This is a genomic window from Acinetobacter sp. UNC436CL71CviS28 (genome assembly GCF_000620525.1).
Classification (GTDB): Bacteria; Pseudomonadota; Gammaproteobacteria; order Pseudomonadales; family Moraxellaceae; genus Acinetobacter; species Acinetobacter radioresistens.
In genome coordinates, this window is the sequence record NZ_JIBB01000014.1 from 1 (window position 1) to 57,671 (window position 57,671).

General features: G+C 41.4%; 55 protein-coding genes, 1 other RNA gene and 1 pseudogene (1 of these 57 running past the window's edge). 37 read left to right on the forward strand and 20 right to left on the reverse strand.

Features of this window, described 5'->3' with window-relative positions; translation table 11 throughout:
- A pseudogene (locus tag N518_RS16140) lies at nt 1-255 on the reverse strand (IS4 family transposase); the annotation flags it as partial.
- 200 nt (nt 256-455) lie between these two features.
- On the opposite strand from N518_RS16140, the gene N518_RS0106780 reads away from it, so the two are divergent.
- The 3 genes from N518_RS0106780 (at nt 456) to N518_RS0106790 (ending at nt 4,473) form a co-directional block, all read left to right on the forward strand.
- A complete protein-coding gene (locus tag N518_RS0106780) occupies nt 456-1,679 on the forward strand; it encodes an acyl-CoA dehydrogenase (RefSeq protein ID WP_017401078.1) in 1,224 nt (407 codons plus the stop codon).
- Nucleotides 1,680-1,892: 213 nt separating this feature from the next.
- Nucleotides 1,893-3,206, forward strand: coding sequence for an MFS transporter (locus N518_RS0106785; protein ID WP_005025647.1), 1,314 nt, complete (start codon nt 1,893-1,895; stop codon nt 3,204-3,206).
- Between the two features lie 37 nt (nt 3,207-3,243).
- A complete protein-coding gene (locus N518_RS0106790) occupies nt 3,244-4,473 on the forward strand; it encodes a CaiB/BaiF CoA transferase family protein (protein ID WP_017401077.1) in 1,230 nt (409 codons plus the stop codon).
- Nucleotides 4,474-4,538: 65 nt separating this feature from the next.
- On the opposite strand, the gene N518_RS0106795 is transcribed toward N518_RS0106790, so the two are convergent.
- The 3 genes from N518_RS0106795 to N518_RS0106805 are packed head-to-tail and all read right to left on the reverse strand — an operon-like array spanning nt 4,539 to nt 6,494.
- Nucleotides 4,539-5,150 carry an OB-fold-containig protein gene (locus N518_RS0106795; RefSeq protein WP_026444094.1) on the reverse strand — a complete coding sequence of 204 codons (612 nt, stop codon included), beginning with the start codon at nt 5,148-5,150 and terminating at the stop codon, nt 4,539-4,541.
- 14 nt (nt 5,151-5,164) lie between these two features.
- Nucleotides 5,165-5,473 (reverse strand): Rieske (2Fe-2S) protein, encoded by a 309-nt coding sequence (locus N518_RS0106800; protein ID WP_171054425.1) that lies wholly within the window; start codon nt 5,471-5,473, stop codon nt 5,165-5,167.
- A gap of 16 nt (nt 5,474-5,489) precedes the next feature.
- Nucleotides 5,490-6,494, reverse strand: coding sequence for an adenosine kinase (locus N518_RS0106805; protein WP_005025651.1), 1,005 nt, complete (start codon nt 6,492-6,494; stop codon nt 5,490-5,492).
- Between the two features lie 346 nt (nt 6,495-6,840).
- Here N518_RS0106805 and N518_RS0106810 point away from each other — a divergent pair, with 346 nt between their 5' ends.
- Nucleotides 6,841-9,780 carry an insulinase family protein gene (locus N518_RS0106810; protein WP_026444095.1) on the forward strand — a complete coding sequence of 980 codons (2,940 nt, stop codon included), beginning with the start codon at nt 6,841-6,843 and terminating at the stop codon, nt 9,778-9,780.
- 25 nt (nt 9,781-9,805) lie between these two features.
- Complete coding sequence (locus tag N518_RS0106815) at nt 9,806-10,879, forward strand: phospholipase A (RefSeq protein ID WP_005025655.1); 1,074 nt, start codon at nt 9,806-9,808, stop codon at nt 10,877-10,879.
- Nucleotides 10,880-10,922: 43 nt separating this feature from the next.
- On the opposite strand, the gene N518_RS0106820 is transcribed toward N518_RS0106815, so the two are convergent.
- From N518_RS0106820 to ilvA, 3 genes are all read right to left on the reverse strand, one after another.
- Nucleotides 10,923-12,269: a TrkH family potassium uptake protein gene (locus tag N518_RS0106820; protein WP_017401075.1), complete on the reverse strand. Its 1,347-nt coding sequence runs from the start codon at nt 12,267-12,269 to the stop codon at nt 10,923-10,925.
- A 1-nt stretch (nt 12,270) separates the two neighbouring features.
- Nucleotides 12,271-12,921: a potassium channel family protein gene (locus N518_RS0106825; RefSeq protein WP_005014642.1), complete on the reverse strand. Its 651-nt coding sequence runs from the start codon at nt 12,919-12,921 to the stop codon at nt 12,271-12,273.
- 246 nt (nt 12,922-13,167) lie between these two features.
- Nucleotides 13,168-14,706: a threonine ammonia-lyase, biosynthetic gene (gene ilvA, locus N518_RS0106830; RefSeq protein WP_026444096.1), complete on the reverse strand. Its 1,539-nt coding sequence runs from the start codon at nt 14,704-14,706 to the stop codon at nt 13,168-13,170.
- Nucleotides 14,707-14,811: 105 nt separating this feature from the next.
- Here ilvA and rpiA point away from each other — a divergent pair, with 105 nt between their 5' ends.
- From rpiA to N518_RS0106865, 7 genes are all read left to right on the forward strand, one after another.
- Nucleotides 14,812-15,483, forward strand: a complete 672-nt coding sequence (gene rpiA / locus N518_RS0106835) for a ribose-5-phosphate isomerase RpiA (RefSeq protein ID WP_005025657.1) — start codon at nt 14,812-14,814, stop codon at nt 15,481-15,483.
- The gene (locus tag N518_RS0106840) at nt 15,483-16,157 is read left to right on the forward strand and encodes a SprT family zinc-dependent metalloprotease (protein WP_005025659.1); all 675 of its coding nucleotides are present in this window, start codon (nt 15,483-15,485) and stop codon (nt 16,155-16,157) included. Before rpiA ends, N518_RS0106840 begins: the two co-directional genes overlap by 1 nt.
- Before the next feature lie 80 nt (nt 16,158-16,237).
- Nucleotides 16,238-17,293 carry an N-acetyl-gamma-glutamyl-phosphate reductase gene (gene argC / locus N518_RS0106845; protein WP_171057111.1) on the forward strand — a complete coding sequence of 352 codons (1,056 nt, stop codon included), beginning with the start codon at nt 16,238-16,240 and terminating at the stop codon, nt 17,291-17,293.
- Nucleotides 17,294-17,369: 76 nt separating this feature from the next.
- Complete coding sequence (locus tag N518_RS0106850; RefSeq protein ID WP_100222131.1) at nt 17,370-18,119, forward strand: DUF6776 family protein; 750 nt, start codon at nt 17,370-17,372, stop codon at nt 18,117-18,119.
- A gap of 16 nt (nt 18,120-18,135) precedes the next feature.
- Nucleotides 18,136-18,549, forward strand: a complete 414-nt coding sequence (gene clpS, locus N518_RS0106855; RefSeq protein WP_005014635.1) for an ATP-dependent Clp protease adapter ClpS — start codon at nt 18,136-18,138, stop codon at nt 18,547-18,549.
- A gap of 9 nt (nt 18,550-18,558) precedes the next feature.
- Nucleotides 18,559-20,835, forward strand: a complete 2,277-nt coding sequence (gene clpA / locus N518_RS0106860) for an ATP-dependent Clp protease ATP-binding subunit ClpA (RefSeq protein ID WP_005025664.1) — start codon at nt 18,559-18,561, stop codon at nt 20,833-20,835.
- 55 nt (nt 20,836-20,890) lie between these two features.
- On the forward strand, nt 20,891-21,244 hold the full coding sequence (locus tag N518_RS0106865) for a YnfA family protein (protein WP_026444097.1): 354 nt from the start codon (nt 20,891-20,893) through the stop codon (nt 21,242-21,244).
- 35 nt (nt 21,245-21,279) lie between these two features.
- On the opposite strand, the gene N518_RS0106870 is transcribed toward N518_RS0106865, so the two are convergent.
- From N518_RS0106870 to N518_RS0106880, 3 genes are all read right to left on the reverse strand, one after another.
- On the reverse strand, nt 21,280-21,747 hold the full coding sequence (locus N518_RS0106870) for a hypothetical protein (RefSeq protein ID WP_026444098.1): 468 nt from the start codon (nt 21,745-21,747) through the stop codon (nt 21,280-21,282).
- Between the two features lie 95 nt (nt 21,748-21,842).
- Nucleotides 21,843-22,763 carry an ornithine carbamoyltransferase gene (argF, locus tag N518_RS0106875; RefSeq protein ID WP_005014629.1) on the reverse strand — a complete coding sequence of 307 codons (921 nt, stop codon included), beginning with the start codon at nt 22,761-22,763 and terminating at the stop codon, nt 21,843-21,845.
- A gap of 103 nt (nt 22,764-22,866) precedes the next feature.
- Nucleotides 22,867-23,508, reverse strand: coding sequence for a TetR/AcrR family transcriptional regulator (locus tag N518_RS0106880; RefSeq protein ID WP_026444099.1), 642 nt, complete (start codon nt 23,506-23,508; stop codon nt 22,867-22,869).
- Between the two features lie 266 nt (nt 23,509-23,774).
- On the opposite strand from N518_RS0106880, the gene prpB reads away from it, so the two are divergent.
- Together prpB and prpC are read left to right on the forward strand one after the other, a co-directional pair.
- Nucleotides 23,775-24,659 carry a methylisocitrate lyase gene (gene prpB / locus N518_RS0106885; RefSeq protein WP_017401069.1) on the forward strand — a complete coding sequence of 295 codons (885 nt, stop codon included), beginning with the start codon at nt 23,775-23,777 and terminating at the stop codon, nt 24,657-24,659.
- A 4-nt stretch (nt 24,660-24,663) separates the two neighbouring features.
- A complete protein-coding gene (gene prpC, locus N518_RS0106890) occupies nt 24,664-25,806 on the forward strand; it encodes a 2-methylcitrate synthase (RefSeq protein WP_005405565.1) in 1,143 nt (380 codons plus the stop codon).
- Between the two features lie 62 nt (nt 25,807-25,868).
- Here prpC and N518_RS0106895 read toward each other — a convergent pair whose 3' ends face one another.
- The 3 genes from N518_RS0106895 to glnL all read right to left on the reverse strand — a co-directional run bounded on the left by N518_RS0106895 (nt 25,869) and on the right by glnL (nt 29,275).
- Entirely contained in the window at nt 25,869-26,504 is a 636-nt protein-coding gene (locus tag N518_RS0106895) for a hypothetical protein (RefSeq protein ID WP_026444100.1), read from the reverse strand.
- Nucleotides 26,505-26,703: 199 nt separating this feature from the next.
- A complete protein-coding gene (glnG, locus tag N518_RS0106900) occupies nt 26,704-28,179 on the reverse strand; it encodes a nitrogen regulation protein NR(I) (RefSeq protein WP_005405448.1) in 1,476 nt (491 codons plus the stop codon).
- The gene (gene glnL, locus N518_RS0106905; protein WP_005014623.1) at nt 28,166-29,275 is read right to left on the reverse strand and encodes a nitrogen regulation protein NR(II); all 1,110 of its coding nucleotides are present in this window, start codon (nt 29,273-29,275) and stop codon (nt 28,166-28,168) included. The genes glnG and glnL overlap by 14 nt, the downstream gene beginning before the upstream one ends.
- A 366-nt stretch (nt 29,276-29,641) precedes the next feature.
- Here glnL and rimO point away from each other — a divergent pair, with 366 nt between their 5' ends.
- The 12 genes from rimO (at nt 29,642) to lpxA (ending at nt 41,966) form a co-directional block, all read left to right on the forward strand.
- The gene (gene rimO / locus N518_RS0106910) at nt 29,642-30,985 is read left to right on the forward strand and encodes a 30S ribosomal protein S12 methylthiotransferase RimO (RefSeq protein WP_026444101.1); all 1,344 of its coding nucleotides are present in this window, start codon (nt 29,642-29,644) and stop codon (nt 30,983-30,985) included.
- Between the two features lie 58 nt (nt 30,986-31,043).
- Nucleotides 31,044-31,772, forward strand: a complete 729-nt coding sequence (gene pyrH / locus N518_RS0106915; protein ID WP_005014620.1) for a UMP kinase — start codon at nt 31,044-31,046, stop codon at nt 31,770-31,772.
- Between the two features lie 77 nt (nt 31,773-31,849).
- The gene (gene frr, locus N518_RS0106920; protein ID WP_005014619.1) at nt 31,850-32,404 is read left to right on the forward strand and encodes a ribosome recycling factor; all 555 of its coding nucleotides are present in this window, start codon (nt 31,850-31,852) and stop codon (nt 32,402-32,404) included.
- A 3-nt stretch (nt 32,405-32,407) separates the two neighbouring features.
- A complete protein-coding gene (gene uppS / locus N518_RS0106925) occupies nt 32,408-33,157 on the forward strand; it encodes a polyprenyl diphosphate synthase (protein WP_005014617.1) in 750 nt (249 codons plus the stop codon).
- Nucleotides 33,158-33,160: 3 nt separating this feature from the next.
- Nucleotides 33,161-33,985, forward strand: coding sequence for a phosphatidate cytidylyltransferase (locus N518_RS0106930; RefSeq protein WP_005025673.1), 825 nt, complete (start codon nt 33,161-33,163; stop codon nt 33,983-33,985).
- A complete protein-coding gene (gene ispC / locus N518_RS0106935) occupies nt 33,986-35,182 on the forward strand; it encodes a 1-deoxy-D-xylulose-5-phosphate reductoisomerase (protein ID WP_026444102.1) in 1,197 nt (398 codons plus the stop codon).
- A gap of 2 nt (nt 35,183-35,184) precedes the next feature.
- Nucleotides 35,185-36,540, forward strand: a complete 1,356-nt coding sequence (rseP, locus tag N518_RS0106940; protein ID WP_005404177.1) for an RIP metalloprotease RseP — start codon at nt 35,185-35,187, stop codon at nt 36,538-36,540.
- A gap of 24 nt (nt 36,541-36,564) precedes the next feature.
- Nucleotides 36,565-39,069, forward strand: a complete 2,505-nt coding sequence (gene bamA / locus N518_RS0106945; protein ID WP_005014612.1) for an outer membrane protein assembly factor BamA — start codon at nt 36,565-36,567, stop codon at nt 39,067-39,069.
- Between the two features lie 46 nt (nt 39,070-39,115).
- The gene (locus N518_RS0106950) at nt 39,116-39,613 is read left to right on the forward strand and encodes an OmpH family outer membrane protein (RefSeq protein ID WP_005014611.1); all 498 of its coding nucleotides are present in this window, start codon (nt 39,116-39,118) and stop codon (nt 39,611-39,613) included.
- A 3-nt stretch (nt 39,614-39,616) separates the two neighbouring features.
- Nucleotides 39,617-40,687 (forward strand): UDP-3-O-(3-hydroxymyristoyl)glucosamine N-acyltransferase, encoded by a 1,071-nt coding sequence (gene lpxD / locus N518_RS0106955; RefSeq protein WP_005025677.1) that lies wholly within the window; start codon nt 39,617-39,619, stop codon nt 40,685-40,687.
- 6 nt (nt 40,688-40,693) lie between these two features.
- Nucleotides 40,694-41,170 carry a 3-hydroxyacyl-ACP dehydratase FabZ gene (gene fabZ / locus N518_RS0106960; RefSeq protein ID WP_005405310.1) on the forward strand — a complete coding sequence of 159 codons (477 nt, stop codon included), beginning with the start codon at nt 40,694-40,696 and terminating at the stop codon, nt 41,168-41,170.
- Between the two features lie 7 nt (nt 41,171-41,177).
- Nucleotides 41,178-41,966 carry an acyl-ACP--UDP-N-acetylglucosamine O-acyltransferase gene (gene lpxA / locus N518_RS0106965; RefSeq protein WP_005025678.1) on the forward strand — a complete coding sequence of 263 codons (789 nt, stop codon included), beginning with the start codon at nt 41,178-41,180 and terminating at the stop codon, nt 41,964-41,966.
- A 71-nt stretch (nt 41,967-42,037) separates the two neighbouring features.
- Here the strand turns inward: lpxA and N518_RS0106970 are convergent, their stop codons facing one another.
- Entirely contained in the window at nt 42,038-42,862 is an 825-nt protein-coding gene (locus tag N518_RS0106970; RefSeq protein ID WP_026055470.1) for a YbgF trimerization domain-containing protein, read from the reverse strand.
- A 335-nt stretch (nt 42,863-43,197) separates the two neighbouring features.
- Here N518_RS0106970 and ffs point away from each other — a divergent pair.
- An RNA gene (gene ffs / locus N518_RS16725) (signal recognition particle sRNA small type) lies at nt 43,198-43,294 on the forward strand.
- Nucleotides 43,295-43,303: 9 nt separating this feature from the next.
- On the opposite strand, the gene N518_RS0106975 is transcribed toward ffs, so the two are convergent.
- From N518_RS0106975 to N518_RS0106990, 4 genes are all read right to left on the reverse strand, one after another.
- Nucleotides 43,304-43,789, reverse strand: coding sequence for a regulatory protein RecX (locus N518_RS0106975; RefSeq protein WP_005025680.1), 486 nt, complete (start codon nt 43,787-43,789; stop codon nt 43,304-43,306).
- Nucleotides 43,790-43,842: 53 nt separating this feature from the next.
- Nucleotides 43,843-44,889 (reverse strand): recombinase RecA, encoded by a 1,047-nt coding sequence (gene recA / locus N518_RS0106980; RefSeq protein ID WP_005025682.1) that lies wholly within the window; start codon nt 44,887-44,889, stop codon nt 43,843-43,845.
- A 148-nt stretch (nt 44,890-45,037) separates the two neighbouring features.
- The gene (locus tag N518_RS0106985) at nt 45,038-45,478 is read right to left on the reverse strand and encodes an RNA-binding S4 domain-containing protein (protein ID WP_005025683.1); all 441 of its coding nucleotides are present in this window, start codon (nt 45,476-45,478) and stop codon (nt 45,038-45,040) included.
- Nucleotides 45,462-46,148, reverse strand: a complete 687-nt coding sequence (locus N518_RS0106990) for an HAD-IA family hydrolase (RefSeq protein ID WP_005025685.1) — start codon at nt 46,146-46,148, stop codon at nt 45,462-45,464. Before N518_RS0106990 ends, N518_RS0106985 begins: the two co-directional genes overlap by 17 nt.
- 381 nt (nt 46,149-46,529) lie before the next feature.
- Here N518_RS0106990 and N518_RS17215 point away from each other — a divergent pair, with 381 nt between their 5' ends.
- The 3 genes from N518_RS17215 (at nt 46,530) to N518_RS0107005 (ending at nt 48,562) form a co-directional block, all read left to right on the forward strand.
- Nucleotides 46,530-46,676 carry a hypothetical protein gene (locus N518_RS17215; protein ID WP_005014591.1) on the forward strand — a complete coding sequence of 49 codons (147 nt, stop codon included), beginning with the start codon at nt 46,530-46,532 and terminating at the stop codon, nt 46,674-46,676.
- Nucleotides 46,677-46,904: 228 nt separating this feature from the next.
- Nucleotides 46,905-47,753: a 3'(2'),5'-bisphosphate nucleotidase CysQ family protein gene (locus N518_RS0107000; protein WP_005025686.1), complete on the forward strand. Its 849-nt coding sequence runs from the start codon at nt 46,905-46,907 to the stop codon at nt 47,751-47,753.
- A 62-nt stretch (nt 47,754-47,815) separates the two neighbouring features.
- Entirely contained in the window at nt 47,816-48,562 is a 747-nt protein-coding gene (locus N518_RS0107005; protein WP_005025687.1) for a phosphoglycerate mutase family protein, read from the forward strand.
- 225 nt (nt 48,563-48,787) lie between these two features.
- Here the strand turns inward: N518_RS0107005 and rpsT are convergent, their stop codons facing one another.
- Entirely contained in the window at nt 48,788-49,057 is a 270-nt protein-coding gene (rpsT, locus tag N518_RS0107010; protein ID WP_005014584.1) for a 30S ribosomal protein S20, read from the reverse strand.
- A gap of 213 nt (nt 49,058-49,270) precedes the next feature.
- Here rpsT and N518_RS0107015 point away from each other — a divergent pair, with 213 nt between their 5' ends.
- The 7 genes from N518_RS0107015 to N518_RS0107045 all read left to right on the forward strand — a co-directional run bounded on the left by N518_RS0107015 (nt 49,271) and on the right by N518_RS0107045 (nt 57,575).
- Entirely contained in the window at nt 49,271-49,936 is a 666-nt protein-coding gene (locus N518_RS0107015) for an NAD(P)H-binding protein (protein WP_005025688.1), read from the forward strand.
- Between the two features lie 13 nt (nt 49,937-49,949).
- A complete protein-coding gene (rraA, locus tag N518_RS0107020) occupies nt 49,950-50,459 on the forward strand; it encodes a ribonuclease E activity regulator RraA (RefSeq protein WP_005025689.1) in 510 nt (169 codons plus the stop codon).
- Between the two features lie 15 nt (nt 50,460-50,474).
- Nucleotides 50,475-51,248: a glutathione S-transferase N-terminal domain-containing protein gene (locus N518_RS0107025; RefSeq protein ID WP_005025690.1), complete on the forward strand. Its 774-nt coding sequence runs from the start codon at nt 50,475-50,477 to the stop codon at nt 51,246-51,248.
- A gap of 173 nt (nt 51,249-51,421) precedes the next feature.
- Nucleotides 51,422-51,781, forward strand: a complete 360-nt coding sequence (locus tag N518_RS0107030) for a hypothetical protein (RefSeq protein WP_005025691.1) — start codon at nt 51,422-51,424, stop codon at nt 51,779-51,781.
- Nucleotides 51,782-51,877: 96 nt separating this feature from the next.
- Nucleotides 51,878-55,339, forward strand: a complete 3,462-nt coding sequence (mfd, locus tag N518_RS0107035) for a transcription-repair coupling factor (RefSeq protein ID WP_005404176.1) — start codon at nt 51,878-51,880, stop codon at nt 55,337-55,339.
- A 228-nt stretch (nt 55,340-55,567) separates the two neighbouring features.
- Complete coding sequence (locus tag N518_RS0107040) at nt 55,568-56,002, forward strand: HIT domain-containing protein (protein ID WP_005014577.1); 435 nt, start codon at nt 55,568-55,570, stop codon at nt 56,000-56,002.
- Nucleotides 56,003-56,066: 64 nt separating this feature from the next.
- Nucleotides 56,067-57,575: an adenylate/guanylate cyclase domain-containing protein gene (locus N518_RS0107045; RefSeq protein WP_005025692.1), complete on the forward strand. Its 1,509-nt coding sequence runs from the start codon at nt 56,067-56,069 to the stop codon at nt 57,573-57,575.
- A 53-nt stretch (nt 57,576-57,628) separates the two neighbouring features.
- On the opposite strand, the gene fdx is transcribed toward N518_RS0107045, so the two are convergent.
- Nucleotides 57,629-57,671: the final stretch of an ISC system 2Fe-2S type ferredoxin gene (gene fdx / locus N518_RS0107050; RefSeq protein WP_005014575.1), read on the reverse strand. It continues 296 nt past the right edge of the window; only the last 43 of its 339 coding nucleotides appear in the window; the start codon falls outside the window, past its right edge; the stop codon is at nt 57,629-57,631.

Genomic DNA, 57,671 nt, shown 5'->3' on the forward strand with positions numbered 1-57,671 from the left:
GTCGAATGAAAACATATTGAAAATCAACTGAGAAATTTGACGATAATCAAAATACTGACCTGCAAAGAAGCGCTGCATACGTCGATAAAATGATTGTGGTAAGCACTTGATGGGCAAGGCTTTAGATGCAGAAGAAAGATTACATGTTTGCTTTAAAATAATCACAAGCATGATGAGCGCAAAGCACTTTAAATGTGACTTGTTCCATTTTAGATATTTGTTTAAGATAAGATATAACTCATTGAGATGTGTCATAGTATTCGTCGTTAGAAAACAATTATTATGACATTATTTCAATGAGTTATCTATTTTTGTCGTGTACAGAGAAAAAACTTATAACACGATACAAGATATGCGTAAAAGGAATATCTGAATGAAAAATTATCGTTTGAAGCCTGTTCTGAACAGGAATAGCATTAAATCAATATAAGATATTCAGCAAGGCAAAGGACGCAATGAATCAGATGATCAACACTGAAAAAAAAGCTAAAGTTCATTTTAACTGGCAAGATCCGTTTTTATTAGAACAGCAACTGAATGAAGAAGAACGTATGGTTCGCGATACAGCTGCTGCATATTGCCAAGATAAGCTTATGCCACGTGTTCTGGAACAGTTTCGTCATGAAAAAACCGATCCTGCTATTTTTCGTGAAATGGGTGAGCTAGGACTACTCGGGCCAACTATTCCTGAACAGTACGGTGGTGCCGGTTTAAATTATGTCAGTTACGGTCTGATTGCACGTGAGATTGAGCGAGTGGATTCAGGCTATCGTTCTATGGCCAGTGTACAAAGTTCATTGGTGATGGTGCCAATTAATGAATTTGGCAGTGAAGAACAAAAACAGAAGTACTTACCAAAACTGGCTACAGGTGAATTCATTGGCTGTTTTGGTCTGACTGAACCGGACCATGGTTCTGACCCGGGCAGCATGTCAACTCGTGCTAAAAAGGTAGAAGGTGGATATCGACTCTCAGGCGCAAAAATGTGGATTACTAATAGCCCGATTGCTGATGTATTTGTTGTGTGGGCAAAAGAAGTTTCTACTGAAGGAAATGTTGGCCCAATTCGCGGTTTTATTCTGGAAAAAGGTTGGGACGGGTTATCTGCACCGGCGATACATGGCAAGGTAGGCTTGCGTGCATCGATTACTGGCGAAATTGTTATGGATAATGTGTTCGTACCAGAAGAAAATGCATTTCCAGAAGTCCAGGGATTACGCGGCCCATTTACCTGCCTGAATAGTGCCCGTTACGGCATTGCCTGGGGCGCCATGGGAGCTGCTGAATTTTGCTGGCATACGGCGCATCAGTATACGATGGACCGTAAACAATTTGGCCGCCCGCTTGCGGCTAACCAGCTGATCCAGAAAAAACTGGCAGATATGCAAACTGAGATTGCCCTTGGTTTACAGGTAGCTTTACGTTTTGGTCGTATGAAAGATGAGGGTATTGCTTCAGTTGAAGGCACATCATTGATTAAGCGTAATAACTGCGGTAAGGCGCTTGATATTGCCCGTTTGGCACGTGACATGCTGGGGGGTAACGGTATCAGTGATGAGTTTGGGGTAGCGCGTCATCTGGTTAACCTGGAAGTTGTAAACACCTATGAAGGTACTCATGATGTACATGCCTTGATTTTGGGTCGTGCCCAAACTGGTATAGCTGCTTTTTCAAACTAAACCATTCCAAGAAATTTGCTGAAGATGCCTGAGTGCATCTTCATGGCGAAGCTTTGCCTGAAAATGAACCTGACACGGACTTAAGGATTCATCATGAGCTTCTCTTGGCAAGGATTCCATACACGGATAGTACTTAAAGAAAAATAATAAAAGTCTTCAATGGAACACAAGATAAGACATCGATGACTCATTTGAGAAAATGAGGAATATTAAATGAATAATGAAGTACAAGTAGCGATCAAGCCTATAAAAGGAAATCTACCGTCTAATCTGGGGACTTATGAAAAAATAGGACCGCATACCTGGAAATTTGCACTGTTATTTACTTATTTTGCCATGGTGGTTGATGGTATCGATATTATGTTGCTTTCTTACAGTTTGACCAGTCTGAGAGCTGATTTTGGTCTGAGCGCTTTTCAGGCAGGGGCCTTAGGTAGTGCATCACTCGCCGGTATGGGTGTTGGTGGTGTGTTAGGTGGATGGGCCTGTGATAAATTTGGTCGGGTACGTACCATTGCTCATTCAGTAACCTTCTTTTCAGTTGCTACCTGTTTGCTCGGATTTACTCAAACCTTTGAACAGTTTATGGCATTGCGTTTTATCGGTGCTCTCGGGATAGGCGCATTATATATGGCCTGCAATACCCTGATGGCTGAGTATGTGCCAACAACTTACCGTACCACCGTACTCGGAACATTACAGACCGGGCAAACTGTGGGCTATATCGTAGCCACTTTATTGGCCGGCTCTATTATTCCTGAACATGGCTGGCGGGTTTTATTTTTTATTACCGTTATTCCGGCATTTATCAATATTTTCTTGCAGCGTTTCGTGCCTGAACCTAAATCATGGCAACTCAATAAAATTGCGGTGCTACAGGGAACTGCTCAAGTTCAGGATCAAGAAGCAGCACCAAAAGGCGGCAGTATCTATAAACAGATTTTTAGAAATTTTAAACATCGAAAAATGTTTTTACTGTGGATGACGACAGCATTTTTTCTGCAATTTGGCTATTACGGTATTAATAACTGGATGCCTAGCTATCTGGAAACTGAAGTTCATATGAATTTTAAAAACCTGACCAGCTATATGGTGGGTTCTTACACTGCAATGATTCTTGGGAAAATTCTGGCGGGCTTCTTGGCTGACAAGTTTAACCGTCGGGCAGTTTTCGTATTCGGTACTATTGCCAGTGCAATCTTCCTGCCGGTCATTATTTTCTTTAATACCCCAGATAATATTTTATACCTGCTTATTACCTTTGGCTTTCTTTATGGCATTCCGTATGGAGTCAATGCAACCTATATGGCGGAGTCGTTCTCAACGGATGTACGTGGTACAGCCATTGGTGGTGCCTATAACATTGGACGTGTTGGGGCAGCAATTGCACCTGCAACGATCGGTTTCTTAGCCTCGGGCGGTACTTTTACGATGGCATTTATTGTCATGGGAGCAGCTTATTTTATTGCAGGCGTATTACCAGGACTGTTTATTCGTGACCGGCAATATGATCCACAACAACAGTAAAAGGCAAGCATAAATTCTTTGATATAAGGAGACAAACATGGGTGCATTGCAGGGAATAAGGGTTCTGGACCTGAGCCGTGTACTGGCCGGACCATGGTGTGGACAGATTTTGGCAGATCTGGGAGCAGAAGTAATTAAGGTTGAACGACCAGGTACAGGTGATGATACTCGTATGTGGGGGCCACCCTGGATGCTTGATCAAAACGGAGAACAAACTCGTGAATCGGGATATTTCCAGTGTACAAACCGTAATAAACACTCAGTCGCTATTGATATGGCCACTCATGAAGGCCAGGAGCTGATCCGGGAGATGGCTAAAACAGCCGATGTAGTAATTGAAAATTATAAGGCAGGTTCACTGGTACGTTATGGACTGGATTATGACAGCCTTAAGGTTTTAAATCCTCAACTTGTATATTGTTCAATCACTGGTTTTGGTCAGGATGGACCACGAGCTGCTGAACCTGGCTATGATTTTATTATACAGGGTATGGCCGGCCTGATGAGTATTACTGGGGAACCAGACAGTATACCAGGTGGTGGTGCACAGAAGGTAGGCGTTGCAGTGGTAGATCTTCAAACCGGGTTATATGCCACAATTGCGATTCAGGCTGCATTACTGGCGCGTCAGCACACTGGACGGGGACAATACATTGATATGTCTTTACTGGATGTGCAGATTGCCGGTCTGGCGAATCAGGGGATGAATTACCTGAGTTCAGGTAAAGCGCCCCAGCGTATGGGAAATACACATCCAAATATTGTTCCCTATCAGACTTTCAGGGCGAAAGATAAAGAGTTTATTGTAGCCTGTGGAAATGATAGACAATTCAGGGAACTATGTATCGCTATTGACCGGAAGGATTTATTAGGGCGTTCTGAATTTTTAACCAACCAGAGCCGGGTAAAACACCGGCATGAACTGGTGGGTATACTGTCAGATTATTTTCTGCAAGAAAATGCCCAGTATTGGGTAGAGCGAATCCATGCAGTGAAAGTACCAGTCGGTATGATAAATTCGATAGAAGAGGCATTTGCAGAGCCGCAAGTACAGGCAAGACAGATGCTGGTCAAGCTGCCCCATGTGCTTAATCCTGCATTCAGAGTTATAGGCTCGCCAATCAAATTATCAGATACGCCAGTAGAATACTGGCAAGCACCACCACGACTGGGTGAGCATACTGGCCAGATTCTCCGAGAGTTTAAAACCGAAGAGCAATTACAGCTTTTGCGTGAGAATAAGGTCATTGATGGACTGGACTTGTAATTTTATTACCATGCAATGGTAGAAAAATTATATATATTTTACTTTTTAAATGGTTTATCAAGACTCTATAATTCCGGATTGAACAGGCGGTTTGATTCGGAAATTTTCTTGGCCATATAATGTGATTTTTTAAACCGAATCAAGATTACCTGTGACTGAAATTCCAATTCACCAAATTCTGGCTCAACCTGTACATAATGTAGCTGTCCAAACTCATCTCTGACTCTGGCCTGGGCTGAGAAGCCTGGTCTTGCGCTACCACTAGAGATCGTTGCCAGTCGCCCCAGCAGGCTGGTATTTTTTTGGTTCAGCTTGGGTTTAATCACCTGATCCAGGTAATGGATCATGAACATGGTAAAGAAAATTGCAATAATCAGAGCAGGTAAAATAATATAAAAAGGTGAAATCAGCTGCTGTTGATTGGCGAAGTAAACGAACTGCAAAAAATACCCTGCAAAGCTAAAGTTCATAAGCAAAAATACAAAGATCAGAACCTTGGAAAACTTTACATCGAAGAGGGGGGAGTTCGAGATCCAGACCGGTATAAAGCGTTTGAGTAAATCGCTGGGCCGAAAACCGAACTGCATGCCGATAGTTTCTGCCATGCTGAGCAACACTAAAGCCAATAAACTGACATTAAATGGCATCAAATAATAATTAAGCAGCAGCGCAGCCATGACAGAACCTTTAATTAATTTTCTAGATAAATGCCGCCGTCAGAATGGACCTTAATGGCAACTTTCTCAAGCGACTGACCCTGACAAGGACCAGAAATACACTCTCCTGTCTCGACCAGGAACAAGGCACCATGAGTCGAGCATTCTATGAATTCCTGATCACGGTCGAGAAACTGGTTCTCTAAAAATTCAAGCTCGGTTTGCAGATGCGGACAAAGATTCTGGTAAGCATAAAAACATCCGTCGCGCTGGGTGATAAAAATATTATCACCATTAGCCGTTTCATAGCTGCGGGCTTCACGTTCTGGTATATCTTCAGTCAAGCATATTCTTTCCATATTATGCAGTTTCCTTTTTAAATTTTTGCAAGAGCTGACGGTATTGCTCCAGAGTTAACCGGGGGCCAAAATTTGCAACCACTTCACTAGAAATTAAAATAGCCAGTTCTGCCGCAGTTTTTATATCCATACCTGCATTCATAGCATAAAGTAGAGCCCCAGCAAATGCATCACCTGCGCCATTGGCATCTACAGCGATTACGCTACGACCTGGTACCTGCAAATGCTGTTCGGCTGTAGCAAGTATTGCACCCTGTGCGCTGCGGGTAATAACAACATACCGACTTTTAAATTTCAATTTTTCTAAGGCCTGCTCTGCAGTTGAGGCGCCGGTATACATCATGGCTTCATGTTCATTACAGAATAGCAGGTCTACACCGTCATCAATCATTTCGTCCAGTCCTTCACGTGCATACTGCACCATAGCCGGATCAGATAAAGTCAGCGCAATTTTTACCCCATGTGTACGAGCAATACGACGTGCTTCACGTACAGCGGCACGTGCAGTGGGGCTGGTTGACAGATAACCCTCAATATATAACCACTTTGCAGTTTGAAGAGGCGAGAAATCAATCTGGGTTTCCGAGAGTTCAGCAGTAATCCCAAGATAGGTTTGCATGGTACGTTCAGAATCTTCACTGATGAGTACCATGCAGGTACCAGTTACACCATCACTAATTGACTTGGCACTGGTTTTTACATCGGCTGCATTTAAACCGTTAAGATAAACTAGGCCAAGCTCATCATTACCTACACGACAGGCATAAAATGCTTTACCGCCTAGGGCGCTAAATGCCACCGTTGTATTGGCTGCTGAGCCACCGCTTGCCTGACCTTTATAAACTTGGGTTGCTTTCAGATTCTCATATAAGGCTGACTGAACATCACCTTCGGCCAGTTGCATGGTACCTTTTTGCAGATTCTGCTGAGTGAGGAATTCATCAGTAACTCTAAATTCTTGGTCAATTAATGCATTGCCAATTGCAAAAAGGTCAACAGTCGCCATGTTTCTCGCCATTTATCATATAAAAAAACAAGTTTACCTTAATGCTTATGTTTCTTATAGATTAATGAATAAAATTCAATACGTTTATTAAAAGAGGGGGTGCGTTCTTCATTCCTCCCTATTGAAATAGAGGGTTAGCAACTATTTTACTTTAGCTGAACTGGAATTAGGACCATACTGAATCTAGCCATCTTGAAACCTACTGTTTATTTGAGACAAGGTTGAAAAAACCGATCATGCCATCATTAAAAATCTATTGTTTTAGTCAGGTTTAAAACGTGAATTGTGACTAAAACTATAGGTATAATGCAATTTATTGAATATTTTAAAAGTATGAGGAGATCACATGACTGTCGATGTCACTGAAACCATTAATCAAACTGTTCATCCCGCGTTTCAGTTGGTACGTCAACACCATGTCGAGGCCCTAGACATTTTAGTGTCTGAATACAAACACAAGGTTACAGGGGCGGTGCATTACCATCTAGCCACTGACTATGATGAAAACGTATTCTTGGTAGCTTTTCGTACCCAGCCCATGGATTCAAAAGGTACTGCTCATATTTTGGAGCATACTGCTTTATGTGGCTCAGAAAAATTTCCGGTCCGTGATCCATTCTTTTTAATGATCCGCCGTTCATTAAATACTTTCATGAATGCTTTTACAGCGGCAGACTGGACAGCCTATCCGTTTGCGACCCAAAACAAGAAAGATTTTCAGAACCTGTTATCTGTTTATCTCGATGCAGCCTTTGCTGCAAACCTGAATCCTCTGGATTTTGCTCAGGAAGGTATTCGGGTAGAGCTCGAAGATGACCAGCCTGTCTATAAAGGCGTGGTTTTTAATGAAATGAAGGGGGCGATGAGTTCACCTTCAGATCAGTTGTATCATCAGCTGGCAGAACATTTATTCCCACAAACCACTTATCATTATAATTCAGGTGGTGATCCTAAAGACATTCCTGATCTGACTTATGAGCAGCTAGTCGATTTTTATAAGTCGCATTATCATCCAAGTAATGCAGTCTTTATGACTTTTGGTAATCTTTCGGCGTATGAGTTGCAGGAACAGTTTGAAACACTGGCTTTAAACAAGTTTAAACCTGGAAAAACACTCTATTCTACTCCGGAAAAACGCCTGTCAGCCCCTATAGAGGTTACTGAAACTTATGCAGTAGATGGCGATGAGCTAACAGATAAAACTTATCACGTATTGGGCTGGTTGTTACCTCAGGCTAGTGACATCAAATTGCGTTTAGGTATGCGTCTGGTTGAAGGCATATTACTGGAAGACTCGGCTTCACCCTTACGGCATTATCTGGAAACCTGTGGATATGCACAGTCTACAGGCCCGTTTATGGGAGTAGATGACAGCAACTTTGAGATGACTTTTTATTGTGCAGTGCAAGGTTCTAATCCGGAGCATGCACAGACATTTAAAGAAGGCGTACTTAATATCTTGCAGGAAGTGGCATCAAAACCTGTAGAGTCAAAACTGATTGAAGCAATTTTGCATCAGATCGAACTGCATCAGCGTGAAATTGGTGGTGATGGTACACCTTATGGCCTCAGTCTAATCTTGAATGGTTTGAGTAGTGCTATTCATCACAATGACCCGATTCATGTATGGGATGTCGACAGCGCGATTGAACAGGTAAGAGAAGAACTAAAAGATCCAATGTGGCTGTCTAGCCTGATCCAGACTTATCTGCTTGATAACCCGCATCGTGTTCAACTGACGCTGGTTCCTGATGCTGAAAAGTCTCTAAAGGATGAGCAGGCTGAAAAAGCTCGTCTGGCTAAACTCGCTGAGACATTGTCTGAAGCAGACCGTAAACAGATTCTGGAAAATACAGAAGCATTGAAGCAACGTCAGAATATGGAAGATGATCTGGACCTGTTACCTAAAGTAGGTTTGGAGGATGTGCCTGAAGAGCTGCACATTGTACAGGGTCAGCTGCGTGAAATTATCTGTAATAATCTGGATACCCCTTTAAATCTTTACCATGCTGGAACAAATGGTATTTATTATCAGCAGGTGCTGATCCAGATTCCTGACGAGATAATAAATTCACCTTACTTTAACTTGCTGTCAGTCCTGATGGGTGAGGTGGGTGCAGGAGAGTATGGCTATCTTGAACTGCAACAGCTGCAAACTGCAGTGAGTGGTGGGTTAGGCATGGGTGCTTCATTACGCAGCAAAGTTAATGATAAAGGTCGTATAAGTGCCTGGCTGACATTAACCACTAAGTCACTGGTTAATAAATTTGATGCGATCCATCTACTTAAGCTAGCTTTTGAGCAGCTTCGTTTTGATGAAAAAAGCCGTATCATAGAACTTCTGCAACAGCGTAAAACCCGTTGGCATTCACGGATTTCCGGCTCAGGACATAGTTATGCGATGCAAACAGCGTCACGTAACATGAGTGCACTGGCTCGTCGTGATTACCATACGACAGGACTGGGTGCGCTCAACTGGATGACAGATCTGGTCAGCAAGATTGAAAAAGATGAGGCAGAGTATCATCGCCTTATTGATGAGTTGAAGTTAATTCATCGCAAACTGTTACAGGCTCCTAAACAGTTTTTGCTGGTGTGTGAAGAACACCAGACTGAACGCTTGTTGGAAGAAATCCAGGACGTATGGAATAAACTGGCTGTAGATCAAACTCAAGCTGAGCTGACTCAGGTTAAATTCGAAGATAATAACGCGGATGAAGCCTGGTTAATCCAGTCTAATGTTCAGTTCTGTGCCTCAGCTTATCAGGCTGTTGAAGTCTCCCACCCAGATGCTGCACCGCTAATGGTATTGGCTGCATACTTGCGTAACGGCTTTTTGCATAGCGCTATTCGTGAAAAAGGTGGGGCTTATGGTGGAGGAGCCAGCTATGATGGTAATGCTTGCAGTTTCCGTTTCTATAGTTATCGCGATCCACGTCTCGCAGAAACTTTCAACGACTTTGATTCAAGCTTGAACTGGTTATTTAATGCTGAACAAAAACCACACCAGTTAGAAGAGGCTATTCTTGGTTTGGTTGCCAGTATGGATAAGCCGGGTTCTCCAGCGGGTGAAGCTATTACAGCATGTTATGCATTACTGCATGAACGTACGCCAGCCTTTAGAAAAATCTTGCGTCAGCGTATATTACAGACTACTTTTGATGATCTGAAACGGGTTGTAAATATTTATCTGACCGGTCAGAAACCGGTTAGAGCGGTGGTTGCACCATTTGCAAAGCGTGATGAATTAGTACAACTCGGTTTTGAAATTAAACAAGTCAAATAAATAAAACTGAAAACTGGAGAATAAAATGTCGTTCAAAGCCTTTGAACGGCCCTCACTTCAGCTGGGTATCCTTGCGATACTTGGCGTGGTGGTGGTGTCTACAAGCCATGCGGAAGATCCTGCGGCGGCTAAACCTGCGAGTGCACAAGCATGTGTAGGACTTGCTTCCAATGCAGATCGTCTGGCCTGTTATGATGCATTGTTTGTGGTACCCGAAGCAGAAAAACCTTTAGTGGTGGCTCAACGCAAAGCAGTAGAAGATCCAAAAATTGATCCGAATGTTTCATTGCTGGACCGCCGTTGGGAGCTTTCTCCAGAAAGCAAGCTCGGTACATGGAATATTCGTGCGCACCAGCCAGTCTATTTGCTGCCAGCTTATTGGACCAGCGATAAAAATGAAACACCTTCGAGTCCAAATCCTGAAAATACAGTCTCTGCAGAAGATGCACAGGACCTTAAGTCAATTGAAGCCAAGTTCCAGATTTCCTTTAAAACCAAAGCGGCAGAAAATATATTTGGTGATAATGGCGACCTATGGTTAGGTTATACCCAGTCGTCACGCTGGCAGGTATATAACGAAGATGAATCCCGTCCGTTTCGGGAAACTAATTATGAACCTGAAGTCAGCCTGATGTTCCGCACGAATTATAATTTGCTAGGTTTAAACGGCCGGTTACTGGGTTTGACTTTTAATCACCAGTCTAACGGCCGTGCAGATCCTTTATCGCGTAGCTGGAACCGTATCATTATGAATGTCGGGCTTGAGCGTGAAAATTTTGCTCTTATGCTGCGACCTTGGTACCGTATTGAGGAAAATGCAAGTGATGACAACAATGCAGATATTGATGACTACATCGGCCGTGGAGATTTAACGGCCTTCTATCGCTGGAAAGATCATGATTTCTCTTTGATGTTGCGGCACTCTTTAAAAGGAGGCGATGACTCACATGGTGCTGCCCAATTTGACTGGGCATTCCCAATTAGCGGCAAATTGCGTGGACATTTTCAATTGTTTGATGGTTATGGCGAGAGCTTGATTGATTATAATCACCGTGCTACCTATGTGGGTCTGGGTGTTTCACTCATGAACTGGTACTAGAGCCCTACTGTAAAAAACCACTCTCAAGAGTGGTTTTTTTAATTTAACCGATCTGGATATCGGTTGGCGGGTGCTTAAGCCGGCTCTTCTTTGGAGTTGCAATCAGATATGCTAATGTTAAAGGACCAAGCCGGCCGGCATACATCAGAAAAATAAGGATCATTAAGCTGCCAGAACTCAGTTCACCGGTAATCCCGCGCGATAAACCTACAGTACATGCAGCAGAGACAATTTCGAATAGCAGATCCAAAAAGTTTTGCCGGGGTTCCAGCAGAAGAATCAGGAAAAATCCTCCAAAGATTAAAATGCAGGTAATCATGGCGACGGCCAGTGCCTTCACTGTGGTTTCCTGTGAGATTGAATGGTTAAAAGTACGGACTTCCTCATTACGACGCAAGAAAGAAATTACGCTGAGCAGTAAGACTACAAATGTACTTACTTTAATACCACCTGCCGTGCTGAGAGAGCCGCCTCCAATAAACATCAATAACATCACCACTAACGTCGAAGTACTCGTCATTGAACCTGTATCAATGGTATTTAGGCCAGAGGAACGTGGCGCAGTGGCCTGAAACCAAGCATGTACAGCCTGTTCACCCAGATTTAGTTGACCGAACGTCTGATAATTGGTTGCTTCTAACATCCAGATCACTATAAAAGCCAACAGATTGATAATGGCAATGGAACTCAATACCAGCTTGCTGTTGGCGCTAAGTTTGCTCCAGCTTTTAGAGCGTTTTATATCCATGAGTACAATAAAACCGATTCCTCCAATGATATAGAGCAGGCTAATAACCAAGTAAACCAGATATTGCCCTTCAAAGCTCATCAGGCTATCGCCAAAAATAGAAAAACCGGCATTGTTAAATGAAGAAATACTGTAAAAAATTGCATAATGCAGGCTAGTTGGAAAGCCGTATTCAGGCGTAAATAATACCGTTAATATGACTGTGCCGATGAGCTCAAAAAATAAAGTATAGAAAAAAACGCCTTTGGCTATAAAAGTGACTTTAGACAGATTGGTTTGTCCGGTAGCAGTTTGTGCCATCATCTGCTGTCTGAGACGTACTTTAGGAGAAAGGCTCAGTGCTGCCAAAATGGCAAAGGTCATAAAACCTAGGCCCCCGCTCTGAATAAGGAGCAAGAGTACTGTCTGGCCAAAACCTGTTAGAGAGTCATGAACACTGATGGTGGATAAACCAGTAATTGTAACTGCCGATGTAGCAGTAAATAATGCATCCATCCAGCTCAAATGGCCGTGGTGAGAGATAGGCAGGCGCAACAACAGGGTTCCAACCAGAATGAAACTTAAAAATCCTAAAGCCAGGAGTGTAGGAGGGCTCAGGTTAATAGTTCGTTGTGTGAGATGTCTAAAATTAGGAAAATGCATGTTAGAGAAAACGCATTGAAAGTCTTTGGAGCTGCTCCAGAGAGCCTTCTATGATTAAAATATCCCCATACTTTAAAGTGAAATCTGGAGCAGGCTCATAAAAAATTTCTTTGCCGCGCTTTAAAAGCAGCAGATGAACTTTTGCGACCTGGTTAATCAGGCCAAACAGATGCACACCTTCAAGTTTATTTTCAATATTGATCCGAACTATAAAATGATCATCCTCAAGTGCCATGTAACGGCTGACCATAGGATAATTTAAAGCTTGGGCGACCCTGACCCCCATATCTTCTTCAGGGTGAATGATCTTGTCGATGCCTAAATGACTCAGAATCATATGATGTGCCTTGGTCTTGGCTTTCACCCAGATCTTGTTTACCCCCATGTTTTTCAGGTGTAGAACACATAAAATACTGGCTTCAATATCCTCACCAATTGCCACTACGACAGCATCACAATCCTGAATATTAAGCTCTTCGAGCACATGTTCATCAGTCGCATCCGCAATCACTGCATGTGATAACTGGTCACCAATATTTTCAACGTGACGTTTAACCAGATCTATACCAATCACGTCATGCTTGAGGCGGGTAAGTTCGGTAGCGACAGTAGCTCCAAAGCTACCCAGACCAATTACGGTAAATAAAGCCATTCAGAAAACCTGCTATCTTTCTTCTAAAGTCTGCACTGTAAAGAGTACAAAGCTTAATCTATTATACAGCGTGATAATATCACTTTAGTTTTAATTGTTTTGAGGTTGCTGTGTTACAAAAAATACAGGGTATTACCTTAATAAAAAAGAAAATTTTAAAGTGTATTAAAACCCCAAACGGGTAGGCTTAAATAAAATGATATAAAATAAAAAACCGGCTCTAGGCCGGCTTCTATTTACCAAAAACTATTTAAGAAAACGCTTATAGCCAATATTATGAGTTATTTCCTCATACGGATAAGTGATTGTTTTCAAGGTTTCAATTATTCCGTCCGGATTCTGCTTGGCATCTGTCGCCTCCATACCCACCAGGACCCGTCCTTCAGCTGCGCCATGGTTGCGGTAGTGGAACAGGGTAATATTATGAGTCGGGCCAAGGCGTTCAAGGAACGTCAGCAGGGCACCTGGACGTTCCGGAAACTCTACCCGGAACAGGCGCTCATTTTCAATATTGGCATGGCCACCAATCAAATAGCGGATGTGCAGCTTGGCAACTTCATCATCGGACAGGTCATCCACCTCGTAACTTTCTTTTAGCAGGTTATGGATTTCATGGCGTTCTGCTTCACCACCTTTTAAACTGATGCCCACAAAAACCTGTGCCGAGTCACTTTCACTGGCGCGGTAGTTAAATTCAGTAATATTACGACCTTGCAGGGTTCGGCAAAATTGTAAAAAGGCACCTTTCTGTTCAGGAATGGTTACAGCATAGATTGCTTCACGACGTTCCCCCAGTTCTGTACGTTCAGCGATATAGCGTAATCGGTCAAAGTTCATGTTTGCACCGCAAACAATAGACACAATATTTTTACCAGTCAGTTTATGCTGTTCAATATACTTTTTAATACCTGCCAATGCCATTGCACCCGAAGGTTCGACAATACTGCGGTTTTCATCAAATGTTTCTTTAATTGCTGCACAAATTTCGTCTGTATTTACCAGAACAACCTCAGGCTCAACAATCGGGCCCGAATTATCAGATTTCTGCAAGCGGATTACTTCAAAAGGCTTTTCACCAATCTGTGCTACGGCTGTACCATCTGCAAACAGGCCTACCGATGGCAAAATTACACGCTCACCAGATTCTAGGGCTGCCTTTAAACAGGCTGATTCATCATATTCGACAGGAATCACTTTTACATGTGGCGCAACATCACCTAAATAGGCAGCTATACCTGCTATCAGGCCACCGCCACCTACTGCAACAAATACATATTCTACATCACGCCACTGGCGCAAAATTTCATTGGCGATGGTCCCTTGTCCGGCCATAACCAGTTCATCGTCATAAGGCGGGATAAAAGTCACACCTTCTTCTGATGCACGTTGAATTGCATATTTGTTGGCAATATCAAAAGAATCGCCGTGCAGAACCACTTCACCACCAAGGCGTTTTACAGCCTGAATTTTAATATCTGGTGTGGTTTTTGGCATAACAATAATGGCACGAATTCCCAGTTTCTTTCCAGACAGGGCAACACCTTGGGCATGGTTACCTGCTGAAGCTGTAATTACGCCACGTTCTAGCTGAGTTTTGGGTAATTGGCTAATGCGGTTATAAGCACCGCGCAGCTTAAATGAAAAAACTGGCTGTAAGTCTTCACGTTTAAAGCGAATATTGTTGTTTAGTTTTTCACTAATTCGTGGCGCTGCTTCGAGTGGGGTTTCGATTGCAACATCATAAACCGTTGCTTGTAAAATTTGTCGAACCAAACGAGACAGCATGTTAATCTTCCATCTAACAGTTTAAAATAGGGGCTTATTGTAACAAACCCCTGTACATTTGCGCCGTTTAATTGGCCAATTTGCTAAAAATAGTTGAGTGAAGTCATGAGTCTGTATACCACCCAAGATGAAAAAAAACAGGCAGCTGCCAAAGCGGCGCTAAAACATTTGCCTCGAGGCGGTATTTTGGGCGTAGGCACAGGGAGCACGGTTAATTTCCTGATCGAGTTATTGCCAGAGCTGCAACTTGAAGCAGCAGTGGCCAGTTCTAATGCAACAGCAGAGCGACTGAAAAAACTGGGCATTGAAGTGGTTGACATGAACCATGTTGGCGGTCTGGATGCCTACGTCGATGGTGCAGATGAAATCGACCGTCATATGCATATGATTAAAGGGGGCGGTGCAGCACTGACTCGTGAAAAGATTGTTGCTTCAATTGCCAAGAAATTTGTTTGTATTGTAGATGACTCGAAGTGGGTAGAACAGCTGGGCCGTGATTTTCCTTTGCCTGTAGAAGTCATTCCTATGGCACGTTCTGCAGTAGCGCGTAAACTGGTAAGTCTGGGTGGCGATCCGGTATATCGTGAAGGGGTGATTACAGATAATGGTAATGTGATTCTGGATATCTATAATCTGAATATCTTGAACGCACTCGAACTTGAAAAAACCATCAATAATATTCCTGGAGTGGTAACCAACGGTATATTTGCGATCAACAAAGCTGATATTGCAATTGTGGCCACCAATAATGGCATTGAAGAGCGTACAGCCATTTAATGCAGCAGGCTGAATTACCTGAAATCAGAATTGTTCGGCATGCAACAGCAAAGCGTTTGCGCTTGCGTGTCGAACCACAAGGGGTGCGGCTCACTGTACCTCTGCGTTGTACTAAGAAACAGATAGAACAGTTTTTATCTCAGGCAGAGAACTGGTTGTTAGAGACATGGCATAAACAGCAGAGCCAGATACCAGATCTGTTTTCTATTCCAGAGTCTATAAAATTTTTTAATTGCCCTGCTGAGCTTGCAATAAAGCAATGTGCGCAAAAAAACTCTTTTATTTTAAATATAGAGCAGCAGATTCTTATTAATCAGAATCACCCTGAACATAGCTTAAAAGCCTGTGTAATAGATCAGGCAAAGCAGCTGCTACCTGATTATCTCGAATCCATAAGTCAGGAAATTGGGTTGCCGTATAAAACATGCAGTATTCGCCAGCCCAAGACCCGGTGGGGGAGTTGCAGCAGCGTACATGATATTATGCTGCATGCAGGCGCGATATTAATGCCAGAGCAACTGGTGTGCTACTTGTGTATTCATGAACTGGCACATACCCGGCATTTTAATCATAGTCCTCTGTTTTGGGCAGAAGTGGCGCGGCATGATCCAGATTATCTGGTGCACCGCCAGCAGCTTAAGAGTTATAAGTTACCTGGCTGGTGGTATATATAGACTGTGATCTGATGCAGTTGCACATTGTAGAAAATGAGATGAACTGCCATACTAGCCGGGTTTAGGTAAACCTTGAGGAAATAAGAGTGATTTCTGTCGGAATTGTGGGTGGTACAGGTTATACAGGCGTTGAATTGCTACGTCTTTTATTACGGCATCCCGATGTTCAAGTCAGTGTACTCACCTCACGTACAGAAGCAGGCAAGCGTGTAGATGACATGTTCCTAAGTCTGCGCGGCTATACCGATCTCCAGTTTTCAGACTTGGATATGAATGTCCTGAAACATTGTGACGTGGTGTTTTTTGCCACACCGCACGGTGTTGCCATGAAGCACGCTGCCGAGCTGGTTGCTGCTAATACCAAAGTGATTGATCTGGCAGCTGACTTCCGTTTACAGAACTTACAGCAGTTCGAGAAATGGTATGGTCTGGAACATAGCTGTCCGGATATATTGACTGAATCAGTTTACGGTTTAACCGAACTTAACCGTGAAAAAATCAAGCAGGCTAAGGTAGTAGGAAATCCGGGCTGTTATCCAACTACGGTTCAACTTGGTCTGGCGCCACTATTTAAATCTGAACAAGAGCTGGTTAAACCAGCCAGTATTATTATTGATGCTAAGTCTGGCGTTTCAGGGGCGGGTCGTAAAGCCAGTCTTGGCATGATTTACAGCGAAAATGCCGATAATTTTAAAGCTTATGGTGTTGCCGGTCACCGTCATCATCCAGAGATAGTAGAGGCGTTAGAGAACATTTCTGGCCAGAGCGGTGTATTTGACCAGATTCTGTTTATTCCACATCTGGTACCGATGATTCGCGGTATGTTCAGTACTATTTATGTTGATTTAACTGAACAGGGACAAAATACTGATCTACAGTCACTTTATGAAATCTTTTATGCCGATGAACAGTTTGTTGATGTAATGCCATCCAGTAGCTCACCTGAAACTCGTAGTGTACGTGGTGCCAACCAGTTACGTATTGCCCTGTATAAGCCACAGCCAACAAAACTGGTTATTTTAGTGGTTCAGGACAATCTTGTTAAAGGTGCAGCGGGTCAAGCGGTACAAAATATGAACCTAATGTTTGGTTTTGCTGAAAATGCTGGTCTGACCGGTATTGGCTTATTACCATAAAAAACGCTTTTGAACTTCACACATATTTATTTTTAGATTTAAATGTGTGCTTTGAAAAAATTTTTGTATTTTAGAGATGACGATGCAAAACACAGAACCTAATACCACGTCACATAAAGTGAAGAAGCCATTTTTGCAAACCAATATGCCATTGGTTATGGGAGGAGCACTTCTGACATTAGGAAGCCTGGCATTAGGATATTCAGTTGGCCATCGTCAAGGCTTGTCAGTGGTCGGTTATGATGCAGATGCCGAGCAACTGGTTGAAGTGGTCCAGAAGCAGAAAACTGCTCTAAATGCCTTGAACAAGAGCTTGAATGCAGCAATTCAGGAGCGCGATGTGGCGGTAAGCAATTCTAACGATTTGTATACTGCATTAAATGAAGCCCGTGCCAAGCAGTCTCAGGTTGAGGGTATGAGCCTGATCTATCGTGAAGTACTACGTGACCGTGGTGGCCTGAGTCTGACTATACAAAATTTGGGAATTAAACCGCTTTCTGAAAATGCTTATGAGTACCAGCTTGATCTGGTACAGGTCAGCCCCAATAAACGTCGTGCTTCAGGTTCGGTTGAGCTGCGCCTGATTCAGGGCACAGAGGTGCTGGTTGTACCTCTTGAAGACAATAAATTTAATTTCGAAGACTTTGAGCGTCTGACCGGGCGCTGGACTATGCCAAAAGGCTTTACACCTCAATTTATTGAGGTCCGTTTAACTGGAGCAGGCACGCCAGTCATCAAGCGTTTCAGCTGGCAACGTGGAAAACCTGTTGAAAATTCATCAGCATTTATTTCTGAAATTCCTCAAGCAGAAGCAAATGCACAGTAAGTGAAATAAAGATTGTATGCGAGCTACTAAGCGTAAAATAACCTTAAACGAAGTGAAAGCCTCTTTTTGTCAGACCGGCCTAGTTGATTGGCATCTTAATCCACGCTTAAGCGATTCGCAAAATGATGAAGCTGATGGAGAAATTGCAGTTAAACCTGCACCTCCGCAGTTAAAAAAACCACCCCTGTATGCCGTTGTTTTACTAAATGATGACTACACCCCAATGGACTTTGTAATTGAAATTTTACAACAATACTTTGCATTAAATCTTGACCAGGCAACTCAAGTAATGCTAACAGTACATTATGAAGGAAAAGGGGTTGCTGGCATCTATCCGCGAGATATTGCGGAGACCAAGGCAAACCAAGTAAACAATTATGCTCGGTCGCAAGGTCATCCATTACTTTGCCAAATTGAGCCAAAAGATTAAGGGGGTCGCATGCTCAGTCGTCAACTCGAAGTATCCTTACGTTTGGCTGTAAGCATGGCTCGACAAAAGAGACATGAGTTCCTAACGGTTGAACACCTATTGCTGGCTTTGCTGGACAATGATTCTGCAGTTAATGCGTTAAAAGCATGCGGTGCAGATATCGTTTTACTGCGTAAAGAGCTAGAAGAATATGTAGAACAACATACCCCTAAACTTGGTGAAAACAGTGACCAGGCACCACATCCGACAGAAAGCTTTGACCGGATTCTGCAACGTGCTATTTTTCATGTACAGTCCAGTGGCGGTGACCGTACTGTAGAAGGTGCCGATGTTTTGGTTGCAATGTACTCTGAGCGGGATTCCTTTGCAGTCTATTTGCTCAAGCGTCATCAGATTAACCGTTTGACCCTGACTCAATATCTTTCGCATGGTACTCGAAAAGACGAAGTACATATGGAAGAAGAAGCTGAAGATATTGAAGGCGAGGCCACCAGTTCTGCCAATGCAGGGCCGCTGGAACTCTATACTACAAATCTGAATATTGAAGCTCAAAAAGGTAAAACTGATCCACTGATTGGTCGTGAAAAAGAAATCGAGCGTGCCGCACAAATTTTATGTCGTCGCCGTAAAAATAATCCGCTTCTGGTGGGTGATCCAGGTGTGGGAAAAACTTCAATTGCTGAAGGCCTTGCATGGCTGATCGTCAATAACAAGGCGCCTAAGCCACTGGCGAATGCTGAAATTTACAGTCTGGATATTGGTGCGCTAGTCGCAGGCACCAAATACCGTGGAGACTTTGAAAAGCGTTTAAAACAGCTGTTAAATGCCCTGAAGAAAAAACCGGAAGCTGTGTTATTTATTGATGAAATTCATATGATTATTGGTGCAGGCTCTAGTATGGGCAGCACGATGGATGCATCAAACCTGATTAAGCCAGCGCTGGCAAATGGTACTTTACGTTGTATTGGTTCAACCACGTTCCAAGAATACCGTCAAGTATTTGAAAAAGATCATGCCTTATCACGTCGATTCCAGAAAATTGATGTAAACGAACCGACACTTTCAGAAAGTATAGATATTCTACGTGGCTTAAAACCTAAATTCGAAGACTTTCATCATGTAGAGTATGAAGATAGTGCCTTGGTTGCTGCGGTAGAGCTATCATCCAAATTTATTAATGACCGCTTTCTGCCAGACAAGGCAATTGACGTAATTGATGAAGCGGGGGCACAGCGGAGATTAAAAGCTGATGCAGACAATACCCTGATTACAGTTGAAAATATTGAAGATATTATTTCAAAAATTGCCCGTATTCCACCCAAAACTGTCTCTAAAGATGATAAAACAGTACTGAGTCATTTAGAGCGTGATCTAAAACGTGTTGTTTTTGGACAGGATGAAGCAATTACTGCACTGGCTTCAGCAATCAAGCTATCGCGGGCCGGCCTTAAGTCGCCAGATAAGCCGGTTGGCAGTTTTGTATTCGCAGGACCAACAGGTGTTGGTAAAACTGAAGTGACCAAACAGCTGGCAAAAATTTTAGGGCTTGAGCTGGTACGCTTTGATATGTCCGAATATATGGAGCGTCATACGGTTTCACGTCTGATAGGTGCTCCTCCTGGTTATGTTGGTTATGATCAGGGTGGTCTGCTGACTGATGCAATCCATAAAAATCCGCACTGTGTATTGCTTCTGGATGAAATTGAAAAAGCTCATCCGGATGTATTTAACCTGTTATTACAAGTGATGGATCATGGGTCACTGACAGACAATAATGGCCGTAAATCAGATTTTCGCAATGTGATCCTGGTTATGACTACAAATATCGGTGCAGAAAGTATTTCGCGTACTAGTATTGGTTTCGTAGAGCAGGACAACAGTAATGATAATCAGGAAGCAATGAAGAAAGCGTTCTCACCAGAGTTCCGTAATCGTCTGGATGGCGTAATTCAATTTAAGCCATTACCAACTACGATTATCGAATCTGTAGTAGACAAGTTCCTCACAGAACTGCAAGCACAACTGGATGAGAAAAAAGTTGTACTGGAAGTGGATCAGAGTGCGCGCGAATGGTTAACAGAACAGGGTTATGACCGTCTGATGGGTGCACGTCCAATGCAGCGATTGATTCAGGAACATCTGAAAAAACCGCTTGCAGAGATGATCCTGTTTGGTGAGCTGGCTGAACATGGCGGTAACGTTGCGGTATCCGTGAAAAAAGAAAATGGACAGGCTGTTGGGCTGAAACTGGAAGTCTTTGAAGACCAGACAGCTGAACCTGCTTAAGCTCTATTTAAAGATATAACCCGTGTTTCGACACGGGTTATTTTTTGGAAATTTTATGGACTTACAATTTACCAAGATTTTAACAACTTTCTTTTTATTCTTTATGACAGCGTTGGCTGAAATTCTTGGCTGTTATTTTCCCTATCTGATATTAAAAGATGGTAAGTCAGCCTGGTTGTGGCTACCTACAATAATCAGTCTGGCAATTTTTGTATGGTTGCTGACTTTACATCCGGCAGCCTCAGGACGAATTTATGCAGCCTATGGAGGAATTTATATATTCACAGCGCTCTTATGGTTACGCTGGGTTGACCAAGTCATATTGACGCGCTGGGATCTGTTAGGCGGAGCAATTGTGCTTTTAGGTGCAAGTATTATTATTTTACAGCCTCAAGGATGGCTACGTTAAAGCACATATAGTAATTTGCCCCTTGAGTCTTTATGTTAAAACTTGCACTGGGTATTTTTCATTTTAATCTGATATCGTCCATAGTCAGAATTAAGTGTCATATTTAATTCATATGGGTTAACGCGCTGAAACTCATGTTCAAAAAAGTGCGAACAGTTGTTGATGACTCCTTTTCTAAATAATTGTTCTACTTTATTTTGTCCTACAGACTGGGCAAACTGCCTAAAATCAGGTGTAACAATTAGTCCCTGTACCTCTATATGATCTGCATAGCTCATGACCTGTTCAAGTACAGTATTTTCATCGATCTGATAAGGTAGAACACGTGAATTTTCTTCACTCAAAGCCTGTAGCACATCATTCAGACGGTTTTTATCAGTAATCTTATAATCGGAGCTTATAATGCGCTCTTGTATTAAGTACCGATCCAGACTGGTGGGTTGTGCGTATAGACTAAAACTAGATAGAAGGGTAGAAAGGAAAAGAATCGTTTTAATCAGCATTATAAAATCACATATAAATATTATGGTTTTTATTATATAAAGATCAAGGCTTAAAAAAAGCATCCGAGGATGCTTTTAATACAAAAAGATACTTATTAAGACTGTTTCATATTTTCATTGAGCAAGAACTCTACCAATGCTTTTTGAGCATGCAGACGATTTTCGGCTTCATCCCATACTACTGCATTTTTATGATCCAGCATGTTCTCTGAAATCTCTTCACCACGGTGAGCAGGTAAACAGTGCATAAACAGACAGTCCGGATGTGCAAGTCCCATCAATTTTTCATTTACTTGAAACTGTGCAAACGCCTGTTCACGGTGTTTCTGTTCTTCTTCCTGCCCCATGCTGGCCCAGACATCTGTTACGATCAAATCGGCATTGACGGCAGCATCTTCTGCATTGTTAAAGACTTCAACACAATGTGCAAATTCGGTAAGGAATTCTTCTTTAGGTTCATAACCTGCTGGAGATGCAATCTTGAGTTTAAAGCCCATCATATGTGCAGCTTCAATATAGGAGTTACACATATTATTGCCATCACCGATCCAGGCTACAGTTTTGCCTTCAATCGAACCACGATGCTCGATATAGGTTTGCAGGTCTGCTAGTAACTGGCAAGGATGATGATCATCGGTTAAGCCATTAATTACTGGAACTTTGGAGTAAGAAGCAAACCGTTCGACAATGTCATGACCAAAAGTACGGATCATGACAATATCGAGCATACTTGAGATTACACGGGCTGAGTCTTCAATAGGCTCACCTCGGCCAAGCTGGGTATCACGTGAAGACAGAAAAATTGCATCGCCACCAAACTGGCTCATACCGGCTTCAAAAGAGATACGGGTACGGGTGCTTGATTTTTCAAAGATCATTCCCAATACTTTACCAACAAAGGGTTGATAGACTTCATTGTTGTGCTGCATGCGCTTGAGTTCGCTGGCGCGTTCCAGGATGCGGTTGAGTTCCAGACTTGATAAGTCGCGTAAAGTAAGAAAATGCCGTAGAGTCATGTTTGCTCCACAATAATTGCTGTATAAAACAACAATTAGTTGCTTGCTGTTAGTGGAAAGGAAACGAATTAATATACTATAAGAGAATCAAAATGCAAAAGAACTAAGCCTTTTGATGGCCTTTTAAGAATAAATCTACACAGTAATGAATATATTCCATCATTTTCTGATGATCTTCAGCAGGTGCAAGGCCCATCAGGATCCGCCATTCAAAATTTCTCAAAATTCCAAAAAACATCATCGCAGAATAATTAGGATTAGGACAAACCAGTTTACCTTGCTGATGGCCTTTATCTAAAGCGACCGCAATACACTGCTGGATATGTTGTGGACCTTGAGTGTATAAATAGAGTGCCAGCTCAGGGTTACGCTGAGCCTGTTCAATCACCAGACGCATGAATGCCATATTTTCAGGCTGTATCAAGTGTTGATAGAAATTGATGAGTGTATGCGCAAGATAGTGACGTAACTCGCTAATATGAAAGTCAAAAGGAATACAAATATCTTTAAAAAATAATTCCCGGCGATAGTCACAAATTGCTGTAAACAAACCTTCCTTATTGCCAAAATATTTATAAATTGATGCTTTTGAACCACCGGCATGTTGGACAATATCATCAAGCGATACCGCATCATAACCCTTATCAAGAAACAGCTCATTCGCACTAAGCAATAAAGCCATTCGGCGTTCCTGTCCTCGACGGGTTTGCGGTTTTTCGCAATCAGTAGATGCAAGATGGACCAATGAATGATACCTACAAAGAAACAGTAAGAAAGGAAGATAACAATAAGTTTGAAAGAGTATAGCAAAACTATGCGCTAATTTCTGTAACGCTGTGTGGTCTCAAAAGCTTATTGTCAGTCATAATTTAATAAACAAAAAAATGAAAATGGATTCATTTTTCTTTGACTAAAGTTTTAGAGTCTGTATTCTAAAAGGCCATACCGGTTTAAAAGATTAAACCTTATACTGAAAATTCAATAACGATAGAAAGAACTGTGGAAGAGATCATGACACAACAAATGTCTGCAGGTTTAAGATTTAGACAAGCATTGGAAGCAGAAAAACCGCTACAGATCATGGGCACAGTGAATGCCTATGCAGCCATGCTGGCAACCCAGGTAGGCTATAAAGCAATATATTTATCAGGTGCAGGTGTGGCGAACTATTCATACGGTTTACCTGATCTGGGCATGACCAGTCTAGATAATGTTCTAGAAGATGTACGCCGTATTACTGAACGTGTAGATACTCCTTTACTGGTTGATATCGATACAGGCTGGGGCGGCGCTTTTAATATTGCCCGCAGTATTAAACAGATGATCCGTGCAGGTGCGGCGGCAGTTCATATTGAGGATCAGGTTGCCCAAAAACGTTGTGGACACCGTCCAAATAAAGAAATTGTGTCACAGCAGGAAATGGTTGACCGTATTAAAGCTGCAGCCGATGCAAAAATTGACCCCAATTTTGTCTTGATGGCACGAACCGATGCGCTGCAAAAAGAAGGCCTGCAGGCAGTAATTGACCGTGCCTGTGCTTGTGTTGAAGCAGGTGCAGATGCAATTTTTGCCGAAGCCATGACCGATATTACCATGTACCGCACTGTATGCGATGCAGTAGGTGTACCAGTACTGGCCAATATCACTGAATTTGGTGATACGCCGTATTATACAACGGAAGAGCTGGCTGAGCAGGGCATTCGTATGGTGCTGTATCCGCTTTCTGCAACACGCGCCATGCAAAAAGCAGCGCTTGAAGTAATGCGCTCCGTTCGTGAACAAGGTACACAGGTAAATGTGCTGGATAAAATGCAGCCACGAAAAGAACTTTACGAATTTTTAGATTATCACTCTTTTGAAAATACCTTAGACAAACTCTTCAAGCAGGAGAATTAAAACAATGGCTGAAGGAAAAGTACTGACAGGCGCTGGACTGCGCGGACAGGTTGCTGGTAAAACTGCACTTTCAACTGTAGGAAAAAGTGGAGCAGGCCTGACTTATCGTGGTTATGACGTACAGGATCTGGCAGAAAACTGTCAGTTTGAAGAAGTAGCTTATCTGATTTTCTTTGGTGAGTTGCCGACTGCTGAGCAGCTGGCTTCTTACAAGGCGAAGTTAAAGTCTTTGCGCCAACTGCCCCAAGCTTTAAAAGAAGTACTGGAACGTATCCCGGCTGATTCACATCCGATGGATGTTATGCGTACTGGTGTTTCAATGCTGGGAAATCTGGAAACAGAAAAATCATTTGACCAGCAGCAGGATATCGCAGACCGTATCCTGGCGACTTTACCAGCAATTATCTGCTATTGGTATCGCTATAGTCATGATGGTGTACGTATTGAAGAAAGTACTGATGATGATTCTATTGGTGCACAGTTCCTGCATTTGTTACACGGTAAAAAACCCAATGAACTGCATGAACAGGTGATGAATGTATCACTCATTTTGTATGCAGAGCATGAATTCAATGCTTCAACTTTTACTGCACGTGTCTGCGCTTCTACTTTATCTGATATGCATTCGTGCATTACTGGCGCAATTGGTTCATTACGTGGTCCGTTACATGGTGGCGCCAATGAAGCCGCTATGGATATGATTGAAAACTGGCAGTCTCCAGAAGAAGCTGAGCGTGAGATGCTGGGCATGCTGGAACGTAAAGAAAAAATCATGGGCTTTGGTCATGCCATCTATAAAGACAATGATCCGCGTAATGGGATTATTAAAGTCTGGTCTGAGCGTCTTGCGAAAGATGTCGGAGATACTGTTCTATATCCGGTATCGGTACGTTGTGAAGAAGTCATGTGGCGCGAGAAAAAGCTATTCTGTAATGCGGATTTCTTCCATGCCTCGGCTTATCATTTTATGGGTATTCCAACAAAGCTGTTTACACCGATTTTTGTAATGAGCCGTGTTACTGGCTGGGCTGCTCATGTAATGGAGCAGCGTGCAGATAACCGTATTATTCGCCCAAGCGCTGATTATATCGGTCATGAACTGCGTAAAGTTATACCTATTGCTGAGCGTAGCAAGCAGTCTGCTTAATACTGAAATATAAAAAGCAGAGGCATAATGCCTCTGCTTTTTTATGAAGTATAAATTTAGCGTTATATTTTACTTTTTACTGTTAAAGAAATCGGGTCTTCAGTGGTATAGCCCGTTTCTTCAGGAAATGCCAGATAACGTACTGTTACCAAGACTTGGTTTTGTGCGGGAATATAATATGCTTGTTTGACTGAAAGTGAAGGTTTATAGCTGACAGCCTGCTGTAGCTGACTGTTGAACCATATAGAACTCACCTTATATTGATAAGTGTATTGAGGTACTTTGAGAGTTTTATCTATCCAAATTGCTGGCACATTCGTTTGCTGTTTTTTTAAAATATGAATATTAAAAATTTTGGGAGTAATAAGCTGTAAAGGTTGAAGTCGTTGTTTTATTTTATTGAGTTCAGGCCGAAGTACATCAATTGACTGGTCATAATCAATCTTCCGGGTGCGTTGATTAATATATAAAGAATTTACTTTAAACAGCTTGGGTGATTGATTAGCTTTATAAAACTGATAGTAATAAAGTTGCGGCAGGCGGCCACGTCCGTCTTCATAATGGCGTAACAGATAAACTTTTTTGTCGGTAGGTTCATACCCTAAAAATTCAATATACTGCCCACCACCAACTGTAGCATGACTGATCATAGGTATAGCTACACATAAAGGTATAGTAAATAAAATAGGCTTTAACATAGCTTTTGTCCTATCAGATAGTCATAAGCTATAAATGCCATAAACGGGTAAATTTTTAAAGAAGACTTTTACATAGGGACCATCAGCAATAAAACAGATTTTTACTTATTCTTTTAATTACTCCAAGCTGGTTATAAGCAATAAAAAGTAAATAATTTCAATAGCACTTTAAAAAAGTGCTATTGATAACAGGAAGAAGTTAATCTTCAACTTCTTCTTCGATCTCATCGTCGGCTGTACTCATACCCAGTTCTTTGAGTTTACGAGTTAGCGTGTTACGACCCCAGCCTAAAAGCTCGGCAGCATGACGTTTACGTCCACGAGTTTGTTGCAGTGCTGCCTGAATCAAAGTACGTTCAAACAGGGGTGTGGCAATATCCAGAATTTTCATTTCACCATTTTGCAGTTTCTGAATCGCCCACTGACCTAACAGTTCATCCCACTGCTGGCTGGAGGCACGCTGTATGCTAGGAGATGAAATGGAGACGTCTTCAGCCCTCTGGATGGGTATCTGTTTAAGTTCTGGAGGAAGATCTTCTGGATAAATTTCTCGGCCAGTAATCATGACCGTTAGCCAGCGGCAGGTATTTTCAAGTTGACGTACATTACCCGGCCAAGGAAGTTGCTGCATATACTGTACGGTTTCCTGTCGCAGTATTTTGGGGCTAACTCCCAGTTCTTTACCTGCACGCGCCAAGAAATGCTGAGCCAGCATTGGAATATCTTCACTACGGTGCGCAAGTTTAGGAATATGAATCCGGATAACATTTAAACGGTGAAATAAGTCTTCACGGAAACGGCCATCGTGAACCAGTTTTTCCAAATCCTGATGAGTTGCAGTCACAATACGGACATCAACTTTTACTGATATATGTCCACCCACCCGATAAAATTCGCCATCGGCCAATACACGTAAAAGGCGGGTTTGTGTTTCAAAAGGCATATCTCCAATTTCATCAAGAAAAAGAGTTCCGCCATTGGCCTGTTCAAAACGTCCCTGACGCTGACTGTTTGCACCGGTAAAAGCACCCTTTTCATGACCGAACAGTTCAGTTTCAATCAGATCTTTTGGAATAGCCGCCATATTCAGGGCAATAAATGGTTTGTTTTTTCGTGGTGAATGCTTGTGTAAAGCATGTGCTACCAGCTCTTTGCCTGTACCCGATTCACCATTGATTAAGACAGTGATATGAGACTGTGTTAAACGGCCAATTGCACGGAATACTTCCTGCATCGCCGGCGATTCACCTATTATTTCGGTTGACTGGATAGGAGCAGTAACTCGGGATTCCTGTTGCTGCAATTTACTGATATGCAAAATTGCACGCTGTACCAGAGCCAAGGCTTCATCGATATCGAAAGGTTTGGGTAAATATTCAAAAGCACCTGTCTGGTAACTTGATACTGCAGATTCAAGGTCAGAATGTGCAGTCATAATAATGACTGGTAAATCGGGGTTACTCTGTTTGACTTTACTTAGAAAGGTGAGCCCGTCAATACCAGGCATGCGTATGTCGGTTAAAATAACATCTGGTGGTGCCAGCATAAGCTGATCCAGGGCAGATTGAGCCTCTTCAAAGCTTGTTACCTCGAAACCTTCTTCTTTGAAAGTTTTTTCCAGTACCCAGCGCATGGTGCGGTCATCATCAATAACCCAGATTTTATTTTGCGGCATGGTTTAACTCCCAAGGTAAATATAAGCTGAATATGGTTTGTCCTGGAACAGACTGGCATTCAATCATGCCGTTATGCTGGTGCATAATGTTCTGTGCAATGCTTAAACCTAGTCCAGTGCCTTTGGCACGTCCGGTAACAAGTGGATAAAAAACAGATTCCTGTATCTCTTCTGGAACACCCGGTCCATTATCTTCAATATCTATACGTATAGCAGAGCGATGTAATAATCCATTAATTGTCACCAGTCGCTGTATACGTGTTCTAAAAATAAGTTCAGGCCGGTGATGCACAAAAAAATCCCTGTTTTCTGATATTGCCTGTACTGCATTTGCACCAATATTGAGCATAACTTGAATTAATTGATCGCGGTCAGCATGAACTTCAGGTAAGGACAAATCATAATCCCGCACAATCTTGATTTTATTTTTAGTTTGATTGGCAATTAATGAGCGTACACGTTCTAATGGTTCATGAATATTGACATTTTCATAGCTTGGTAGCTGACGCGAACCCAGCATGATATCTGCCAGATTTCTAAGCCGGTCTACTTCATTAATAATAATATCGGTAAATTCTGCATATTGCGGGTCATTCAGGCTGCGTGCCAGTAGCTGGGTGGCCCCTCTGATACCTGCTAGCGGATTTTTAATTTCATGTGCTACACCACGGATCAATTGCCGTGCGACCTGATGCTGCTGAATAAAGTTCTCTTCTTTGGAAATTTTGAGCATGCGGTCAATCGGATTAATCTCGATTATGAGCAGGGGGTGATAGGATTTACCCGAATTTAGCTCTGAAACGGTATAATCTACATGAATATCCTTAAAATTGACGCTAACAATTGCCTCACGGCGGGTATAAGGCTGGCCTGTTTTAAAAGTGTTGAGCAGTGCTTCTTCTGTATTAAAAGTATCATCCGGTGTTTGCAGTAAATTAATAACAGGAAGGCCACTTGCACGTAACAGGCTAATATCAAACAGTGCTTCACAAGAAGAATTCAGGTAGAAAATATCGAGATTGCTATCGACAAGTAAAATTGCTGTAGTCAAGTGGTCTACAAGTAAACGATAGTCAATTTCTGTATATTGCTCCATTATTTGATCATTCCTGTATTAAAATAGCGCAATGCTTTCTTCATAAAACTCTTTCATGACTTCATTTAAGTAAGATTAAGCAAAATATAAGCCAACTCTAAAAGATTTGAAAATTTTTTAGTTTATAAGGACTAATAATTTGAAATATATAATTAAATTTTTAAATTTAAAAACATAAAAAATACTTAAATTATAAAATGTCTACTTATTTAAGTAAAAAATATTATGAACCAAATTGGTGCAACTATAACATTTATATATAATGTTGGATGTATATTGGTGCATTGCATAAAGAGTCGGGATTTAACCTATGCTTGGAACAAGAAAAGACATACAATACGCGCATTCTAGTGGAGCGCAGGATTCATGAAGTCCCCCAAAGTCGGTTTTGTTTCTTTAGGTTGTCCTAAGGCATTGGTAGATTCTGAACGAATCTTAACTCAGTTGAAAACTGAAGGTTATCAAGTAGCATCAGATTACGATGGTGCTGATTTAGTTGTTGTAAATACCTGTGGTTTTATCGAATCGGCAGTACAAGAATCCTTGGATGCGATTGGCGAAGCCATGAGTGAAAATGGCCGGGTCATTGTAACCGGTTGTCTTGGAAAAGATGAAGACAAGATTCGCCAAATGCACCCGAATGTCCTGAAAGTGACTGGTGCAGCAGCGTATGAAGATGTTATGTCTGCAGTACATCAGTATGTGCCGGCACCACCCAAGCATAATCCTTTTATTGATCTGGTTCCTGAACAGGGCGTTCGTCTGACCCCTAAACATTATGCATATTTAAAAATATCAGAAGGGTGTAATCATCGCTGTACATTCTGCATTATTCCAAGTATGCGCGGTGATCTGGTTTCACGTCCGGTTGGTTCTGTGCTTGAAGAAGCTGCTGCACTTAAGCGTGCCGGTGTAAGAGAAATTCTGGTCATTTCTCAGGATACTTCAGCCTATGGTGTCGATACCAAGTATAAGCTTGATTTCTGGAATGGACAGCCGGTAAAAACCAAATTCTTCGACATGTGTGAAGCACTAGGGCAACTGGGAATTTGGGTGCGTCTGCATTATGTCTACCCTTACCCACATGTGAATGCTGTTATTGACTTAATGGCGCAAGGTAAGATCTTACCTTATCTGGATATCCCATTCCAACATGCCAGTCCGCGTATTCTGAAGTTGATGAAACGTCCCGCGCATAGTGAAAATACGCTAGAACGCTTAAAAGTATGGCGAGAAAAATGTCCTGATCTCGTGATTCGTTCGACATTTGTAGTAGGTTTCCCCGGTGAAACTGAAGAAGATTTTCAAATTTTGCTGGAATGGCTCAAAGAAGCTCAGCTTGACCGTGTAGGCTGCTTTACCTATTCACCTGTAGAAGGTGCAACTGCAAATGATCTGCCAGATCATGTGCCAGAAGAAGTAAAGCAGGAGCGTTATGAGCGTTTTATGCAAGTACAGCAGGAAATTTCAGCTGCAAAACTGCAAAAGCGTATTGGTCAAACTATGACGGTGCTAGTTGATAATCTGGAAGAAGAATTTCCAGTTGCTGTTGCCCGCTCTTATGCTGATGCGCCAGAAATTGATGGTAATGTATTTGTAGAAGATATTGATAAGAGCCAGATCAAGTCCGGCGATCTGCTTGAGGTGGAAATTACAGATGCAGATGAATATGACCTGTTTGCAAAGCTGATCCGTATCAAGTCGGTTTAAACACCGTAGCTTAATATACAAAAAAGAATTTAATTTTAAACCGATTTGGAGTGAAATTATGGCAGATAGTAATAGCCCGCGTTATTCACGCATCCTGCTTAAATTGTCAGGTGAAGCCCTGTCAGGTAATAAAGACATGGGTATCGATGCGAATGTGCTTGATCAAATGTCTTTATCTATTGCGCACTTGGTAGGTCTGGGCGTACAGGTAGGTATTGTGGTAGGTGGCGGCAATCTTTATCGTGGAAGTCAGCTGCAAAAAGATGGTTTGGTAGGTCGTGTAACAGGGGACCAAATGGGCATGCTGGCTACAGTGATGAATGGCCTGGCCCTACGTGATGCTCTGGTGCGCCGTAACATCAAAACCCGGTTAATGTCAGCATTACCGATTGGTACGGTGGTTGAGTCTTACTCTAGTCGTGATGCGATTCGTCATCTGGGCCAGAACGAAGTATGTGTATTTGTAGCAGGTACAGGTAACCCATTCTTTACAACTGATACAGCGGCTTGCCTGCGTGGTATTGAAATTGAGGCTAACCTGATTCTAAAAGCTACTAAAGTTGATGGTGTCTATAATAAAGACCCAAGCAAATATGATGATGCGGTCCGTTATGATCATTTAACTTTTGATCAGGTATTGGATGAGAAGCTAGGTGTGATGGATTTAACAGCAATCTGTCTATGCCGTGATCACAATGTACCGTTACAAGTATTTGATATGAATAAGTCAGGTGCTTTACTTTCAGTGGTAATGGGTGAAAAAGAAGGTACGCACGTTACGAACTAATGTACGTGTGACCTAAAGCTCTTTATACTATTGCTATTTATACTCCTTTGATTCTATTAAAGTAAGGAAAATCACATATGATTAACGACCTTAAAAAAGACAGCGAACAGCGTATGCAAAAGTCCCTGGAGTCTTTGGAACAGGGTTTTGCTAAAGTCCGTACTGGCCGTGCCCATCCGTCTATCTTAAATGGCGTTATGGTTCCTTACTATGGTTCTGATGTACCATTAAACCAGGTTGCAAACGTTGGTGTTGAAGATTCCCGTACTCTGGTGGTTCAGCCTTTTGAACGTACGATGGTCTCTGCAATTGATAAGGCAATTCGTGAAAGTGATTTGGGTCTGAACCCGATTACTGCAGATGCTATTCGTGTTCCAATGCCTGCACTGACTGAAGAAACCCGTCGTGATATGCAGAAGGTTGCCCGTACAGAAGCTGAAAATGCTAAAGTTGCTATCCGTAATATTCGACGTGACGTTCTAGGTGATATCAAGGCATTATTGAAAGAAAAAGAAATTTCTGAAGATGATGAGCGCCGTGCTGGTGAAGAGATCCAGAAAATTACTGACAAATATGTTGCTGAAGTTGATAAACGTTTGGCCGCCAAAGAAGCTGAATTGATGAAGGTCTAATTCATGACCGCATCCGAAGAGAAACATCTTCCTGAGCATGTTGCCATCATTATGGATGGCAACAACCGCTTTGCTAAAAAGAATCAGATGCAAAAAGGTGAAGGACACCGTGAAGGTAAAAATGTCCTCGATCCTATTGTTGAGTGCTGTGTAGAACAGGGTGTAAAAGCTTTAACTGTTTTTGCGTTTTCAAGTGAAAACTGGAATCGCCCGCAATTTGAGGTCGAGCTGCTTATGTCTCTTCTTGAAGAGACGATTCATGACCAGATGCCGCGGATGGAAAAGTTTGATATCTGTCTGCGTTTTATCGGAGATCGCTCACGGTTACCTGCACATTTGCGCGAATTAATGTTGCAAGCTGAACAAAGGACTGCTAATTTCAGCACAATGACGCTTGTTATTGCTGTCAGTTATGGTGGTATGTGGGATATTGCAGAAGCTGCAAAGCAGATTGCTCAAGATGCAGTAAACCAGAAAATCCAGATTGAAGATATTAATGTTGATTTGTTCGGACAGTACGCCTCGCTTGGAGATTTACCTCCTGTTGATCTGCTGATTCGTACCGGCGGAGATTATCGGCTTTCGAATTTCCTGCTTTGGCAGGCTGCTTATGCCGAGCTATATTTCACCCCGACGCTATGGCCTGAATTTACCGTAAATGAGTTCAACCACGCGCTCAACATTTTTAATAGCCGTGAACGGCGCTTTGGCAAAACTTCAGAGCAAATCCAACAAAAGAAACTTGAGAATTAATAAATGTTAGAGCGGATAATTACCGCATTGGTGTTGGTAGCAGTAGTACTGAGCTGCATGTTTGCTACCCAGTCAGATTATCCAATGTTAGGGCTTATGGTGTTGGCAGCGGGGGTCGCAGGATATGAGTGGTTTAAGCTCATGCCCAGAACTACAAAATATGTGATAAAACCGATTGCTTGGTGCTATGGTGTTCTCAGTGCCGCCATCTCGGCTCTGGTTCTCTATTTAAATGATATTGCCCTGTTACTGTGGGCTGCCTCTATTTTAACTTGGATTTTTAGTATTTACTGGGTAAAGTCATACCCTGAATATGATAACTGGTACAATGCTACACTTAAGGGTATTGGTATTATTCTTATTTGTGCGGCTGTTACAGCAATTTTTGCAGTCTGGCATAGTTCACCTTGGTGGCTGATGTATCTGTTTCTGCTGGTCTGGGGTGCAGACAGTGGTGCTTACTTTGTTGGTCGTAAGTTTGGACGAAAAAAACTGGCCCCCTCGGTTAGCCCAAATAAATCGGTAGAAGGCCTATACGGCGGAGTAAGCGTAGCCGCTATTATTATCGTTGTGGTGGCATGGATCTATCTCGATCTTACACTGATTCAATATCTGCTCTTCATTATACTTTCTGTAGTTACGGTACTAGGTTCAGTACTGGGTGATCTTTTTGAGTCCATGATTAAACGCCGCGCAGGCATTAAAGATTCCGGTCGTGTTCTTCCAGGACATGGCGGTGTACTCGATCGTATTGACTCTCTACTGGCCGCTGCACCTATATTTGCAGCGGGTATGTATCTGTTAAAACTTATTGGTGTAGATTTATAGATGTCACAATCTGTTTGTATATTGGGTGTTACAGGCTCTATTGGTCAGAGTACTTTAAAAATATTGGAGCAGCATCCAGATCAATATTCGGTGTTTGCAGTAAGTGCTTATAGCCGTATAGATGAGCTTGCCCAGATATGCAGACAATATCAGCCTAAAATAGCTGTAGTGCCCGCTGACCGTGTAGATCAGCTTAGCCGGCATTTAAAGGATTTGCAGCTCAGTCATATTCAAATCTTGAGTGATGAGGCAGGCCTGATAGCCGTAGCTAAACATCCGGAAGTTGATGTGGTAATGGCAGCAATTGTCGGAGCAGCCGGGCTTTTACCGACTTTATCCGCTGTTAAAGCAGGTAAGCGAGTACTGCTAGCCAATAAAGAAGCACTCGTTATGTCCGGTGACATTATGATGCGTGCAGCGCGAGATCATCAGGCTTTACTTTTGCCGGTAGACTCTGAGCATAATGCCATTTTTCAATGTTTGCCTCATGACTATATGAATGCTGATGCGCATGGCAAACCTGTAAAAGGGGTGTCGCGTATTTTGCTTACTGCATCAGGTGGCCCATTCCGTCAGCATAGTCTTCAACAGTTGCATGAAGTCACTCCACAGCAGGCCTGTAAGCATCCAAACTGGTCAATGGGACAAAAAATTTCAGTTGATTCAGCTACCCTAATGAATAAGGGGCTGGAATTAATTGAAGCCTGTCATCTATTTTCAATTGCTGAGCACTTTGTGACAGTTGTGGTTCATCCGGAAAGTATTATTCATTCCATGGTGCAATATGTAGATGGTTCAACTTTGGCACAAATGGGGAATCCGGATATGTGCACACCGATTGCTCATGCATTAGCTTGGCCTGAGCGTATACAGACTCATGTACCTGCACTTGACTTGTTTGCACAGCAGCAATTGAATTTTCAGGAACCGGATATCGTACGTTTCCCCGCGTTAAAGCTCGCAAGAGAAGCAATGAAAGCGGGAGGTGTCGCCCCTGCAATTTTAAATGCAGCCAATGAAGTGGCAGTCGCAGCTTTTTTAAAAGAACAAATCCGTTTTACTCATATTGCTGAAATAGTTGAGCAGACCTTAAATACCGTTCACAATAGGTCTGCAGAACAGCTTGAGACCATACTTGAGGCTGATACGCAAGCGCGTGAAGCTGCATTTGACTCTATTGGAAAAATGAGAAGCTGATGATGAATGCTTTGTTTATGATTGTCGCAGCCATACTTTTACTCGGACCGCTGATTGCAATTCATGAGTTTGGACACTATTTTGTGGCACGTAAACTGGGTGTAAAAGTTCAGGTTTATTCGATTGGCTTTGGGCCAACCCTGATCAAGTGGAAATCAAAAAAATCAGGTATTCAGTATCAGCTTTCAGCCTTGCCTTTTGGTGGCTACGTCAAAATGCTGGATGAGCGTGAAGGAAATGTTGCTGAAGAAGACTTGCCGCAGGCATTTAACCGCCAGTCTCCCTGGAAGCGTATTGCTATTGTTGCGGCGGGGCCGCTCATTAATCTGGTATTTGCGATTGTACTTTTCTGGATTTTATTCCTGCCTTCACAAGAGCAGTTAAATACACGTGTAGGCAAGATTTTTCCCGGTACCCCCGCTGCAGCTGTGCAAATGCAGACCGGTGACAAAATTACTGCTATAGACGGCACACCAGTGAGCACTTGGGAAAAATTAAATTACGCTATAGTAGATCGTGCTGGTGAAACTGGAGTGATTCAGGTTCAGGTTGAACGGCAGGGACAATTACAACAGTTTAGTCTACCAATACAGAATTTCCTAAAAGATCAAAGTAAATCTCCTTTGGAAACTTTGGGTTTTATTCCTTATCGTCCACAGATTCCGGCAGTGGTGACCAAGCTGAGCGAAGATGGTGCAGCGATACGTCAGGGAATAAAGGAAGGTGACAAGATTGTTGCAATTGATGGCGTAAAAATGAAGGACTGGTTCGATGTAGTTGAAATCGTGCAAGCATCGCCAGAGAAGCTTCTAAAGATAGATGTATTGCGTAATGGCGAAATCAGGCAGCTTGATGTGATGCCACAAGGGCAACGAGACAATATGGGAAATGTCATTGGCATGCTGGGAGTACAAAGTACGCCAGGTAAAGTTACAATTCCTGACGAATATAAACAAACAATTCAATATAATCCTGCACAAGCTTTAATGATGGCAGTAGATAAAACTGGTCAAATCTCCGGGATGATTTTGAACTCGATGGCTAAAATGGTTCGAGGGCTGATCGGTCTGGATAATTTGTCTGGTCCAATTACAATTGCCAAGGTGGCAGGCCAAAGTGCCGAGATGGGATGGCAAACTTTTATTTCTTTTATGGCTTTAATGAGTATAAGCTTGGGAATTTTAAATCTGCTTCCAATACCAATGCTTGATGGCGGACATTTAGTCTATTATTTTATTGAAGCGATTCGTGGTAAGCCCGTTTCTGAACAAATACAAATATTTGGTTTGAAAATTGGTATGGTACTGCTCGGTAGTATGATGCTCCTGGCATTATTTAATGATTTTATGCGTTTATGACGTAGATGATGGAATAAACTAACTATGCGGCACACACATCTATTTATGCCTCTAGCTCTTGTTAGCGCTATGGCAGCAGTACAACAAGTATATGCAGCAGACGAGTTCATTGCTCGTGATATAAAAATACAGGGACTTGTACGTCTGTCGCCTGCAAGTGTCTCTACCATGTTACCCATTAACAGTGGTGATCGGGTAGATGATGCAGCGATTTCAAATGCTGTACGGGCACTTTATGCTACCGGCCTGTTTGATGATATTAAAGCTTCCAAAGAAAATGATATACTGGTATTTAATGTGGTCGAGAGACCAATTATTTCTAAAGTAGAGTTTCAGGGTAATAAGCTGATTCCAAAAGAAGCACTGGAAGATGGCTTAAAAAGAATGGGCGTGGCTGAAGGAGAAGTATTTAAGAAGTCTGCAATTCAGACAATTGAAACTGAACTTGAGCAGCAGTACACCCAGCAAGGCCGTTATGATGCAGATGTACGTGTACAGACTATTGCCCGTCCAAATAACCGTGTAGACCTGAAACTTGAGTTCGTTGAAGGCACTGCAGCAAAAGTGGTTGATATCAATATCATTGGTAATACCGTTTTTAAAGAAGACGAGATCAAACAGGTTTTTGCAGTACGTGAAAGCAGCTGGAGCTCAATTGTTACACGTAATGACCGTTATGCACGTGAGAAAATGGCTGCAAGTTTGGAAGCTTTACGCGCTCTATATCTGAATCGTGGTTATATCAATTTTAAAATCAATAACTCTAACCTGAACTTGAGTGAAGATAAAAAACATATCTTTATTGAAGTTTCTGTAGATGAAGGCGAGCAGTTTAAATTTGGCCAGACCAAGTTCTTGGGCGATGCGCTTTATAGTCCTGATGAACTCAAAGCACTAAAAATCTATAAAGATGGCGATACATATTCACAAGAAAAAGTAGATGCAGTCAAACAACTATTACTTCGTAAGTATGGTAATGCTGGTTACTACTTTGCCGAAGTGAATGTTGCACCGCAAATTAATAATGAAACTGGTATCGTAGATTTAAACTACTATATTAATCCAGGCCAGCAGGTTACTGTACGGCGTATTAACTTCTCCGGTAACAGTAAAACAGCAGATGAAGTACTGCGTCGCGAGATGCGTCAGATGGAAGGCGCATTAGCAAGTAATGAAAAAATTGACCTTTCTAAAGTACGCCTTGAACGTACCGGATTCTTCGAGAATGTTACGATTAAGCCGGCACGTATACCGGGTGCACCGGATCAGATTGACTTAAATGTCGATGTAAAAGAACAGCACTCTGGTACTAGTACACTAGCAGTTGGCTATTCACAAAGTGGCGGTATTACGTTCCAGGCCGGTTTAAGCCAAACTAACTTTTTAGGTACGGGTAACCGTGTATCTATCGACCTGTCCCGTTCGGAAACTCAAGATTACTATAATCTGAGCGTAACTGATCCATACTTTACCATTGATGGCGTCAGCCGCGGTTATAACCTGTATTATCGTAAAACCAAACTTGATGATGACTATAACGTCAATAACTATGTAACTGATAGTTATGGTGGAAGCCTGAGTTTTGGATATCCGATTGATGAAAACCAGAACCTGAGTGCTTCTTTAAATATTGATAATACAGAAGTAACTACAGGACCATACGTTTCTACTTATGTTCGTGATTATCTGCTTGCCAATGGGGGTAAAACTTTAGATACCACCCAATATTGTCTTGTTGATCGTGTAAAAGATGAAGCCACTGGGGCTTATAATTGTCCTGAGGGTCAACTTTCAGATCCTTATGGAAATAAGTTTGGGGGTGAATTCCTGACCTATAACCTAAATTTAGGCTGGTCTTATAATACTTTGAACCGTCCTGTATTCCCAACCAATGGTATGTCGCATCGTATTAATGCTGAAATTGCACTTCCAGGCAGTGATGTGGAATATCAGAAATTGACTTATGATGCCCAGGCATTCTTCCCGTTAGGTAAGGATTTTACTTTACGTACCTATGGTAAGCTTGGCTATGGTAATGACTTACCATTTTATAAAAACTTCTATGCGGGTGGTTATGGTTCGGTCCGTGGCTATGACGTAAGTACTTTGGGTCCTAAATATCCGGGTGTAACCTATTCTGAAACTAAAGTAGAAGATCCGTCTCCTGAAGAAGTCGGGGGTAATGCTTTAGTACAATTTGGTACTGAACTGGCACTGCCACTTCCATTTAAAGGCGACTGGACCCGCCAGGTGCGGCCTGTAATCTTTGCTGAAGGCGCACAGGTATTTGATACACAATGTGACGTTTCAAACTCAACCATTTTCTATAAAGGGCAAAGTTTAGACAGTAAAAAATACTGTGAAGATAACTTTGGCTTTGATTTGGGCGAAATGCGTTATAGTGTGGGTGTAGGCTTTACTTGGATTACCATGATTGGTCCTATTTCGCTCAGCTATGCATATCCTCTAAATGATAAAGAGGGTGACGAGACCCAAGCTGTACAATTTGAAATTGGCCGTACTTTCTAAGTACGGTTTGATACTAACTACATTAAATATGACAGGGATGTTCTACATGAAAATAATAAGACCACTGGTGGTAAGTTTAGGCCTGAGTCTGGCTGGTCTTACTCATGCGGCAGGATATGGGGTGATTGATCTGGAGCGTATTGTTGAAAACAGTACCTATCTGAAGCAGCAAAATGCCAGCTTGAGCCAGTCAGTCAAACCTTCTAGCACCCGTCTGGAACAGATTGGTAAAGAGATTGAAGCTTTACGCCAGAAAGCACAAAGTAATAATAAAATCAGCGAGACTGAAGCACAGAAACTAAGTGCGCAGTATCAAGCTAAAATGGGCGAATTTAATACACTGCAGCAATCTTTACAGACACAAGTGCAGACTACACTTCAAACTATGAATAGAACCTTTGAGGCTCGTGTCAAACAGGCTGCTGAACAATTGCGCCAAGAAAATAACCTTGATCTTGTTTTGAATAAAAACTCGGCACTTGCCTATGACCCTAAACAGGATTTAACTGATAAAATGATTCAAAAGGTCAATGCAATTAAATAATCAATGAAACAACAACGTTATCGTCTGGAAGAGCTGGCTCATCTGGTACAGGGGCAGCTTGTCGGACAACCGCAATTCGAATTGCAAGGACTTGCCAGTCTGGAAAATGCCCAGAATAATCAGATTGCTTTTGTAAACGGGCATAAATATCTTGAGCAGGCACGTTCTTCCAAGGCGGGCGTGCTGATTACCACTGCAGAGCTACAGGCACAGCTTCCAGAGCATCAGAATTTCTTGATTGTGCCTAATCCCTATCTAGCTTTTGCCATCTTAACCCATGCTTTTGAGAGAAAAACAAAAGCAGTAGGTATTGAAAATACGGCTCAGATTCACTCTTCCGCAATTATATCTGATACAGCTTATATAGGTCATTATGTGGTTATTGGTGAGGACTGTGTAATAGGTGATCATACAGTTATACGGTCACATGCAAAGATTGATGATGGTGTGGAAATTGGCAAGCAATGTTTTATTGACTCTCATGTGACCATTACCGGTGAATCTAAAATTGCTGACCGTGTCAGAATTCATGCTAATACTGTTATTGGCAGTGAAGGTTTCGGCTTTGCACCTTATCAGGGAAAATGGCACCGAATTGTACAGCTAGGCTCAGTTCATATAGGGAATGATGTGCGGATCGGTTCAAATTGCAGTATCGATCGAGGCGCACTTGACGATACAGTTATAGAGGAAGGTGTAGTTATTGATAACCTTGTGCAAATTGCACATAACGTTCATATTGGTGCACATACTGCAATTGCGGCCAAATGTGGTATTGCAGGAAGTACCCGAATTGGCAAAAACTGTATACTGGCTGGAGCATGTGGGGTAGTAGGACACCTGACTATTACTGATAATGTGACTCTGACGGGAATGTCAATGGTCACAAAAAATATTTCTGAGCCTGGAACGTATTCTTCAGGTACAGGTATTTTTGAAAATAATCACTGGAAACGTACAGTTGTACGGCTAAGACAATTAGCAGATGTGCCATTGACCCAACTGACCAAACGACTTGATCATATGCAATCTCAAATTGAGTCTCTTGAATCAACTTTTAAATTGCGTAAATAGAATATGATGACCGAGTCTAAAATCCCAGCATTTGCTGTGCCTGAATTACCAATGCACATTCAAACCATCCGCGAATATCTTCCACACCGTTATCCTTTTCTGCTAGTAGACCGGATTACTGAGGTGACAGAAAATGGAATTGTCGGATATAAAAATGTATCGATTAATGAAGAATTTCTCCAAGGACATTTTCCTAACTATCCACTTATGCCGGGGGTACTGATTGTAGAGGCACTCGCTCAAGTATCTGGTATTCTTGGCTTTATCATGAATGAACAAAAGCCATCAGAAGGTTCTCTGTTTCTTTTTGCAGGAGCTGAGAAAGTAAGATTTAAAAAACAGGTGGTTGCGGGTGACCAACTCGTATTAAAATCAGAGTTGGTAATGCAAAGACGCGGCATTTATAAATATCAATGTACTGCCAGCGTCGATGGTATAGTAGCAACTACAGCGGAAATTATGGTTTCGCATCAGCAAGTATAGAGCAGGCATGAGCAATAACGACTTCATTCATTCTACCGCTATTATTGACTCATCTGCAGTAATTGCTCCAGATGTACAGATTGGACCTTATTGTATTATTGGCCCAAATGTAACTATTGGAGCTGGTACAAAACTCCACTCACATGTTGTAGTGGGGGGCTTTACCCGAATTGGCGAGCAGAATGAAATATTTCAGTTTGCCAGTGTCGGAGAAATATGTCAGGACCTGAAGTATGCAGGTGAAGAAACTTGGCTTGAGATTGGGAATCATAACTCGATTCGTGAACATTGCAGTTTACATCGGGGGACTGTTCAAGATAAAAGTTTGACTAAAATCGGTGATCATAATCTGTTGATGGTGAACACCCATGTTGCTCACGACTGTGTTATTGGTGATCATAATATTTTTGCAAATAATGTAGGAGTAGCAGGTCACGTTCATATCGGTGACTTTGTAATTGTTGGTGGAAACTCTGGTATCCATCAGTTCTGCAAAATTGATTCTTATAGCATGATTGGCGGCGCATCGCTTATTTTAAAAGATGTGCCTGCATATGTAATGGTATCAGGTAATCCTGCACATGCATTCGGTATGAACGTTGAAGGTATGCGACGTAAAGGCTGGTCAAAGAGTGTAATTCAAGGGCTTAGAGAAGCTTTTAAGCTGATCTATAAAGCCAGTCTGACGACAGAGCAGGCTATTGAGAAAATTCGTGCAGAAATTCTTCCTGAAATTAGTGAAGTACAATTATTGATTGATTCACTGGAACAGTCAAAGCGTGGTATTGTGCGCTAAGCATGAGCTGTTATAAAAAAAGACGCCAAGTGGTGTCTTTTTTTATAAGCTGGTTTAGCTAAAATAATTTTCTATGATTTAAAATAGCCTGCTTCTTCAGACTTTGGATAGGTGCTAATGAGTTTGTTTTTAAATCGGTTAGCAGAAGCAGTATCTTTATCGACATCCTTGGCAATGCTGTAGAGTTGATACAACGCTCGTGAGGCTTTGGCTGAGGTCGGGTATTGATCTGCTACTATGGCATAGTTTTTCTTGGCTTCTTTATAATTTGGCGGCTCTACTGCCAGATTAAACTCAGCCAGCCAGAAGTAAGCATTTCCCGTATAAATACTGTTTGGATGGTTCTTGATAAAATTCTGCATTGGGGCTATAGCTTTCTTGGCACCGCCCTGTTTGTATGCATCCAGAGCGACAGTATAAGCTGCTTTTTCTAAGTCGCTCGGTGCTTGAGTAGAACTATTGCCTTGAGGCAAATTGCTAGAAGTACTATTAGATGCGATAGGGCTTACAGAAGTAGCAGCTGCTGGTTGAGCCTGTGTTTCTTCACTACTTGCCTCTTCATTTGCATTAGCGCTTTCAGGGTCAATTTTTTGAAGTAATAGTTCAATACGCTGATCAAGATCTGTATAACGATTTGTTAACTCTTTTTTGAGCTGGTCAATTTCATTTGCTTGTTCTTCAAGCTGACCACGTAAAGTACGTATGTCATTTTCCAGATTCTGGTTTTTCTGTACCAAATCCCAAGTCGGATTACTGTTTACAGTTGGTGTGGCAGTAGAAGCATTGTTGTAGCTAGAGGATTGCGAGAGGCCTCTCGATTCAATTGGAACGGCTGCGTACAGTTGAGTTGTACAAAGCAGGGCAATGAAAAGAAGGGAATGCTTATTGAGCATAATTTTGGTCCATCATATCGAGTGATTGGTCATCACTTTATTGTCTTGTCCAGCTAGGATCTAAAAATATCTAGCTGAAGTTCTACAGTATGCAGTCATTAAAAACGGCTGGCTCAAGAATTGCAATAACTCTTTACAATGTTCAGGCATATTTGGCGAGCATGAGCTTTTCCGGCTAACCTATAATATTAATAGTTATACCTGTAAAAGAGTTTCATTGTTTAAATCTTTAAGATCGTTGAGGAAATAATCAATTGAACGCTCAAGGTGCGAAAATAATGAGCAGAGACTTGCAACTTGGTTAAAAAACTCTATACTTGGTTTTGCAATGGTAGCCCCGCTGGTAGCCTCGCAATTGTACTCTGTGAACCCCGCCAGGACCGGAAGGTAGCAACGGTAGCAGATCTATGATGTGCCGAAGTTTTGCTAGTGGGGTTGCCACCACTATTCTTCATCAGCCATTCGGTTGACTGCTTTCATAATTGCTTCCATTTCAAAACCACGATACTGTAAAAAGCGGATCTGTTTTGCTTTGAGTTTTGGTTCCTTTTCAACCTCAAAACCAAATTTTTTCACTTTCAGACGATAAGCTTGCTCCGCCCAGTCTATATCAGATAAATTATCTTGAATTAATTCAGTATCCAGCTGCTTGGTTTTAAGAGCCAGTTTAATTCGATTCGGGCCTTTGCCTTTGCGTAATTGACTTGATAGCATCGCTTCAGCTACCCGCTGATCACTTTGATAAGAGTTTTCAATCAGTTCTTCAACTAATGTTCTTACTTCATCTGGATTCTCTGCATAGAGACAAAGTTTTTCAATCAGTTCGCCTTTTGAATATTCGCGTTTAGTTAGTAGGGCAAAAGCATAAGAGCGTAAACGAGTTCCGGTTAAAGGTTTTCGTTGAGTTTGCTGATTTCTTTGCTTAAACATGCAATCCTTCCTTAGATGGAAAAACGCCCCGTGGGGCGTTTCTTTCAGTTCAATTAACTTTCTAGGAAGTCCGGGACTTCTTCTGCTTCATCTTCTGCCACCGGCGCATTATTAGTAGTTAAGAGCTGCTCACGAATAAGACGCTCAACTTCTACTGCCAGCTCCGGATTTTCTTCCAGATGACGAATCACATTATTCTTGCCTTGGCCAATTTTATTACCTTGGTAAGAGTACCATGCACCAGCTTTCTGGATGATTTCTTGCTGAACAGCTAAATCAATCAACTCGCCAAGATGGTTAACCCCTTTGCCATAAAGAATCTGAAATAGTGCTTCTTTAAATGGAGGCGCCATTTTATTCTTGACGACTTTAACTTTGGTTTCAGAGCCAATAATTTCATCGCCTTCTTTTACCTGACCGATACGGCGAATATCCAGACGGACTGATGCATAGAATTTTAATGCATTACCACCAGTTGTGGTCTCAGGACTACCAAACATTACACCGATTTTCATACGAATCTGGTTAATGAAGATTACCATACAGTTAGAACGCTTAGCATTACCGGTAATCTTACGCAGTGCCTGGCTCATCAGTCGAGCTTGCAGCCCCATATGTGAATCACCCATTTCGCCTTCAATCTCGGCACGTGGGGTCAAGGCAGCAACGGAGTCGACTACGATCAGGTCAATTGCTCCCGAGCGTACCAGCATGTCTGCAATTTCTAATGCCTGTTCACCATTATCTGGCTGGGAAACCAGCAGGTTATCAATATCTACGCCAAGTTTACGTGCATACTGCGGGTCAAGTGCATGCTCTGCATCAATAAACGCACAAGTACCACCAGCCTTCTGACACTGCGCAATTGCCTGCAATGTCATAGTAGTTTTACCTGAGGACTCAGGACCGTAAATTTCAACAATACGGCCCTTAGGCAAACCGCCAATACCCAGCGCAATATCTAATGTTAAAGAACCGGTTGATACAGCTTCTACTGCCTGCACGGTATTATCACCCAGGCGCATTACCGTATTTTTACCAAACTGTTTCTCAATTTGGCTTAACGCGGCATTGAGCGCTTTGCTTTTATTCTCATCCATCTCACAACCTCAAAACTTTCGTAATATCACTATTCACTCAAGTGGATGTATCAAAGTAAAAACTTGTTTCCACCAGATTATAGTGACAGATTTATAATGACGTTTCTATGTGTTTTCCGGTCTGGGCGACACAATATGACGTGTAATTTTAACCATCATTATATGACCAGGAGTGGTCATTCTGATGATCATTTCCTTGTTTAAACTTGTTGATATCGCGACGATCTTTTTTGCTCGGACGATGATCTGGTCGTGCTAGATTATGCAATTTTCGTTGCGATGCAATCAATTCACGACGAGCGATACTTACGGGTGTTTCTTCATAAAGCATCTGGGCAACTGGTGCAGGACCACGAGTGTTTGACAGGGCTTTAATAGTTACGGTTTTACGGTCAAATCCTTGCTGAATGGTTAACTCCATTCCTACACGTATTTCCTTGGAGACTTTTACCCGTTCACCCTCATGGTGGACTTTACCACCTTCAATTGCTGCTTTCGCAACTGAGCGGGTTTTAAAAAAACGCGCTGCCCATAGCCATTTGTCTACGCGCATGCTTTCAACGGCAACATCTTCATGCTGTTTTAACATTGATTTCCTTATAAGCAGTTTCTGAAATAAAAGGAAAGAGTTCAATCAAATTATCTATGGCAGGATAATCTAGTTGTTCTTGCAGGCGAGGTGCTTGCAAACTTGAAGGTTGAAGAATAGTGAACAAGTTTTTAATTCCAAATTTCTTGGCACTGTGTAAGACCTGAGCTGTATCATCAATCAATACGGCCTGTTCCGGATTGAAAGAATGCTGTTGCTGCAGGTACTTCCAGAATGCTAGAGTTTCTTTAGGATAGCCAATCTGTTCACTGCTGATGATTAAATCAAAATGAGGGCGCAGTGGTATATTTTCAAGTTTTAATTCTAGGCTTTTACAGTCAGCATTGGTGACTAGCCAGCAGACATGACCAGCAGCCTTTAGCTGCTCTAAAAGCTCTAAACTCCCAGCTCTGAGACAAATTTTACTTTCATGGTTTTGCTGCATTTTTAGTGTATTGATACCAGTTTGTAGGCTCCAGAATGCAGAAGAATACCAGCTCAAAGTGTGTTTATGATCTAGATAAAGCTGCTGTAGATATTGATGGCTTTTCTCTAAGGAGTAGCCATGAAACTGGGCATAGTGCTCAGGCAAGCATTGATTCCAGATATAGTCGTCAAAAGCCAGATCCAACGGTGTGCCGTCCATATCAAACATTATTGGTTTAAGCATAGTTGTCCTGAATAAAGTTATTTTTTCCTCAAAATTATAACTTAAATACAAATAATTTTTATTTAAGCTGACTTAATTAGCTAAGATTTTAAAATATATAATTTTTGAATTTATCTTCTAATAAAAAATATTAAATATAGATAAGTTAAAATATAAATAAGCTTATGCTAATTAAAATTATAAGTATTATTAAAGTACATCTGGGTTATTTTATTAATATTAAAATATAAGTTTTTGAAATTGATATTATTTAAATATTTTTCAGATAAAGGGTAAAATAGTATTCTATTCAAATTACTATTTTTGTTTTAATATTTTTGGTCATATGAAAAGTTTTAGATTTCTTTAGAATTATAAGGGCTAAGTAATAAGGAGAAACAAATGAATAATAAGTTACTCATCATTAGTCTTATAAGTCTTATTATTTTACTTGGGTTTATAGCTAAAAATGAAGTTTATGAAAAAATGCAGAAGGATAATCATCAAGTTATATTGGAAAATAAAGGAATTTCTAATAGGATTTTTTAGTTTACTCAATCTTTAAAAATAGATCTATGGGATTTTAAATAAAAATTTTCTACTTAATAAGTGTGATATGTATCACGTTCCTGATTTATAATAGAAGCTCTATTATTAAAATATAATGTTTTAATAACTAAAACTGAGAGAAGATAAAAATATATTTCACTTTCGTATACAAGCAAATGATGAAAGTTAGTGGTAGCCTTAACACATCCAAGTCCGGACTCTGTATTTATGTTTATTCAATCTCAAGCACCTACAGATGAACTTATGCTTAAGCTTTTACCTATGCTTGAGCAAGCTGGCCAAACTCTTTTAGAAGAGTATGAGGGTTATTGTGCAGGAAATGATTTTAATATTAATAAAAAAATAGACCAGTCACCTGTAACTCAAGCTGACTTAAAGATTAATCATTATATACTGGAACAGTTGGCATATCTTACACCTGAAATACCAGTTTTATCAGAAGAAAGTGATTATTCAAAACGTCATCAATGGCCGCTTTGCTGGCTGCTAGATCCTCTTGACGGCACTAAAGAATTCATTCATGAACGTGATGAGTTTACGATTAATCTCAGCTTGATTAGGCATCATAAAACTATATTTTCAGTCATTGTTGTACCTTGTGAAAAGCGCATGTACATGGGCTATCTTCAAGATTTACCATTTCGCTATCAATTCAGTCAGCGGCAATGGTATCAGTATCAGCAAAATCTAGCAGATTATAAGCAAATCCAGGTAGGGTTAAGCCACGGCAGCAAAGATATACGCTATCAGCAATTTATGGATCATATTGCGCAGCAGTACCCCGTGGTACGACGTGAAGCGGGGAGTGCTTATAAATTTTGTATGATGCTAGAAGGCGTGATCGATATTTACCCGCGCTTTCACCCGACTTCTGAATGGGATACAAGCGCCGGGCAGGGGCTTTTGGAAAGTATCGGTGGTGGCCTGTTGAGTTTACAGAAAGAACCTTTTACCTATAATGCGCGTAGCAGTGTATTAAATAACGGGTTTATAGCATTTACTAATCAGGTAACACGGACTCTCTCGCTTGAGGCTTTGGCGCAAGTAAAGCTTTAACCCTGAACATCAGCTCACTCTCATGCTATAGTAATAGATAAATTGAGTTATTAAGAAATTCTATGTCGCTGAAGTTACTGCCGCCCAGTATGCATAAAGCCTTGGAACTGTTACCAGAAGCCTCAGTGCCTGTAACCTTGTTTACACGGCATTCTTTAAGAGAAATTGTAGCAGGGCAGGGATTGGCTGGGTACGACCTGCAGTTAACAGAACAAGGCCGTGACTTAGCCCATGAATGGGGTGCTTATCTCATTAAAAATACGGATCGCTTGATTCAGCATTGTATTTCGAGCCCTATTCAGCGCTGTATTGATACAGCTGCTTTGATGATTGAAGGGGCAGATCAGGTAACTCCGGCTTTAAATACACATTCGATTGAAATTGTTGAGCAGGGTCTACTGGTAGAACCTGGAAGCTTTGTACTGGATATCCAGCAGGCTGCACCTTATTTTAAACAGCAGGGTGCACTGGGCTTTATCAACAGTTTTGTCAATAACACATTACCTGGTATGAAGAATCCTATTATGGGCGTAATGGATGTACTTGAGCTGATTTACAGCACTCATCCGCAGAACTGTCGAGGTCTAAGTCTGGCAGTAAGTCATGACACCATTATTGCTGCTATTGTCGCCATAATTTCAGGACATACTCAAATTAGCCAAGCCGACTGGCCACAAATGATGGAGGGATTATTTCTATGGTTTGAAGGTGAAGATTTTGACCATAGTAAACTGAAGTGGATTTGGCGAGGTGAGTTAAAAGAACTGTCTATTCAGCAGTTTCAGGCCCAGCAAGCAAACATTTCCTGAGGATAACAACTGACAGGTTCCGTAGAAAATTCTATAATAATTGATAGATAAAAAATATTCAGTAAGTCAGAGGATAATAAGTAATAATCCTTTAAATTTCATACAGAATAATATCAGTATTCTTATTTTTAATAATATCTACTACTCTAAATAGCAAAAAAAATTGAGCTAGAGAAATTTTAGCCAGAAAAAAAGCCCATTATAGGGCTTTTTTACATATATCACTTAGTTAGAAGCTAGAGCTTTAACTTGAGTGTTTAAGCGGCTCTTATGACGAGCTGCTTTATTTTTATGGATGATGCCTTTATCAGCCATACGGTCGATTACAGGAACAGCTTTTTTATAAGCTTCTGTAGCTACTGCATAATCACCAGCAGCAATTGCACTTAAAGTACGCTTGATGTAGGTACGAACCATAGAACGCAAGCTCGCGTTGTGTTTGCGCGCTGTAACATTTTGACGCGCACGTTTTTTTGCCTGAGCAGAGTTTGCCACTCTTGCACTCCTTGAAATAGATTGGTCTGGGCGGGCTGTAGTTGAAACTGACCTTCACCAGAAGACACCATAACCAGCCCGTAAACAAGTGCCATATTTTGATGAAATGGCACGCCGAAGTCAAGTGTCGCGACGCTTTCACAACATTTTACTTGAAGATAAAAATGAGAGAAAACGTTAGATTATAAGAAATTTAAGAAGATAGGCTAAAAAATGACTGAAAATATCAAAAGTGCCATCGTAATTGGAGCAACAGGGCTAGTTGGACGAGAGCTAGTTCGAGAATTACATCAACTGGCTGAATGTGAACGCATTACTGTAGCAGTGCGGCAAGAAGATGCCGAATATAAGCAAATGTCTAAAGTAGAGCAGTTGGTCGTATCTGACTTTTTTATGTTAAATGATGAGGATGTAAGTGGCCATACTCATGCATTTAGCTGTCTTGGCACTACCATCAAAAAAGCAGGTTCTAAACAGGCATTTTATAATACTGATTTCGGCATTAATGCGCATTTTGCTGAGCTGGTTCAGGATGATGTGCTACATTTCCTCTTGGTAAGTGCAATGGGTGCAGCATCTGAATCTATATTTTTTTATAACCGGGTTAAAGGTGAGCTTGAAGATTATATCCAAAGCATGGATATGAACCGGATATCATTTATAAGGCCTTCGCTATTGCTCGGAGAGCGTCAGGAAAGCCGTATTCTGGAGGATTTAAGCCAGAACCTGTTTCGTACAGTTGAAAAATATATTCCTGGTAATTTTAAATACAAACCTGTGACAGCTCGGCAAGTAGCTCATACTATGGTCAAGGCAGCGCAAAATCAGACTGAAAAATATAAAGTTTATGATAATTTAGCTATACAGAATATGCCGTAATTGGAGATAAGACATGAATACAGAATTCGTAACCTGTGACCTGCTAGATAATAATCCTGATAAAGAACTACAAGTAATGTGTCCATCAATTGATGGTAAATACTTTAAAAGTTACGGGTTGCGTAAAACCTTTGGTGGACAAGTGGTTACAGTAAAATGTTTCGAAGACAACTCAAGGGTGAAAGAGCTTCTTGCTACAGATGGAACGGGTAAAGTACTGGTAGTAGATGGCGGTGCTTCCATGCGATGTGCACTTATGGGTGACATGATTGCTGAATCAGCTGTAAAGAATCACTGGAATGGCGTAATTATTTATGGCTGTATACGTGATGTTGATGCAATTGCAGAGCTGGATCTGGGGGTACATGCATTGGCTGCCATTCCACAAAAAAGTAACCGTAAAGGCATTGGCGAAGTTGATGTAACTTTGTATTTTGGTGGAGTGACTATTCATGCCGGTGATTATATTTATGCCGATAATAATGGTATTGTCATATCGAAAGAAAAGCTTGTAGAAGCATAATTATAAGGAAAAAATATGGTGAATCATCAAACTAAAGTAATTCAGGCGCTGGTTTCTAGTTTTACAGAAGGTGGAAGAGGTGTATCGGGAACGCCCCATCCTCATCAGCCCGAAAAACCACTCAAGCTTTATGAGTTTGAAGCTTCACCATTTTGCCGTCGTGTACGGGAAGTATTGACACTTTTAAATCTGGATGTGGAAATCTACCCTTGTCCACGTAATGGTACCCGTTTCAGGCCCATAGTCCAAAAAGAGGGCGGTAAACTGCAATTTCCTTTTCTGATTGATGAAAACACCGGCGACAAACTGTATGAATCGGAGCAGATTATTGCTCACTTATTCAAGTACTATGGCAGGAATGGGCGAGTACCTAAAGCCTATCAGAATTATCCGAAAATACCTTATGTTGCTATTGTGGGAACTCTTGTTAATGGGTTAAGAGGTGCTTTTTCTAAGGTCAATACAGGTGATGCGCCTGAGCAATTACTAGAATTATGGAGTTTTGAAGGCAGCCCTTATTCACGCGTAGTTCGTAGCGTACTGAGTGAGCTGGAAATTCCATATATTTTGCATAATGTTGCCAAGGAACGCTGGCAAGATATGGGGCCAGCAAAATTAAGACTTAAGCCAGGCAAGTATGTGCCTGTTTCTGGTGGGAAACGTGAGCAAGTCATGCAGGTGATGGGGCGAGATATTCAGGTCCCTTATATGATAGATCCAAATACTAATACAAAGATGTTTGAATCAGCAAAAATTGTTCGTTATCTTCAAGAGCAGTACGGTGGCTAACTAAAGCGCAAAAAACTGCATTGAATACCAGTAAAAAGCACTTGAATAAAAGTGCTTTTTATTTTGATATGAGTAGCCCAATTTTTTTAATCTATCATCTTTTATTCAATCTATTTATTTTGACAGCTTATATTTAGACTCAAAATTTATATTTTAATCTGTGATTTAGAAATATGTTTAACAAACTTGTCCGACTCTTCAAAACTACAGCTAAAGAGACCGAAGAACAATCCTATTTACGTGAACAAAATATTCACTTTGATCAAGATCAAGGGCCTATCGTTGATGGGATTGTGCTAAGTGATTTAAATAATCGTCTTGAATATTTTTCAAATCGTAAGCTTGAAAATTTTCAAGATTTAAAAAAATTATTTGAAATCAGTTTGCAGATTAATGAAAAAATAGACCTGGAAATTGCCACAGGCCGTTATGTTGAGCGCTTGGGAAATAATGAGCAAAATTTAAAAGAACTGAAAAAAGTTATTGAAAAGCTGAATAGCTACTATAAAAAATTTCTGCGAGATAGAGTATAGATAGTTTTATTCTTCAAGGTCTTTATTAAAAATAACTAAAAGTCGAAAAACATCATGATATTATGGGCAATGACATTTAGGCCTAAATCTATCTACATGTTCCAGAAAGAAATCTCTCAACTTAATTTAAAACAATTGAAGGCAGGTGAAAAGCGCTGGGTAGGCTCTTTACTTGGTTCTTCAGCCGCACTATTGCTTAAAGAAATTGCTGAACAATCACGGCAATTATTAGTCTTGGTGGCTAAAAATAACCAGCATGTAGCCCAGCTCGAGAGTGAGCTGGAGTTCTACGGTATAAAACCGATTATTTTCCCGGATTGGGAAATCCTGCCTTATGACCGGTTATCTCCCCATCAGGATATTGTCTCGGAGCGCCTGGCTATACTTTCTAATATGCCTCAGCAGGGCATATTACTACTTTCAGCCTCTACATTGGCACAGCGAGTTGCTCCAACTTCCTGGATATTAGGCGAGCATTTCGATATACGTGTCGGTCAAAAATTTGATCTTGAACAGCAGAAACTACGTCTGGTACAGGCTGGTTATCTTTTAGTAGATACAGTTTACGATCATGGAGAGTTCGCGGTACGCGGTAGTATTATGGATATCTATGCTTCGGGTCAGGAGGCACCCATCCGTATAGATCTGTTTGATGATGAAATTGATAGCCTTAAATTTTTTGATCCGGAAACTCAGAGAACAACAAGTAATTTAACTCAATTCAAGGTTCTACCAGCAAAAGAGTTTCCGTTAAAGGACGGACGTTCTACCTTCCGTGACCGTTATGCTGAGAGCTTTCCGACTGCCAATCCAAAAAAGAATCCTATTTATCAGGATGTCATGGAAGGTATTGCATCACCGGGTATTGATTTCTATCTGCCATTATTCTTTAGTAAACAGTCAATTCAAACTCAAGGCATGCTATCGGCATACTTACCTCAGCATTCCATTGTCATTACAGATAGGGATTTAGATGAATGTTTGATCACCTTCTGGAAGGATGTTAATCGTCGTTATGAAGATCGACGTCATAATGCAGACCAGCCTATTCTGCCACCAGAAGATTTATTCTTAAAACCGAATGCTTTACTTGAGTTACTCAATCATTTTCCCCGAATTATTGCATCATCTGAACAATTTGAAGAAAAGGCGGGTGTGATAAATATGGCGGTTTCAGAGCCGCCCCGGCTTCCGGTTAATCCTAAACATGAAAAACCATTTCATCAGGTTAAAGAATATATCGATAACGCTCAGCATCCAGTTTTACTGGTAACTGAAAGTGCAGGACGTCGCGAAAGTTTACGTGATGCCTTACGCTCGACTCTGGGTGATATTCCTACTGTTGCAAATTTCAATATTTTTCAGAATGATCAGTATAAAATTGCAATTACTACTGCTCCACTTGAGCGTGGATTAATCATTAATGATCAGCTGACCGTTATTTCTGAAAATCAGTTGTATGAGCACCGGGTAGTTCAGCGACGTCGTAAGCGTCAACAGGAAGTTTCTGAAGAATTTTTAATTCGTAGTCTGACTGAACTGAGCATTGGTGCACCTGTTGTACATATTGACCATGGTGTAGGACGTTATGCAGGGCTGGTTACCTTAAGTATTGATGATCAGGAGTATGAGTTTCTGCAGCTGGATTATGCAGAAGGTGCGAAAGTATACGTGCCCGTTACTAACTTGCATCTTATTAGCCGTTATAGTGGCGGTGACCCGGATTTGGCTCCGCTACATAAGATTGGTAGTGATGCCTGGAACAAGGCTAAACGGAAAGCACTTGAGCAAATTCATGATGTGGCTGCAGAACTCCTGCATATTCAGGCCCGCCGTCATGCCAAGCCCGGATTTGCTTTTGAAATAGATCAGAGTCTGTATATGCAGTTTGCCAGTGGTTTTGCTTATGAAGAAACCCTGGATCAGGCAAATGCTATTGAAGCGACATTATATGATATGCAAAAAGCTGAGCCTATGGACCGGCTGGTCTGTGGTGATGTAGGCTTTGGTAAAACCGAAGTGGCAATGCGTGCCGCTTTTGTAGCAGTACAGAATAATAAACAGGTCGCGGTACTGGTACCGACAACTCTGTTAGCCCAGCAACACTATGAATCATTCAAAGACCGTTTTGCAGACTGGCCGGTTCGTATTGAAGTGCTATCTCGTTTTGGTTCAAACAAGGCCCATGTAAAAAATATTCAGGATCTTGCAGACGGTAAAGTCGATATTGTAATTGGGACTCATAAACTTTTACAGGAAAATGTACAGTTTAAAGATCTGGGACTAATGATTGTCGATGAAGAACACCGTTTCGGGGTGCGTGATAAAGAGCGTATTAAAGCAATGCGTGCAGATGTCGATATGCTTACTCTGACAGCAACACCGATTCCACGTACATTAAATATGGCATTTTCAGGCATGCGTGACCTGTCGATTATTGCCACTCCACCAGCACGCCGTCTGGCTGTAAAGACATTTGTACAGGAGCATACTGATGCTTCTATCAAAGAGGCTATTTTGCGGGAATTACTTCGCGGTGGTCAGGTATATTTCCTTCATAATGAAGTCGACAGTATTGAACGTACTGCAGAGAATATCCGTGCACTTGTTCCTGAAGCACGAGTTGCCGTTGCACATGGACAAATGCGTGAACGTGAACTCGAGCAGGTAATGCAACAGTTTTATCACAAACAGTATAATGTGCTGGTTTGCTCGACCATTATTGAAACTGGTATTGATGTCCCTAATGCAAATACTATTATTATTGAACGGGCAGATAAATTAGGTTTGGCACAATTACATCAATTACGTGGGCGTGTTGGGCGCTCCCATCATCAGGCTTATGCCTACTTGCTGGTACCTTCGATTAAAGCTTTAAAAGGTGATGCAGAGAAACGTTTAGATGCCATTCAACGTGCTTCTAATCTGGGCGCCGGTTTTATGCTTGCTACAGAAGATCTTGAAATCCGTGGGGCAGGTGAACTGTTAGGTGAGCAGCAAAGTGGTTCTATGCAGGCTATTGGCTATAGTCTATATATGGAAATGCTTGAAAAAGCGACCAAAGCAATTCAGCAGGGCAAGACCCCAAATTTTGATGCTCCGCTTTCCTTAACTGCAGAGATTAACCTGCACATGCCAGCACTCATTCCAGATGAATATTTAGGGGATGTACACCAGCGGCTCTTGTTTTACAAGCGTATCAGTAATGCCGATACACAAGATAAGCTCGATAATATTCGTATGGAGCTAGTTGACCGTTTCGGTCTTGCACCGCAACCAGTCAAACAGTTATTCAGTGTGCATCAGATTCGTCTGAAAGCGGAACAACTTGGAATTACCAAGGTGGATATTGGAAGTCACGGGGGAAGTATCGAATTTTCACCTGATACAGCTGTTCAGGCGATCAGTATTATCCAGCTTATGCAAAAACAGCCGACTCACTTTCGCATGGAGGGTGGGCAACGCTTAAAGGTGCTGGTCATGCTAGAAGAGTATGAACAAAGAATTGAGTTTATTTTGAAACTTCTTGACCAGTTAACTGCAGACTTAAATCGCTAAAATAAGGCGAGGACTGAACAAGTCTTCGCAAACCTTTTTGACGGGTTAAGTATCAGTAAGTAATAAAAAAAACTTAAAGCAACAGGTACCTTTATTCATTTATCTTGGACTTATAAAATTTGAGATAAATTAATAATTATTTGTAAGGAAAGGCAGTTCTCAGAATATTCACACCATATTGGATGTGATAGTATTAGCTATCATTGTTATTGCATCATTTATAAAGATATGTTTAGTTTGCATCCACAACTTGCTCAAGATACTTTTTTTGTTGGCGATTTTCCGCTTTCAACATGTCGTCTGATGAATGATATGCAATTCCCGTGGCTTATCCTTGTGCCACGTGTACCTGGCATTACTGAATTATACGAACTTAGCCAAGCTGACCAAGAACAATTCTTACGCGAATCAAGCTGGCTATCAAGTCAGCTTGCCCGTGTGTTCCGGGCAGATAAAATGAATGTAGCTGCTTTGGGCAATATGGTTCCACAATTGCATTTCCATCATGTTGTTCGCTATCAGAATGATGTTGCATGGCCTAAACCTGTATGGGGTACACCTGCTGTACCTTATACCAATGATGTTCTGGCACATATGCGTCAGACATTAATGCTGGCGCTGCGTGGTCAGGGTGATATGCCGTTTGATTGGCGTATGGATTAGTAGTAGACACCTGTTCAAGACCATGCTACCGGTATGGTCTTCACGCAGTCACTGGAGAGCGGGAGTGTCGCTAAACCGTGTAACAGGAAAGCAGCATCCTTTACATTTCGAGTTTATACATCGATTAATTGGTTATCTCATGCTGTCTTTGACAGTGGTGATCTATTATTTCACCGCTCCAGAGACCAATTATCAAATTTATCTTCCATTTGCTTTTTTGGGGATTTTACTAGTAAGCCGGCGCCTAGAGCGTTGGTTGAAGTACCGCTTTGACTATAAAATAAAAAGAAATATATTATTCTTACTAGATGTGATTGTTGTGGCCACTACATTGGCTGCTGTACACCTGAGCTTGACCCTTACTTTTCTAGCTATCTTTGGTCTGGTTTACACATCAATCAATAATAAAATTTCTTTTTTGATGGCTTCGGTTGCTGCCTTACTGAGCATAATTATTTTTTATTTTCATAGCCTGTTTGTCTTTGGCACTCTCCAGTACTTTGAAGTTACTTCACCAGAACTGACAGTCATCGGTTTATTATGCCTCATCATTTTTATTAATTTAGGTAATTATTATCAGAATCAGCATATTCAAAAGCTCGATCAGCAGCGTCTTTACTATTTTGAACAAATGAACCGTTATATTGAGTTTGCAAATCAGTTAAGCCGCTATGCTCCTTTACAGCTCTGTCAGCAGATTATGAATGGTGAAGTAGAGGCTAAAATTGAATACAAACGAAAAAAAATGACAATCTTTTTTTCAGATATCCAAGGATTTACTGAACTTTCTGAGACTCTGATTCCTGATGATCTGGCATTTTTATTAAATGAATATCTGAGCCATATGACAGATATCGCCAAGCAATATGGCGCTACCGTTGATAAATTTATGGGTGATGCCATACTGATTTTCTTTGGTGATCCAGATAGTCAAGGCGTAGAGCAGGACGCGAAAACTTGTATCGAAATGGCAATTGCTATGCGCCAGCAGATGAAGTTATTACGTGAACGTTGGAAAAAAATGGGATATCCGGCGTTACATATCCGTATGGGGATCAGTACAGGATATTGCCATGTGGGTAATTATGGTGCTGCTCATCGTATGGCTTATACGATTGTGGGTCGAGATGCTAATTTGGCTGCACGTCTACAATATGCCGCCGAGATTGACGAGATCCTGATTGCGGATGAAACTTATAAACTGATCAGAAGTGAATTTCTGTGTATTCCTAAAACACCTATTTATTTAAAGGGATTTCAGGAACCTGTCCGTACTTGGCAAGTTATGGAAAAATTCTCGGTACATCGGCTTGAGCATCAGCAATGGTTTGATTATGAATATAAAGGATTTCATCTGATTCTTAATCTGGAAGAAGTAGAAAACTTTGAATATAGTGAGCTGGTGGAAGTACTGGAGCAAATGATTGAGCGCATCCGTACCCAGCAAAAATTAACGAATTCTCATGGCGTAGCTAAGCTTAATCTGGCTGATGAAATCAAGCCGGTCGAGCAAGAACATGTGAATACCTCAAATCGTAAAAATTTTAATGATATGAAGGTTGATCAGTTTTAAACTCTTGTTATTAATGTTCCTATTAAAAAAGCCCCTTACGTAAGGGGCTTTTTTTAGTGATTTTCAGAAGCGTGGTTAATAGTGTATTTAGGTATC

Excerpts from the sequence above, each read along its gene's own strand:
- recA (WP_005025682.1), bottom strand. The coding sequence starts at position 44,889 with ATGGATGAGAATAAAAGCAAAGCGCTCAATGCCGCGTTAAGCCAAATT.
- lpxA (WP_005025678.1), top strand. The coding sequence starts at position 41,178 with ATGAGCAATAACGACTTCATTCATTCTACCGCTATTATTGACTCATCT.
- pyrH (WP_005014620.1), top strand. The coding sequence starts at position 31,044 with ATGGCAGATAGTAATAGCCCGCGTTATTCACGCATCCTGCTTAAATTG.
- N518_RS0106820 (WP_017401075.1), bottom strand. The coding sequence starts at position 12,269 with ATGCATTTTCCTAATTTTAGACATCTCACACAACGAACTATTAACCTG.
- glnG (WP_005405448.1), bottom strand. The coding sequence starts at position 28,179 with ATGCCGCAAAATAAAATCTGGGTTATTGATGATGACCGCACCATGCGC.
- N518_RS0106815 (WP_005025655.1), top strand. The coding sequence starts at position 9,806 with ATGTCGTTCAAAGCCTTTGAACGGCCCTCACTTCAGCTGGGTATCCTT.
- frr (WP_005014619.1), top strand. The coding sequence starts at position 31,850 with ATGATTAACGACCTTAAAAAAGACAGCGAACAGCGTATGCAAAAGTCC.
- prpB (WP_017401069.1), top strand. The coding sequence starts at position 23,775 with ATGACACAACAAATGTCTGCAGGTTTAAGATTTAGACAAGCATTGGAA.
- N518_RS0106895 (WP_026444100.1), bottom strand. The coding sequence starts at position 26,504 with ATGTTAAAGCCTATTTTATTTACTATACCTTTATGTGTAGCTATACCT.
- ilvA (WP_026444096.1), bottom strand. The coding sequence starts at position 14,706 with ATGCTGTCTCGTTTGGTTCGACAAATTTTACAAGCAACGGTTTATGAT.
- clpS (WP_005014635.1), top strand. The coding sequence starts at position 18,136 with ATGCGAGCTACTAAGCGTAAAATAACCTTAAACGAAGTGAAAGCCTCT.
- rraA (WP_005025689.1), top strand. The coding sequence starts at position 49,950 with ATGAATACAGAATTCGTAACCTGTGACCTGCTAGATAATAATCCTGAT.
- N518_RS0106805 (WP_005025651.1), bottom strand. The coding sequence starts at position 6,494 with ATGGCGACTGTTGACCTTTTTGCAATTGGCAATGCATTAATTGACCAA.
- uppS (WP_005014617.1), top strand. The coding sequence starts at position 32,408 with ATGACCGCATCCGAAGAGAAACATCTTCCTGAGCATGTTGCCATCATT.
- N518_RS0106785 (WP_005025647.1), top strand. The coding sequence starts at position 1,893 with ATGAATAATGAAGTACAAGTAGCGATCAAGCCTATAAAAGGAAATCTA.
- N518_RS0107040 (WP_005014577.1), top strand. The coding sequence starts at position 55,568 with ATGTTTAGTTTGCATCCACAACTTGCTCAAGATACTTTTTTTGTTGGC.
- prpC (WP_005405565.1), top strand. The coding sequence starts at position 24,664 with ATGGCTGAAGGAAAAGTACTGACAGGCGCTGGACTGCGCGGACAGGTT.
- rseP (WP_005404177.1), top strand. The coding sequence starts at position 35,185 with ATGAATGCTTTGTTTATGATTGTCGCAGCCATACTTTTACTCGGACCG.
- fabZ (WP_005405310.1), top strand. The coding sequence starts at position 40,694 with ATGACCGAGTCTAAAATCCCAGCATTTGCTGTGCCTGAATTACCAATG.
- argF (WP_005014629.1), bottom strand. The coding sequence starts at position 22,763 with ATGACTCTACGGCATTTTCTTACTTTACGCGACTTATCAAGTCTGGAA.
- lpxD (WP_005025677.1), top strand. The coding sequence starts at position 39,617 with ATGAAACAACAACGTTATCGTCTGGAAGAGCTGGCTCATCTGGTACAG.
- N518_RS0106975 (WP_005025680.1), bottom strand. The coding sequence starts at position 43,789 with ATGTTTAAGCAAAGAAATCAGCAAACTCAACGAAAACCTTTAACCGGA.
- N518_RS0106870 (WP_026444098.1), bottom strand. The coding sequence starts at position 21,747 with ATGCTGATTAAAACGATTCTTTTCCTTTCTACCCTTCTATCTAGTTTT.
- ispC (WP_026444102.1), top strand. The coding sequence starts at position 33,986 with ATGTCACAATCTGTTTGTATATTGGGTGTTACAGGCTCTATTGGTCAG.
- N518_RS0106810 (WP_026444095.1), top strand. The coding sequence starts at position 6,841 with ATGACTGTCGATGTCACTGAAACCATTAATCAAACTGTTCATCCCGCG.
- rpiA (WP_005025657.1), top strand. The coding sequence starts at position 14,812 with ATGAGTCTGTATACCACCCAAGATGAAAAAAAACAGGCAGCTGCCAAA.
- N518_RS0106850 (WP_100222131.1), top strand. The coding sequence starts at position 17,370 with ATGACGATGCAAAACACAGAACCTAATACCACGTCACATAAAGTGAAG.
- N518_RS0106795 (WP_026444094.1), bottom strand. The coding sequence starts at position 5,150 with ATGGCTGCGCTGCTGCTTAATTATTATTTGATGCCATTTAATGTCAGT.
- N518_RS0107015 (WP_005025688.1), top strand. The coding sequence starts at position 49,271 with ATGACTGAAAATATCAAAAGTGCCATCGTAATTGGAGCAACAGGGCTA.
- N518_RS0107005 (WP_005025687.1), top strand. The coding sequence starts at position 47,816 with ATGTCGCTGAAGTTACTGCCGCCCAGTATGCATAAAGCCTTGGAACTG.
- N518_RS0106990 (WP_005025685.1), bottom strand. The coding sequence starts at position 46,148 with ATGCTTAAACCAATAATGTTTGATATGGACGGCACACCGTTGGATCTG.
- N518_RS0106780 (WP_017401078.1), top strand. The coding sequence starts at position 456 with ATGAATCAGATGATCAACACTGAAAAAAAAGCTAAAGTTCATTTTAAC.
- N518_RS0106985 (WP_005025683.1), bottom strand. The coding sequence starts at position 45,478 with ATGTTAAAACAGCATGAAGATGTTGCCGTTGAAAGCATGCGCGTAGAC.
- N518_RS0106825 (WP_005014642.1), bottom strand. The coding sequence starts at position 12,921 with ATGGCTTTATTTACCGTAATTGGTCTGGGTAGCTTTGGAGCTACTGTC.
- bamA (WP_005014612.1), top strand. The coding sequence starts at position 36,565 with ATGCGGCACACACATCTATTTATGCCTCTAGCTCTTGTTAGCGCTATG.
- N518_RS0106865 (WP_026444097.1), top strand. The coding sequence starts at position 20,891 with ATGGACTTACAATTTACCAAGATTTTAACAACTTTCTTTTTATTCTTT.
- N518_RS17215 (WP_005014591.1), top strand. The coding sequence starts at position 46,530 with ATGAATAATAAGTTACTCATCATTAGTCTTATAAGTCTTATTATTTTA.
- rimO (WP_026444101.1), top strand. The coding sequence starts at position 29,642 with ATGAAGTCCCCCAAAGTCGGTTTTGTTTCTTTAGGTTGTCCTAAGGCA.
- N518_RS0106950 (WP_005014611.1), top strand. The coding sequence starts at position 39,116 with ATGAAAATAATAAGACCACTGGTGGTAAGTTTAGGCCTGAGTCTGGCT.
- N518_RS0106790 (WP_017401077.1), top strand. The coding sequence starts at position 3,244 with ATGGGTGCATTGCAGGGAATAAGGGTTCTGGACCTGAGCCGTGTACTG.
- N518_RS0107030 (WP_005025691.1), top strand. The coding sequence starts at position 51,422 with ATGTTTAACAAACTTGTCCGACTCTTCAAAACTACAGCTAAAGAGACC.
- glnL (WP_005014623.1), bottom strand. The coding sequence starts at position 29,275 with ATGGAGCAATATACAGAAATTGACTATCGTTTACTTGTAGACCACTTG.
- N518_RS0106930 (WP_005025673.1), top strand. The coding sequence starts at position 33,161 with ATGTTAGAGCGGATAATTACCGCATTGGTGTTGGTAGCAGTAGTACTG.
- N518_RS0107025 (WP_005025690.1), top strand. The coding sequence starts at position 50,475 with ATGGTGAATCATCAAACTAAAGTAATTCAGGCGCTGGTTTCTAGTTTT.
- mfd (WP_005404176.1), top strand. The coding sequence starts at position 51,878 with ATGTTCCAGAAAGAAATCTCTCAACTTAATTTAAAACAATTGAAGGCA.
- N518_RS0106840 (WP_005025659.1), top strand. The coding sequence starts at position 15,483 with ATGCAGCAGGCTGAATTACCTGAAATCAGAATTGTTCGGCATGCAACA.
- N518_RS0107000 (WP_005025686.1), top strand. The coding sequence starts at position 46,905 with ATGTTTATTCAATCTCAAGCACCTACAGATGAACTTATGCTTAAGCTT.
- clpA (WP_005025664.1), top strand. The coding sequence starts at position 18,559 with ATGCTCAGTCGTCAACTCGAAGTATCCTTACGTTTGGCTGTAAGCATG.